At 71.8% G+C, this 56,194-nt stretch carries 52 protein-coding genes and 4 tRNA genes (2 of these 56 cut by a window edge); 19 read left to right on the forward strand and 37 right to left on the reverse strand.

Features of this window, described 5'->3' with window-relative positions; translation table 11 throughout:
• Positions 1 to 1,694 carry the 3' portion of a M3 family metallopeptidase gene (locus ACYVF4_RS01370; protein ID WP_460719000.1) on the forward strand. Its footprint begins 358 nt before the window's first position, so only the last 1,694 of its 2,052 coding nucleotides appear in the window; the start codon falls outside the window, past its left edge; its stop codon occupies positions 1,692 to 1,694.
• A 39-nt stretch (positions 1,695 to 1,733) separates the two neighbouring features.
• Here ACYVF4_RS01370 and clpX read toward each other — a convergent pair whose 3' ends face one another.
• From clpX to ACYVF4_RS01395, 5 genes are all read right to left on the reverse strand, one after another.
• On the reverse strand, positions 1,734 to 3,002 hold the full coding sequence (gene clpX / locus ACYVF4_RS01375; protein WP_460719002.1) for an ATP-dependent Clp protease ATP-binding subunit ClpX: 1,269 nt from the start codon (positions 3,000 to 3,002) through the stop codon (positions 1,734 to 1,736).
• 156 nt (positions 3,003 to 3,158) lie between these two features.
• A complete protein-coding gene (locus ACYVF4_RS01380; protein ID WP_460719004.1) occupies positions 3,159 to 3,830 on the reverse strand; it encodes an ATP-dependent Clp protease proteolytic subunit in 672 nt (223 codons plus the stop codon).
• Positions 3,831 to 3,858: 28 nt separating this feature from the next.
• Positions 3,859 to 4,443 (reverse strand): ATP-dependent Clp protease proteolytic subunit, encoded by a 585-nt coding sequence (locus ACYVF4_RS01385; protein WP_460719006.1) that lies wholly within the window; start codon positions 4,441 to 4,443, stop codon positions 3,859 to 3,861.
• 146 nt (positions 4,444 to 4,589) lie between these two features.
• The gene (tig, locus tag ACYVF4_RS01390) at positions 4,590 to 6,026 is read right to left on the reverse strand and encodes a trigger factor (RefSeq protein ID WP_460719007.1); all 1,437 of its coding nucleotides are present in this window, start codon (positions 6,024 to 6,026) and stop codon (positions 4,590 to 4,592) included.
• A gap of 82 nt (positions 6,027 to 6,108) precedes the next feature.
• A tRNA-Pro gene (locus tag ACYVF4_RS01395) sits at positions 6,109 to 6,182 on the reverse strand.
• A 133-nt stretch (positions 6,183 to 6,315) separates the two neighbouring features.
• On the opposite strand from ACYVF4_RS01395, the gene ACYVF4_RS01400 reads away from it, so the two are divergent.
• A tRNA-Gly gene (locus ACYVF4_RS01400) sits at positions 6,316 to 6,389 on the forward strand.
• Between the two features lie 214 nt (positions 6,390 to 6,603).
• On the opposite strand, the gene ACYVF4_RS01405 is transcribed toward ACYVF4_RS01400, so the two are convergent.
• Positions 6,604 to 7,143: a gamma carbonic anhydrase family protein gene (locus tag ACYVF4_RS01405; protein WP_460719008.1), complete on the reverse strand. Its 540-nt coding sequence runs from the start codon at positions 7,141 to 7,143 to the stop codon at positions 6,604 to 6,606.
• Between the two features lie 9 nt (positions 7,144 to 7,152).
• Positions 7,153 to 9,264 (reverse strand): acyltransferase family protein, encoded by a 2,112-nt coding sequence (locus ACYVF4_RS01410; RefSeq protein WP_460719010.1) that lies wholly within the window; start codon positions 9,262 to 9,264, stop codon positions 7,153 to 7,155.
• A gap of 166 nt (positions 9,265 to 9,430) precedes the next feature.
• On the opposite strand from ACYVF4_RS01410, the gene ACYVF4_RS01415 reads away from it, so the two are divergent.
• Entirely contained in the window at positions 9,431 to 9,910 is a 480-nt protein-coding gene (locus ACYVF4_RS01415) for a Dps family protein (protein ID WP_460719011.1), read from the forward strand.
• Between the two features lie 3 nt (positions 9,911 to 9,913).
• Here the strand turns inward: ACYVF4_RS01415 and ACYVF4_RS01420 are convergent, their stop codons facing one another.
• Genes ACYVF4_RS01420 through ACYVF4_RS01435 form a run of 4 tightly spaced genes read right to left on the reverse strand, consistent with a single transcriptional unit; the run spans position 9,914 to position 14,188 of the window.
• Positions 9,914 to 11,416, reverse strand: a complete 1,503-nt coding sequence (locus ACYVF4_RS01420; protein WP_460720715.1) for an amidohydrolase — start codon at positions 11,414 to 11,416, stop codon at positions 9,914 to 9,916.
• Positions 11,413 to 12,438, reverse strand: coding sequence for an Fpg/Nei family DNA glycosylase (locus ACYVF4_RS01425; RefSeq protein ID WP_460719012.1), 1,026 nt, complete (start codon positions 12,436 to 12,438; stop codon positions 11,413 to 11,415). Before ACYVF4_RS01425 ends, ACYVF4_RS01420 begins: the two co-directional genes overlap by 4 nt.
• Positions 12,439 to 12,441: 3 nt before the next feature.
• A complete protein-coding gene (locus tag ACYVF4_RS01430) occupies positions 12,442 to 12,987 on the reverse strand; it encodes a ribose-5-phosphate isomerase (protein WP_460719013.1) in 546 nt (181 codons plus the stop codon).
• A gap of 19 nt (positions 12,988 to 13,006) precedes the next feature.
• A complete protein-coding gene (locus ACYVF4_RS01435; protein ID WP_460720717.1) occupies positions 13,007 to 14,188 on the reverse strand; it encodes a ferrochelatase in 1,182 nt (393 codons plus the stop codon).
• A gap of 182 nt (positions 14,189 to 14,370) precedes the next feature.
• Here ACYVF4_RS01435 and pepN point away from each other — a divergent pair, with 182 nt between their 5' ends.
• The 3 genes from pepN to ACYVF4_RS01450 all read left to right on the forward strand — a co-directional run bounded on the left by pepN (position 14,371) and on the right by ACYVF4_RS01450 (position 18,548).
• Complete coding sequence (gene pepN, locus ACYVF4_RS01440; RefSeq protein WP_460719018.1) at positions 14,371 to 16,932, forward strand: aminopeptidase N; 2,562 nt, start codon at positions 14,371 to 14,373, stop codon at positions 16,930 to 16,932.
• Positions 16,933 to 17,004: 72 nt separating this feature from the next.
• Positions 17,005 to 18,084 carry a mechanosensitive ion channel family protein gene (locus ACYVF4_RS01445; protein ID WP_460719020.1) on the forward strand — a complete coding sequence of 360 codons (1,080 nt, stop codon included), beginning with the start codon at positions 17,005 to 17,007 and terminating at the stop codon, positions 18,082 to 18,084.
• A complete protein-coding gene (locus ACYVF4_RS01450) occupies positions 18,081 to 18,548 on the forward strand; it encodes a globin (protein WP_460719022.1) in 468 nt (155 codons plus the stop codon). The genes ACYVF4_RS01445 and ACYVF4_RS01450 overlap by 4 nt, the downstream gene beginning before the upstream one ends.
• 1 nt (position 18,549) lies before the next feature.
• On the opposite strand, the gene ACYVF4_RS01455 is transcribed toward ACYVF4_RS01450, so the two are convergent.
• The gene (locus ACYVF4_RS01455; RefSeq protein ID WP_460719024.1) at positions 18,550 to 19,221 is read right to left on the reverse strand and encodes a hypothetical protein; all 672 of its coding nucleotides are present in this window, start codon (positions 19,219 to 19,221) and stop codon (positions 18,550 to 18,552) included.
• Positions 19,222 to 19,241: 20 nt separating this feature from the next.
• Between ACYVF4_RS01455 and ACYVF4_RS01460 the strand changes: the two genes are divergently transcribed.
• Positions 19,242 to 20,147, forward strand: a complete 906-nt coding sequence (locus ACYVF4_RS01460) for an acyl-CoA thioesterase (RefSeq protein ID WP_460719026.1) — start codon at positions 19,242 to 19,244, stop codon at positions 20,145 to 20,147.
• A gap of 9 nt (positions 20,148 to 20,156) precedes the next feature.
• Here ACYVF4_RS01460 and ACYVF4_RS01465 read toward each other — a convergent pair whose 3' ends face one another.
• From ACYVF4_RS01465 to yczR, 5 genes are all read right to left on the reverse strand, one after another.
• Positions 20,157 to 20,651 (reverse strand): acyl-CoA thioesterase, encoded by a 495-nt coding sequence (locus ACYVF4_RS01465; protein ID WP_460719028.1) that lies wholly within the window; start codon positions 20,649 to 20,651, stop codon positions 20,157 to 20,159.
• A complete protein-coding gene (gene ettA / locus ACYVF4_RS01470; RefSeq protein WP_460719030.1) occupies positions 20,644 to 22,323 on the reverse strand; it encodes an energy-dependent translational throttle protein EttA in 1,680 nt (559 codons plus the stop codon). The genes ACYVF4_RS01465 and ettA overlap by 8 nt, the downstream gene beginning before the upstream one ends.
• A 99-nt stretch (positions 22,324 to 22,422) precedes the next feature.
• On the reverse strand, positions 22,423 to 22,944 hold the full coding sequence (locus tag ACYVF4_RS01475) for a DUF6993 domain-containing protein (protein WP_460719032.1): 522 nt from the start codon (positions 22,942 to 22,944) through the stop codon (positions 22,423 to 22,425).
• 38 nt (positions 22,945 to 22,982) lie between these two features.
• A complete protein-coding gene (ssb, locus tag ACYVF4_RS01480) occupies positions 22,983 to 23,513 on the reverse strand; it encodes a single-stranded DNA-binding protein (RefSeq protein WP_460719034.1) in 531 nt (176 codons plus the stop codon).
• Positions 23,514 to 23,712: 199 nt separating this feature from the next.
• Positions 23,713 to 25,131: a MocR-like transcription factor YczR gene (gene yczR / locus ACYVF4_RS01485; protein ID WP_460719036.1), complete on the reverse strand. Its 1,419-nt coding sequence runs from the start codon at positions 25,129 to 25,131 to the stop codon at positions 23,713 to 23,715.
• Between the two features lie 61 nt (positions 25,132 to 25,192).
• Between yczR and yczE the strand changes: the two genes are divergently transcribed.
• Positions 25,193 to 25,816 (forward strand): membrane protein YczE, encoded by a 624-nt coding sequence (gene yczE / locus ACYVF4_RS01490; RefSeq protein ID WP_460719038.1) that lies wholly within the window; start codon positions 25,193 to 25,195, stop codon positions 25,814 to 25,816.
• 63 nt (positions 25,817 to 25,879) lie between these two features.
• Here the strand turns inward: yczE and ACYVF4_RS01495 are convergent, their stop codons facing one another.
• A complete protein-coding gene (locus ACYVF4_RS01495; protein WP_460719041.1) occupies positions 25,880 to 26,092 on the reverse strand; it encodes a methyltransferase in 213 nt (70 codons plus the stop codon).
• Positions 26,093 to 26,190: 98 nt separating this feature from the next.
• On the opposite strand from ACYVF4_RS01495, the gene ACYVF4_RS01500 reads away from it, so the two are divergent.
• From ACYVF4_RS01500 to ACYVF4_RS01525, 6 genes are all read left to right on the forward strand, one after another.
• Positions 26,191 to 26,263 (forward strand) — tRNA-Arg (locus tag ACYVF4_RS01500).
• Positions 26,264 to 26,305: 42 nt separating this feature from the next.
• Positions 26,306 to 26,932, forward strand: coding sequence for an oligoribonuclease (gene orn / locus ACYVF4_RS01505; protein ID WP_460719043.1), 627 nt, complete (start codon positions 26,306 to 26,308; stop codon positions 26,930 to 26,932).
• Positions 26,933 to 26,969: 37 nt separating this feature from the next.
• Positions 26,970 to 27,045 (forward strand) — tRNA-His (locus ACYVF4_RS01510).
• Positions 27,046 to 27,399, forward strand: a complete 354-nt coding sequence (locus tag ACYVF4_RS01515; protein WP_460719045.1) for a metallopeptidase family protein — start codon at positions 27,046 to 27,048, stop codon at positions 27,397 to 27,399. It begins immediately after the preceding tRNA gene.
• Positions 27,396 to 27,692 (forward strand): ATP-dependent Clp protease adapter ClpS, encoded by a 297-nt coding sequence (gene clpS / locus ACYVF4_RS01520; RefSeq protein ID WP_460719047.1) that lies wholly within the window; start codon positions 27,396 to 27,398, stop codon positions 27,690 to 27,692. Before ACYVF4_RS01515 ends, clpS begins: the two co-directional genes overlap by 4 nt.
• Complete coding sequence (locus ACYVF4_RS01525; protein ID WP_460719049.1) at positions 27,689 to 28,192, forward strand: DUF2017 family protein; 504 nt, start codon at positions 27,689 to 27,691, stop codon at positions 28,190 to 28,192. The genes clpS and ACYVF4_RS01525 overlap by 4 nt, the downstream gene beginning before the upstream one ends.
• A 16-nt stretch (positions 28,193 to 28,208) precedes the next feature.
• Here the strand turns inward: ACYVF4_RS01525 and ACYVF4_RS01530 are convergent, their stop codons facing one another.
• Genes ACYVF4_RS01530 through gatC form a run of 6 tightly spaced genes read right to left on the reverse strand, consistent with a single transcriptional unit; the run spans position 28,209 to position 33,749 of the window.
• Positions 28,209 to 28,802 carry a nucleoside/nucleotide kinase family protein gene (locus ACYVF4_RS01530; protein WP_460719051.1) on the reverse strand — a complete coding sequence of 198 codons (594 nt, stop codon included), beginning with the start codon at positions 28,800 to 28,802 and terminating at the stop codon, positions 28,209 to 28,211.
• Positions 28,777 to 29,097, reverse strand: a complete 321-nt coding sequence (locus ACYVF4_RS01535) for a hypothetical protein (protein ID WP_460719053.1) — start codon at positions 29,095 to 29,097, stop codon at positions 28,777 to 28,779. The genes ACYVF4_RS01530 and ACYVF4_RS01535 overlap by 26 nt, the downstream gene beginning before the upstream one ends.
• Positions 29,098 to 29,107: 10 nt before the next feature.
• Entirely contained in the window at positions 29,108 to 30,364 is a 1,257-nt protein-coding gene (gene dinB / locus ACYVF4_RS01540; protein ID WP_460719055.1) for a DNA polymerase IV, read from the reverse strand.
• A gap of 36 nt (positions 30,365 to 30,400) precedes the next feature.
• Positions 30,401 to 31,930, reverse strand: coding sequence for an Asp-tRNA(Asn)/Glu-tRNA(Gln) amidotransferase subunit GatB (gene gatB / locus ACYVF4_RS01545; RefSeq protein ID WP_460719057.1), 1,530 nt, complete (start codon positions 31,928 to 31,930; stop codon positions 30,401 to 30,403).
• Positions 31,930 to 33,441: an Asp-tRNA(Asn)/Glu-tRNA(Gln) amidotransferase subunit GatA gene (gene gatA, locus ACYVF4_RS01550; protein ID WP_460719059.1), complete on the reverse strand. Its 1,512-nt coding sequence runs from the start codon at positions 33,439 to 33,441 to the stop codon at positions 31,930 to 31,932. Before gatA ends, gatB begins: the two co-directional genes overlap by 1 nt.
• Before the next feature lie 8 nt (positions 33,442 to 33,449).
• The gene (gene gatC, locus ACYVF4_RS01555; protein ID WP_460719061.1) at positions 33,450 to 33,749 is read right to left on the reverse strand and encodes an Asp-tRNA(Asn)/Glu-tRNA(Gln) amidotransferase subunit GatC; all 300 of its coding nucleotides are present in this window, start codon (positions 33,747 to 33,749) and stop codon (positions 33,450 to 33,452) included.
• 55 nt (positions 33,750 to 33,804) lie between these two features.
• Between gatC and ACYVF4_RS01560 the strand changes: the two genes are divergently transcribed.
• Positions 33,805 to 35,505, forward strand: a complete 1,701-nt coding sequence (locus ACYVF4_RS01560) for a long-chain-fatty-acid--CoA ligase (RefSeq protein ID WP_460719063.1) — start codon at positions 33,805 to 33,807, stop codon at positions 35,503 to 35,505.
• A gap of 31 nt (positions 35,506 to 35,536) precedes the next feature.
• On the opposite strand, the gene ligA is transcribed toward ACYVF4_RS01560, so the two are convergent.
• From ligA to ACYVF4_RS01575, 3 genes are read right to left on the reverse strand one after another with little or no spacing between them, the layout of a single operon-like run.
• Positions 35,537 to 37,855: an NAD-dependent DNA ligase LigA gene (ligA, locus tag ACYVF4_RS01565; protein WP_460719065.1), complete on the reverse strand. Its 2,319-nt coding sequence runs from the start codon at positions 37,853 to 37,855 to the stop codon at positions 35,537 to 35,539.
• A 9-nt stretch (positions 37,856 to 37,864) separates the two neighbouring features.
• The gene (gene mnmA, locus ACYVF4_RS01570) at positions 37,865 to 38,968 is read right to left on the reverse strand and encodes a tRNA 2-thiouridine(34) synthase MnmA (RefSeq protein ID WP_460719067.1); all 1,104 of its coding nucleotides are present in this window, start codon (positions 38,966 to 38,968) and stop codon (positions 37,865 to 37,867) included.
• Positions 38,969 to 38,977: 9 nt separating this feature from the next.
• On the reverse strand, positions 38,978 to 40,159 hold the full coding sequence (locus ACYVF4_RS01575) for a cysteine desulfurase family protein (RefSeq protein ID WP_460719069.1): 1,182 nt from the start codon (positions 40,157 to 40,159) through the stop codon (positions 38,978 to 38,980).
• Between the two features lie 57 nt (positions 40,160 to 40,216).
• Between ACYVF4_RS01575 and glgX the strand changes: the two genes are divergently transcribed.
• From glgX to glgB, 3 genes are read left to right on the forward strand one after another with little or no spacing between them, the layout of a single operon-like run.
• A complete protein-coding gene (glgX, locus tag ACYVF4_RS01580; RefSeq protein WP_460719071.1) occupies positions 40,217 to 42,298 on the forward strand; it encodes a glycogen debranching protein GlgX in 2,082 nt (693 codons plus the stop codon).
• A 55-nt stretch (positions 42,299 to 42,353) separates the two neighbouring features.
• Positions 42,354 to 44,438, forward strand: a complete 2,085-nt coding sequence (locus tag ACYVF4_RS01585) for an alpha-1,4-glucan--maltose-1-phosphate maltosyltransferase (protein ID WP_460719073.1) — start codon at positions 42,354 to 42,356, stop codon at positions 44,436 to 44,438.
• Positions 44,435 to 46,597, forward strand: coding sequence for a 1,4-alpha-glucan branching protein GlgB (gene glgB, locus ACYVF4_RS01590; protein WP_460719075.1), 2,163 nt, complete (start codon positions 44,435 to 44,437; stop codon positions 46,595 to 46,597). The genes ACYVF4_RS01585 and glgB overlap by 4 nt, the downstream gene beginning before the upstream one ends.
• Before the next feature lie 54 nt (positions 46,598 to 46,651).
• Here glgB and ACYVF4_RS01595 read toward each other — a convergent pair whose 3' ends face one another.
• Entirely contained in the window at positions 46,652 to 47,578 is a 927-nt protein-coding gene (locus ACYVF4_RS01595) for a tetratricopeptide repeat protein (protein WP_460719077.1), read from the reverse strand.
• On the reverse strand, positions 47,575 to 49,392 hold the full coding sequence (locus ACYVF4_RS01600) for a glycosyl transferase (protein ID WP_460719079.1): 1,818 nt from the start codon (positions 49,390 to 49,392) through the stop codon (positions 47,575 to 47,577). Before ACYVF4_RS01600 ends, ACYVF4_RS01595 begins: the two co-directional genes overlap by 4 nt.
• 176 nt (positions 49,393 to 49,568) lie before the next feature.
• On the opposite strand from ACYVF4_RS01600, the gene ACYVF4_RS01605 reads away from it, so the two are divergent.
• Positions 49,569 to 50,624 (forward strand): AI-2E family transporter, encoded by a 1,056-nt coding sequence (locus ACYVF4_RS01605; protein ID WP_460719080.1) that lies wholly within the window; start codon positions 49,569 to 49,571, stop codon positions 50,622 to 50,624.
• Here the strand turns inward: ACYVF4_RS01605 and ACYVF4_RS01610 are convergent, their stop codons facing one another.
• The 8 genes from ACYVF4_RS01610 to tsf form a co-directional block, all read right to left on the reverse strand.
• Complete coding sequence (locus tag ACYVF4_RS01610) at positions 50,625 to 51,356, reverse strand: alpha/beta hydrolase (protein ID WP_460719082.1); 732 nt, start codon at positions 51,354 to 51,356, stop codon at positions 50,625 to 50,627.
• A gap of 1 nt (position 51,357) precedes the next feature.
• Positions 51,358 to 51,642, reverse strand: coding sequence for a hypothetical protein (locus tag ACYVF4_RS01615; RefSeq protein WP_460719084.1), 285 nt, complete (start codon positions 51,640 to 51,642; stop codon positions 51,358 to 51,360).
• 1 nt (position 51,643) lies between these two features.
• Entirely contained in the window at positions 51,644 to 52,402 is a 759-nt protein-coding gene (locus tag ACYVF4_RS01620; protein WP_460719086.1) for an aggregation-promoting factor C-terminal-like domain-containing protein, read from the reverse strand.
• 58 nt (positions 52,403 to 52,460) lie between these two features.
• Positions 52,461 to 53,027 carry a DivIVA domain-containing protein gene (locus tag ACYVF4_RS01625; RefSeq protein ID WP_460719088.1) on the reverse strand — a complete coding sequence of 189 codons (567 nt, stop codon included), beginning with the start codon at positions 53,025 to 53,027 and terminating at the stop codon, positions 52,461 to 52,463.
• Positions 53,024 to 54,064 (reverse strand): phosphatidate cytidylyltransferase, encoded by a 1,041-nt coding sequence (locus tag ACYVF4_RS01630; protein ID WP_460719090.1) that lies wholly within the window; start codon positions 54,062 to 54,064, stop codon positions 53,024 to 53,026. The genes ACYVF4_RS01625 and ACYVF4_RS01630 overlap by 4 nt, the downstream gene beginning before the upstream one ends.
• 5 nt (positions 54,065 to 54,069) lie before the next feature.
• Positions 54,070 to 54,624 carry a ribosome recycling factor gene (gene frr, locus ACYVF4_RS01635; protein WP_460719092.1) on the reverse strand — a complete coding sequence of 185 codons (555 nt, stop codon included), beginning with the start codon at positions 54,622 to 54,624 and terminating at the stop codon, positions 54,070 to 54,072.
• 51 nt (positions 54,625 to 54,675) lie between these two features.
• Complete coding sequence (gene pyrH, locus ACYVF4_RS01640) at positions 54,676 to 55,395, reverse strand: UMP kinase (RefSeq protein WP_460719094.1); 720 nt, start codon at positions 55,393 to 55,395, stop codon at positions 54,676 to 54,678.
• Positions 55,396 to 55,479: 84 nt separating this feature from the next.
• Positions 55,480 to 56,194, reverse strand: partial view of a translation elongation factor Ts gene (gene tsf, locus ACYVF4_RS01645; protein WP_460719096.1) — the 3' portion only. It continues 113 nt past the right edge of the window; 715 of the gene's 828 nt are visible here — the last part of the coding sequence; the start codon falls outside the window, past its right edge; it ends in the stop codon at positions 55,480 to 55,482.

The raw sequence follows: 56,194 nt of genomic DNA on the forward strand, positions 1-56,194 counted from the left end.
ACGACCAGCGCGACGACCTCGATCTGGACGACGAGCAGCGATATCTGCTCGAACGCCATTACCGCGAGATGACCCACGCCGGTGCCGGCCTGGACGACGACGCGAAGAAGCGCGTCACAGCCCTGAACCAGAGGCTGTCGACGCTCACCACCAGCTTCGAGAAGAACCTGCTCGCCGACACCAACGAGCTCGCCGTCGTCTTCACCGACGCAGCCGAGCTCGACGGGCTGAGCGACGGCGAGCTGTCCGCGGCCGCCCAGGCGGCAGCCGACCGCGGCCTCGAAGGGTCGTGGGTGGTGACCCTCACCCTCTACACCGGCCACCCCTACCTGTCGTCGCTGACACGGCGCGAGAGCCGTCGGCGGCTGCTGGAGGCATCGCGCGCGCGAGGCTCCCGCGGCGGCGCCCACGACAATCGCGAGACGTTGCTCGAGATCGTGCGCCTGCGCGCCGAGCGGGCGGCGCTCCTCGGCTACCCCTCGCACGCCGCCTACGTGACGGCGGACCAGACGGCGGGGTCGCCCGAGGCTGTCCACGAGCTGCTGCGGCGGCTCGCCGCGCCGGCGGCGCGCAACGCCCGCGCCGAGCGGCAGGAGCTTCAGGCGATCATCGACGCGGAGGATGCGCCGTTCCCGCTGGCGGCGCACGACTGGGCGTTCTACACCGAGAAGGTCCGCGCCGCGCAGTACGACCTCGACCGGGCCGCGCTGCGGCCGTGGTTCGAGGCGGAGCGGGTCCTGCAGGACGGCGTCTTCCACGCCGCCACCGAGCTCTACGGCATCCGCTTCACCGAGCGGCCGGACCTGCCCGCCTACCACCCCGACGCGCGCGTGTTCGAGGTGCGCAACGCCGACGGGTCGGCCCTGGGCCTGTACGTGCTCGACCTCTACACCCGCGACACCAAGCGCGGCGGGGCGTGGATGAACTCGATCGTGACGCAGTCGCGACTGCGCGGCACCGCCCCGGTGGTCGTGAACAACCTCAACGTGCCGCGCCCCGCGGCCGGGAGCCCGACGCTGCTGACCCTGGACGAGGTGACGACCCTCTTCCACGAGTTCGGGCACGCGCTGCACGGGCTCTTCGCCACCGTGACCTACCCGCACTTCGCCGGCACCAACGTGTTCCGCGACTTCGTGGAATTCCCCAGCCAGGTGAACGAGATGTGGATCTTCCATCCGGACGTCCTCGATCGCTACGCCCGCCACATCGACACCGGCGAGCCGCTGCCCGCCGACGTCGTGCGGCGCCTGCATGACTCCGAGCGGTTCAACCAGGGCTTCGCCACGAGCGAGTACCTCGCCGCGGCATGGCTGGATCAGGCATGGCACAGCCTCGACGCGGACCAGGCGGCCGATGTCACCGACGTCGCCGCCTTCGAGGCCGCCGCCCTGGCCGACATCGGGCTCGACGATCCCGTCGTCCCCACCCGGTACTCCTCGGCCTACTTCGCCCACGTCTTCTCGGGCGGGTACAGCGCCGGGTACTACTCCTACATCTGGAGCGAGGTCCTCGATGCGGACACCGTGGAATGGTTCACCGAGAACGGCGGGCTGACCCGCGCCAACGGCGACCGCTTCCGCGACCGCCTGCTCGGCGTCGGCGGCTCGAGAGACCCCCTGGCTGCGTACCGCGACTTCCGCGGGCGGGATGCCGGCATCCAGCCGCTGCTGGCACGGCGGGGCCTCGACGCCTGAGCCCCGCCGACGGGGCGCCTGATGTCCGCGAGGCGGGCGTCAGGCGCTCTTGCGCTTCTGGCGCAGGACGAGGGTGGGCGCAGCGCCCTCTTGCACGGCGGCGCGCGTGATGATCACCTTGTCGACGTCGTCCGTCGAGGGGATCTCGAACATGATGGGCCCCAGGACGTCTTCGAGGATGGCGCGCAGGCCGCGGGCGCCGGTCTTGCGCGCGACCGCAAGGTCCGCGATGGCTTCGAGCGCCTCGACGTCGAACTCGAGCACGACGCCGTCCAGCTCGAACATCCGCTGGTACTGCTTCACGAGTGCGTTCTTCGGCTCGGTGAGGATCTCCATGAGGGCGGCCCGGTCCAGCGGCGACACCGAGGCGACGACCGGCAGGCGGCCGATGAACTCGGGGATGAGCCCGAACTTGTGCAGATCCTCGGGCTGGACCTCGGAGAACAGGTTGAGGTCGTCGCCCTTGCTGTGCAGCGGGGCCCCGAAGCCGATGCCGTGCTTGCCGACACGCGCCGAGATGATGTCCTCGAGGCCGGCGAAGGCGCCGGCGACGATGAACAGCACGTTCGTCGTGTCGATCTGGATGAACTCCTGGTGGGGGTGCTTGCGCCCGCCCTGCGGCGGCACCGAGGCGACCGTGCCCTCGAGGATCTTCAGCAGCGCCTGCTGCACGCCCTCCCCCGACACGTCGCGCGTGATCGACGGGTTCTCGGCCTTGCGCGCCACCTTGTCGACCTCGTCGATGTAGATGATGCCGGTCTCGGCGCGCTTGGTGTCGAAGTCCGCGGCCTGCAGGAGCTTCAGCAGGATGTTCTCGACGTCTTCGCCGACGTAGCCCGCCTCGGTGAGCGCCGTGGCATCGGCGACGGCGAACGGGACGTTCAGCCGCTTGGCGAGGGTCTGGGCGAGGTAGGTCTTGCCGCAGCCGGTGGGCCCCAGCAGCAGGATGTTGCTCTTGGCGACCTCGATGTCGTCAGCACGCTGCTCGGCGGACTGGATCGTCCCGTGCGCGCGGATGCGCTTGTAGTGGTTGTACACCGCGACCGACAGCGCCCGCTTGGCGTACTCCTGCCCGACGACGTACTCCTCGAGGAACGCGAAGATCTCACGGGGCTTGGGCAGGTCGAAGTCGGCGACCTCACCGGTGGCCGACTCGGCCATGCGCTCTTCGATGATCTCGTTGCACAGCTCGACGCACTCGTCGCAGATGTACACGCCGGGGCCGGCGATGAGCTGCTGGACCTGCTTCTGGCTCTTGCCGCAGAAGGAGCACTTGAACAGGTCGGCGCTCTCACCGATGCGTGCCATTGCGCTCCTCCTTCGTCGCCGCCGGGATGCGGGCTCCCGCCGTGCTGTCGAGCCTAACCCGTGCCGGCGACAAGCGCGGGGATTGCGACACGCGGAGAAAAGACGCCGGTGCCCCCGGACCCGCACGAGGCGGACCGGGGGCACCGGCATCCGTCGTCAGGAGGTCAGCGCTGCCGGCACGCGCTTGCGCGTGGTCAGCACCTGGTCGACCAGACCGTAGGCGACGGCCTCGTCCGCCGACAGGATCTTGTCGCGGTCGATGTCCTTGTTGACCTCTTCGGGGGTCTTGCTGGAGTGCTTCCCGAGCGTCTGCTCGAGCCACGTGCGCATCCGCATGATCTCGGCCGCCTGGATCTCGATGTCCGACGCCTGCCCGTGCCCCGCCTCGCCCATCGCGGGCTGGTGGATGAGGATGCGGGCGTTGGGCAGCGCGAGGCGCTTGCCGGGCGAGCCCGCGGCCAGCAGCACCGCGGCCGCCGACGCGGCCTGTCCCAGGACCACCGTCTGGATCTGGGGGGAGATGTACTGCATGGTGTCGTAGATCGCCGTCATCGCCGTGAAGGATCCGCCGGGCGAGTTGATGTACATGATGATGTCGCGATCGGGGTCCTGGCTCTCGAGGACGAGGAGCTGGGCCATGACGTCGTCCGCCGAGGCGTCGTCGACCTGCACCCCGAGGAAGATCACGCGGTCCTCGAACAGCTTGTTGTACGGGTCCTGGCGCTTGTAGCCGTAGGCGGTGCGCTCCTCGAACTGCGGCAGGATGTAGCGGCTGCCGGGCATCTGGATGCCGCGCGGAGCGGACGGGCCGAACGTGGGGGTGTGCATTGCGCTTCTCTCTTTCGCCTTCGAGCCGTCAGTTCGCGGTTCCGCCGCCGCCGATGACGTCGGTCGCGGACTCGCGGATGTGGTCGACGAAGCCGTACTCCAGCGCCTCCTGCGCGCTGAACCAGCGGTCGCGGTCGCCGTCGGCGTTGATCTGCTCGACCGACTTGCCGGTCTGCGCCGCCGTGATCTCGGCCAGCCGGCGCTTCATGTCGAGGATCAGCTGCGCCTGCGTCTGGATGTCGCTGGCGGTGCCGCCGAAGCCGCCGTGCGGCTGGTGCAGCAGCACGCGGGCGTTCGGGGTGATGTAGCGCTTGCCCTTGGTGCCGCTGGTCAGCAGCAGCTGGCCCATCGAGGCGGCCATGCCGATGCCGACGGTGACGATGTCGTTCGGGACGAACTGCATCGTGTCGTAGATCGCCATGCCGGCGGTGATCGACCCGCCCGGGGAGTTGATGTAGAGGTAGATGTCCTTCTCGGAGTCCTCGGCGGCGAGCAGCAGGATCTTCGCGCAGATCTCATTGGCGTTCTCGTCGCGCACCTCCGACCCCAGCCAGATGATGCGGTCCTTCAGCAGCCTGTCGAAGACGCTCGTCGCGACAAGTGGTTCGGCCATGTGTACTCCTGATTCCGTGGTCGTGCGATCGAATCTACCGGCGCGTCGCGGACGACCCGCCCGTGTTCGCCCTGGGCAGATCGGCCCGCAGGCATGACGAAGGGCGGATGCCGCGGCATCCGCCCTTCGTGGGCCTTCGGCTGCGCTTACTCGGCGGCGGCCTCTTCGGCGTCGGCCTTCTTGGCCGCGGCCTTCTTCGGAGCCGCCTTCTTGGCGGGCGCCTTCTTGGCGGGCTTGTCGTCGGCCTTCTCGTCGGCGGGAGCCTCGTCGGCGGCGGCCTCGTCGGCGGTGGCCTCGTCCTCATCCTCGACGGCCACGAAGCCGGTGAGGTCGACGGCCTTGCCGTTGGTGTCGACCACGGTCACCTTGCCGAGCGCGACGGCCAGCGCCTTGTTGCGGGCGACCTCGCCGACCATGGCCGGCAGCTGGTTGCCCTCCTGCAGTGCGTTGACGAAGTCCTGGGGCGCCATGCCGTACTGCGCGGCGGACTGCACGAGGTACTGGGTGAGCTCCTCCTGCGAAACCTGCACCTTCACGCTCTCGGCGATCGCGTCCAGCAGCATCTGCGTCTTGAACTGCTTCTCGCTGGCCTCGGCGACCTCGGCGCGGTGGACGTCGTCCTCCAGGCGGCCCTCGCCCTCGAGGTGGTTGTGCACCTCGTCGTCGATGATCTGCTGCGGGACCGGGATCTCGACCTTCTCGAGGAGGGTCTCGATGAGCTTGTCGCGCGCGGCGGAGCCCTGCGTGAACACCGACTGCTGCGACACCCGCTCGGCGAGGCTGTCGCGCAGTTCGGCGATGGTGTCGAACTCGCTGGCGATCTGGGCGAAGTCGTCGTCCGCCTCGGGCAGCTCGCGCTCCTTGACGGCCTTGACCGTGACCGAGACCTCGGCCTCTTCGCCGGCGTGGTCGCCGCCGACCAGCTTCGAGCGGAACGTGGTGTCCTCACCGGCGGTGAGCGAGTCGATGGCCTCATCGATGCCCTCGAGCAGCTCGCCCGAGCCGACCTCGTACGACACGCCCTCGGCGCGGTCGATTTCGGCGCCGTCGATCGTGGCGACCAGGTCCAGCTCCACGAAGTCGCCCTTCGCGGCGGGGCGGTCCACCGTCACGAGCGTGCCGAAGCGGCTGCGCAGGCGGTCCAGCTCCTCGTCGATCGCGGCCTGGTCGACCTCGACGGCATCCACCTCGATGGTCGTGCCCTCGAAGGCGGGAAGGTCGAACTCGGGGCGCACGTCGACCTCGACCTCGACCTCGAGGTCGCCCGAGAAGTCCTTCTCGTTCGGCCACTCGGTGACCTCGGCGGCGGGACGGCCGAGCACGCGCAGCTCGTTGGCGGTCACGGCCTCGCGGTAGAAGCCGTCCAGGCCCTCGCTGACGGCGTGCTCGAGCACAGCGACGCGACCGATGCGCTGGTCGATGATGGGTGCGGGGACCTTGCCCTTGCGGAAGCCGGGGATCTGCACGTCCTGCGCGATGTGCTCGTACGCGTGGGTGATGCTCGGCTTCAGCTCTTCGGGGCTGACCGTGATGTGCAGCTTGACCCGGGTCGGGCTGAGCTTCTCGACGGTGCTGGTGACCATGCCTGTTCGTTCTCCTCGTCTGTTCCGCGCGCATGCGCGGCGGTTCGTAAGGTCTGGGTGGCTGAATTCTCGGGCCGTGATGTCGGGGCGACAGGATTTGAACCTGCGGCCTCCCGCTCCCAAAGCGGGCGCTCTACCAAGCTGAGCTACGCCCCGGGCGGGCTGCGCACGCGGGCGTGCGCCGAACGGCCCACGCAAGTCTAGCCGACGCGCATGGCGGGCGCCCGCCGCTGGTCGGGGGCGGCTTCCGGATGCGGGTAGACTGACGGATGCCGCGGCTCGCCGCTGCGGGGATGTAGCTCAATGGTAGAGCCTCAGTCTTCCAAACTGATGGTGCGGGTTCGATTCCCGTCATCCCCTCCACTCCCTCACCGCGCGCCCGTCCCCGCGCCCCGCTCCGCCCGCCCGTCCCCGCGCCGTCCTCGCGCCCGGCACCGGCGCGCGCCCCGCTCCCACCCAGGACGTTCACTTGCCCTGGATGTACGGGCGAAGGCCCTCACCGCGGGCATCCACGACAAGCGAACCGCTTGCATCGGGCGCGGGCGCGCGGGCGCGGGGGCGAAGACGGCGGCGGGGGTCAGCGCTGCGGCTGGGCCTGGCGGTGCGTCGCTGTGTGCTCGCGGTAGGCGTCGGCGTTCCGCAGCAGCTTCTCGCGCTCGTCCGCGGTCAGCTCCCGGCGGACCTTCGCCGGCACACCCGCGACCAGCGAGCCGTCCGGGATCTCGGCGCCCTCCAGCACCACCGCTCCCCCGGCGATGAGGCAGCCCGCGCCGATCCGCGCGCCGTTGAGGACCACCGCGCCCATGCCGACGAGCGACCCGTCGCCGATCGTGCACCCGTGCAGGACGGCGTTGTGACCGACCGACACGTTCTCGCCGAGGACGGCCGGGAAGCCGGCATCCACGTGGATCGCCACGCCGTCCTGCAGGTTGCTGCCCTCGCCGATCGTGATGGTGTCGCCGTCGGCTCGCAGCACGGCGTTGTACCAGACGCTGGCCGCGGGAGCGAGGGTGACCGCCCCCACGATGCGCGCGCCGGCGGCGACGAAGGCCGCCGGATCGATGCGGGGCTCCCGCCCGGGGAGCGAGAGGACACTGGCATCGTCGGCGATGGTCATGAGCGCACTCTACGGCTCCGCGCGGGCGAGCGCCTCCTCGATCGCGGCGGTGTACCACGGTGCGAGCGTGTCCGCGAAGGTGACCGTCACGTGATCCTGATCGCGGTAGATGTTCGCCCCGCCGACGACGGTGCGGCAGACGTCGCCGTCGCAGAAGACGTCGGTGAAGTCCAGCAGCGTGACGCCCTGCTCGCCCTCCGCCGCCTCGCGCAGGGGGTCGTCGGCGACCAGGACGTCCGAACGGGGCGCGTCGCACTCGCCCTGCCCGCGTGTGCGCAGGCACTTGTTCGGGTCGGTCTCCCACACCGGGTTGTCCACGACGGTGATGACCGGCACGCCGCGGTCGAGCACCTGGCTCCACGCGTCGCGATAGCCGGCGACGGCCGCCTCGGACGCCGAGGAGTGACCGGCCGAGGCGTAGGGGGTCGTGGCGATGGCGGCCGTGAACACGGCGTCCACGTCCAGCTCCGCCAGCGCGTCCGACACCCCCGCGCGCCATTCGGTGCACGCGGCGCCGAAGGCTCCGGGGGTCGCCAGCGGCGTGGTGTTCCACGGGCATGCGCCCTTGAAGAAGGTCACCAGCCGCCACCCGTTGTCGTCGGCCATGCGCTGGAACGTGGTCAGCAGCTGGTAGGCGTGGCTGTCGCCGATGAGCGCCACCGTCGGGGCGTCCTCGGCATCCGACCCGAATTCGCACGAGACGGCTCGCGCATTGTTCAGCTGGACGAAGCACTGCTCGTCCTCGGGCCGGTCGACGCCCGCGAAGCCGGGGGCGGGCAGCACGGATGCCGGGCCCTCGCCGCCGCAGGAGGGATCGAGCACGGCGGCGGCGCCGAAGCACGACGGCGGGTCCGCGCGCAGCTCCTGGATCGCCTGGACGCCGTCGCGGTACGCCGGCGCGTTGAGCGCCCACGCCCCGCCCGCGACGCCCGCGACCAGCAGCATCGACCCGAGGGCGGCCCACAGGGTCACCCGGGGCGGACGCGAGGTGAGCATCCGCAACGACCGCGTCGGGTCCTCGACGAAGCGCTTGGTGAGCCAGGCCAGCACGAAGCAGATGCCCAGCAGCGCCACGCGGTGGTAGATGCTCAGTCCCCAGAACGGCACCGACGGCGCGATGATGATGAGCGGCCAGTGCCACAGGTACAGCGAGTACGAGATGTCGCCGACGAACTGGGCGGGGCGCAGCGACAGCACCCGCGTCGGGTACCACCAGCGCTCGGTGTTGGACGCCGCGATGATCGCCGCCGCCCCGAGCGTCGGCGCGAGGGCGGCGTAGCCCGGGAACGGCGTCTGCCCGTCGAAGCGGAACAGCACGACCAGCAGCGTCAGGATGCCGCCCCAGCCCAGCGCGAAGCTCAGCAGGCGGTTGCGCACCTGCAGGACGGGGATCAGGGCGACGAAGGCCCCGACGCCGAACTGCCACATGCGCGTGAAGGTGACGAAGTACGCCGGTGCGGGGTCGGTGATCGTGAACGCGACGCAGAAGACGAAGGATGCCGCAGTCACGATGCCGAGCGCCACGAGCACCGACCGCCGGCGTGTGGCGGCGAACCGCTTCACGCCGATCCACGCCGCCAGCAGCATGATCAGCGGCCACAGGACGTAGAACTGCTCCTCGAGCGACAGCGACCAGTAGTGCTGCACCGTCGTCGGATCGCCGCCGTGATTGAGGTAGTCCGCGGACGTGAAGGCGAGGTACCAGTTCTCGACGTAGAAGGTGGCGGCGAGGATCTCCCGCAACTCGTTCGGCAGCGCCGACAGGGGCATGAGGTAGGGCGAGCCGGCCACGATCGCGCAGAAGAGAAGAACCAGAAGGGATGCCGGCAGCAGGCGTCGCGCCCGCCGCGCCCAGAACTGCCCCAGTCGCACCGAGCCGGTGGCGGTCAGCTCCCGGACGAGGTGCGCGGTGATGAGGAAGCCCGAGATGACGAAGAAGACGTCGACGCCCACGTACCCACCGGGGAAGCGGCCGGGCCAGAAGTGGTAGAGGACGACGAACAGCACGGCGATGGCGCGGAGCCCCTGCACGTGCGGGATGAACCGGGAGGACGTCGCATGCTCGGGCGAACGATCGGAGCGCGCGGGCGCGGCGTCGAGGGCGGGATCGGCGGACGGCACCCCTCGACGCTAGTGCCTCAGGCTGGGCGAGCCGTCCATCCACCACGGCCGTGACGGCGAACGGTTAGCGGAGCCTTCGCTTGCTTGCGCGCGCCCGGTGGCTGAGTAGCGTTGCACGCGACACGACAGGTGCCGGCGACCCGCCGGCCGGACGGAGGCGACCGAAATGACAAAGACCACTCCCGCGACCATCGCCGACCCGACCGTCGCCGCGGCGGCCGCGCAGTTCCTCTCGCCCGTGGTCATCGGGCTGCAGGCTCTGGCCGTCAACGGCAAGCAGGCGCACTGGAACGTCCGCGGCGCGAACTTCATCGCGATCCACGAGCTGCTGGACGCCATCGTCGCCAACGCGCAGGCCGGGGCCGACACCGCCGCCGAGCGCATCGTCGCCCTCGGCCTGCCCGTCGACGCGCGCGTGTCGACGGTCGCCGAGAAGGCGCTTCCGACGATGGTCGCCGCGGGCTTCGCGCAGTGGACCGACACGGTGCGCGCGGTGATCGCGGACATGGACGCCGTGATCGTCGACGTCAAGACCGCGATCGACGGGCTCGACGAGATCGACCTGACGAGCCAGGACATCGCGATCCAGATCATGGCGACGCTCGAGAAGGACCGCTGGTTCCTCTTCGCGCACGTCGCGGAGTGAGAATCAGTTCTCGGCGTGCGTGAGCCGTCCGGCGATCATCGTCGCCGCGACGCGCTGACCGCGCAGCTGCGCCTCGGTCGCCGTCCGCGGGTCGTGCGCGCAGAGCACGAGGTCCGCGACGGCGCCCGGTTCGATCCGCTGCGGATGCCGTGATCCGAAGTGGGTCGAGGCTGCCAGCGCGGTGCCGGCATCCACCGCCTGCTCGGGCCGCCAGGGCTGCCGGCCGTCGCGCGTGCGGTGGACCGCCGCGGCGATCCCCGCCCAGGGGTCCAGCGGCGAGACCGGTGCATCCGAGCCGAAGAGCAGGTTCGCCCCGGCGTCGGCGAGCGCCCGCAGCGGGTAGGGCGTGGCCGGCTGCGACGACCACAGCCGGTCGGTGAGATCCCGGTCGTCGATCGCGTGCTCGGGCTGGACGCTGGCGCCCACGCCGAGGCGGGCGAAGCGCGGGATGTCCGCGGGAGCCACCAGCTGGGCGTGCTCGACGGTGCCCGTGGCGCCGGTCACGGCGAAGGCGTCCAGCGCATGCGAGTTCGCGACGTCGCCGATCGCGTGGATCGCGCAGGCCAGTCCCCCACCGGTGGCGCGGAGCATGAGGTCGCGCAGCTCCTCGGGCGGGACCGTGAGCATCCCCCGCACGTCGGGCGGATCGGCGTACGGGTGCGAGCACGCGGCGGTGCGGGTGCCCAACGATCCGTCGGTGATCACCTTGAGCGGGCCGACGCGGACGAGGTCGGACTCGGCGCCGCGCACGGTGTCGCCGGTGCGCAGTCCCTCGGCCAGCGCCCGGTCGAGCATGGCGGGATAGATCCCGAATTCGACGCGCAGCACGTCGTAGCCGGCGGACAGCCGCCGCCGCCAGGCCTCTTCGTTCCAGGCCATGTCGAGGTCGACCATGCCCACGATCCCGCGGGCGGCGGCGGCACGGCTCATCCGCTCGACCGCGCGGTCGGCGGCCGGGGCGGGGACGGCGTTGAGGCGGCGCGAGATCTCGAAGGCGGGCTCCTCCCGCAGGACGCCCGAGGGCGTGGGCGTCATCCCCTCGCGGCGGAAGGCGGCGGTGTTCAGCCACACGCTGTGGACGTCGGCGTTGATGAGATACGTCGGCGTCTCACCGGTGGCCGCGTCCAGCAGCCCACGGTCGGGCGCGTCCGGCCACAGCGCATCGCGGAACCCCGTTCCGACGCGGATGCCGCCCTCCAGCGTCCCGCCGTCGGCCATGAGCCGCGCGGCCTGGGCCGCCGACCGCGCCTCGCCCAGCGGCGTGCGCTCGGCCGCCAGCGCCCACTGCACGACGTGGACGTGATGATCCCACAGCCCGGGCACGAGCCACGCGCCGCCGCCGTCCAGGACGCGACCGCGCAGCGGCAGCGCGCCGGCGGGGGCGATGTCGGCGATGCGGCCGCCGGCGAGGATCACGTCGACCGCGCCGTCGACGGGCAGGAGCTCGCTCCCGGGCCCGGCGACCCGGACGCCCCGGATCGCGTCGACGCGCTCCCCCGGGTTCATGCCCGCCGCCGTCTGCGCGTCCCCGGCGCCGCCTGGCACGAGGGGCACCAGTAGAGCTTCCGGCCGGCGGCCTCTTCGACCACGATCGACGTCCCGCACACGCGGCAGGGAAGGCCGGCGCGATGGTAGACCCAGTGGCGATCGTCGCGGTGGGCCATCGCGCGGCGGTACTCCTGGTCGGACAGCCCGTCCATCGTCATCATCTGCCCGGTCTCGACGCCGATCGCCAGCAGCCGCACCCAATCCCGCCACAGGTGGCGAACGGTGTCCGCGGGAACGTCCCGGCCGGGCGTGTGGGGGTGCTGCCTCGCGCGGAAGAGCAGCTCGGCGCGGTAGACGTTGCCGATGCCGCTGACGACCGACTGGTCCATCAGCAGCAGGCCGATCGCGGTGGGCTTGCGCCGCACGACCTCGACGAATCGCTCCTCGCCGGCGGCGGGGTCGTCCACGAGGGGGTCGGGGCCGAGGCCCGCGATGGTCGCCGCGACCTCGTCGGGGCTCTGCAGCACGCAGGCGGTGGGCCCTCGCAGGTCCGCGCACGTGGCGTCCGTGAGCAGGCGCAGCCGGACCTGTCCCACCACCGGAGGCGGCCAGGTGTCGTCCTCGCCGAGGCCCGTCGTCTGCTCCGACATGCGGACGTGCCCGCGGGCGCGCCGCGGGGCGCCGATGGAGGCCAGCGAGTTCTCGCCGGCGGCATCCATGATCGCCTCGCCGGGGGTCGTGCCGCGCTGGTTGGTGTGGCCCATGCGTCCGTTCGCCGAGGCGATGGTGTCGTCGACGAGGATCTCGCCGGCGAAGTCCCACGCGCCGTACATCCCCAGATGCACGCGCAGCCACCGGTCGCCCTCGAACTCCAGGAACATCTGCTTCCCGACGGCACGCACCGACATCGCGTGCCGGCCGTCGAGGACGGCCGCGCCTTCGGCGAAGCGGCCCTGCGGGCTCGACGCGGTCACGCGGCGTCCGACGATGTTGCGATCGAACTGGCGCGCGATGCGGTGGACGGAATGCCCCTCGGGCACGGATCAGCCCGCTTCGGGGTCGAACGAGCTGTCGTCGGCGTCCAGGACGTCGGGAAGGCCGGGGGTCGCCCGCGGGTCGGGTTCGAGGGTGCCGTCATGCTCGTAGTCGGCCAGCTGCCGGATGCGGCGCGCGTGGCGCTCCTCGCCCGAGAACGGCGTGGCGATGAACCGGTCGATGAAGGTCACCGCCTCGTCGAACGTGTGCTGCCGGGCGCCGATGGCGATGACGTTGGCGTCGTTGTGCTCGCGGGCGAGTTCGGCCGTCGCGATGCTCCAGGCCAGGGCCGCGCGGACACCGCGGACCTTGTTGGCCGCGATCTGCTCGCCGTTGCCGGACCCGCCGAACACCACTCCGAGCGCCGGGACGCCGGCCTGCTGGTCGCGCACGACCGCCTGAGCGGCCCGGATGCAGAACGCGGGGTAGTCGTCGAGCGGGTCGTACTCGAGCGGACCGTGGTCGATCACCTCGTGCCCCTCCGCCGCCAGGTGGTGCTGCAGCTGCGTGGAGAATTCCAGCCCGGCGTGATCGGTGGCGATGTGGATGCGCATCCCTCGATCCTAAGCGGGGCTAAGGGGCGATCCCGGCGGCCGCCGGCTTGAAACCGGCCCGCACGTTCTCGCAGCATCCCGGCCGGCAGACGTCGAACCACGGACCCAGAGAGGTCACGTGCGGGCGCTCGGCGGCCGGCGTGCCCTTCAGGCGCTCCTCCACGAGGTCGACCAGTCCACGCACGTACGAGGGGTCGATGCCGGGCGTCCGGGTGCGGACCGCCAGGAGCCCGGCCTCTGCCGCAGCCTCCATCGCCTCGGTGTCGAGGTCCCACATGACCTCCATGTGGTCGCTGACGAACCCGAGCGGCACGATAGCCACCGCGCGCACGCCCGCGGCCGGCAGCTCCGCGATGGCGTCGCACACGTCCGGCTCGAGCCACGGCTGGGTCGGGGGGCCGGACCGCGACTGGTAGACGAGATCCCACCCGACCGTGGCCGCCTCGGGCACCTCGGCGGCCACGGCCGCCATGACGAACTCGGCGACGGCGCGATGCTGCGCGGCGTAGGCGCCGCCCTCGCCGAAGTCGACGTCGCGGGGGCCGGAGCGCTGCGCGTCGGCGGTGGGGATGCTGTGCGTCGAGAACAGCACCCGGATCTGCTCGGGCGCGACGTCGTCGGCGAGGAAGCCGTCGACGGCGTCCCGGACACCGTCGACGAAGGGAGCGACGAAGCCGGGGTGGTCGAAGAACTGCCGCACCTTGTCGATCGTGACGGTGTCCTCCACCCCCGCTGCCCGAAGGGCGCGCGCGTAGTCCTCGCGGTACTGCCGGCAGCTCGAGAACGACGAGTAGGCACTGGTGGCGAGCCCGAGCAGGGTCCGGTGCCCGGCCGCGGCCGCCTCCGCCACGGCGTCCTCGAGGTACGGCGCCCAGTTGCGGTTGCCCCAGTACACCGGCAGGTCGATGCCCCGCTCGGCGAGCTCGGCCTCGAGGGCGGCCTTCAGCGCGCGGTTCTGCGCGTTGATGGGACTGACGCCGCCGAAGTGGCGGTAATGGTGTGCCACCTCCTCCAGGCGCTCGTCGGGGATGCCGCGCCCGCGCGTGACGTTGCGCAGGAACGGGATGACGTCGTCCTGGCCCTCCGGGCCGCCGAATCCGGCGAGCAGCAGCGCGTCGTAGGGCACGGGGACCTCGACGTGGCGGGGGCCGGCGGCGGCGGCATCCGAGGCGTAAGGGACGCGGGCATCCGCATCCGTCAGGGGGGTGGCGGGTTCGGGGGTCGCACTCACCCCACCATCCTGGCATCGTCCGAGGGGCATGGGCCTCGCATCGGCGACGGGGCACTGGCGTAGTCTTGAGCGGTTGCCGCCGGCGCCAGCAGCGCCCGTGCGGACGGATTCGGCTCGTCGGAGCATCACCCTCACCCACGGGAGCAAACGCAGTGCCTGGAGAGAACCTCACCCGCATCGAAGCGCAGGAGCGTCGCGCGATCGTCGACCCCACCGCCGGCGCCGGGATCTCGTACGCCGTCACCCTCGACCTCAACCGCGGCGCCGAGGTGTTCGGCTCCCGCACGGTCGTGCGCTTCGGCGCCGCCGACGGCGCGTCGACCTTCATCGACCTCATCGCCTCGCAGGTGCGCGAGATCTCGCTGAACGGCCGCGCGATCGACCCGGCCGAGGCCTTCGCGGACTCCCGCATCGCGCTGACCGGGCTGGCCGCCGAGAACGAGCTGGTCGTCGACGCCGACTGCCTCTACACCAACAGCGGCGAGGGTCTGCACCGCTTCGTGGACCCGGTGGACGGGGAGGTCTACCTGTACTCGCAGTTCGAGGTTCCCGACTCGCGTCGCGTCTTCGCGGTGTTCGAGCAGCCCGACCTGAAGGCCACGTTCCAGTTCACCGTGTCGGCGCCGTCCGGGTGGCAGGTCGTGTCGAACTCCCCCACGCCCGCCCCCGCCGACAACGGCGACGGCACGGCGACGTGGACCTTCGAGCCCACCCCGGTGATCTCGTCGTACATCACCGCGCTCATCGCCGGCCCGTACCAGTCCACCTTCTCGGAGCTCACCAGCGCCTCGGGGCGCGTGATCCCGCTCGGGGTGTACGCCCGCAAGAGCCTGTGGCAGCACCTCGACGCCGACTACGTCTTCGACAAGACCCGCCAGGGGTTCGCGTACTTCGAGGAGAAGTTCGACTTCCCGTACCCGTTCGCCAAGTACGACCAGCTGTTCGTGCCGGAGTTCAACGCCGGCGCGATGGAGAACGCCGGCGCCGTGACCTTCACCGAGACATACGTCTTCCGCTCGAAGGTGACCGACGCCGTCAAGGAGCGGCGGGTCGTGACGATCCTGCACGAGCTCGCGCACATGTGGTTCGGCGACCTGGTGACCATGAAGTGGTGGAACGACCTGTGGCTCAACGAGTCGTTCGCCGAATGGGCCTCCACGATCGCCACGGCCGAGGCGACGGAGTGGACCGAGGCGTGGACCACGTTCAACGCCATGGAGAAGACGTGGGCCTACCGACAGGACCAGCTGCCCTCGACCCACCCCGTCGTCGCCGAGATCAACGACCTCGAGGACGTCCAGGTCAACTTCGACGGCATCACCTACGCCAAGGGCGGCTCGGTGCTCAAACAGCTCGCCGCGTGGGTGGGGACCGACGCGTTCTTCGCCGGCGTCGCGGCGTACTTCAAGAAGCACGCGTGGTCCAACACCGAGCTCGGCGACCTGCTGACCGAGCTCGAGACCACGAGCGGCCGTGAACTGGCCGGGTGGTCGCGCAAGTGGCTCGAGACCGCCGGCGTCAACACCCTCTCGCCCGAGATCAAGACGGATGCCGACGGCGTCATCACCCGGTTCGCCGTCGTGCAGACAGCGCCGGCGGACTACCCGACCATCCGCCCCCATCGTCTGGGCATCGGCCTGTTCGATCTGCGCGGCGACGCGCTCGTCCGCCGCCACCACCTCGAACTCGACGTGGACGGGGACCTGACCGAGGTGGCGGAGCTCAAGGGTCACCGCCGTCCCGACCTCATCCTGCTCAACGACCACGATCTCGCCTACGCCAAGATCCGCCTCGACGATCGCTCCCTGGCGACCGCCATCGCGCACGTGGGCACCATCGCCGACCCCCTGGCCCGCTCGCTGGTGTGGGGCGCGGCGTGGGATCAGACGCGGGATGCCGAGGCATCGGCATCCGACTACGTCGATCTGGTGCTCGGCAACATCGGCGCCGAGACCGAATCGACCACGGTGCGCACGACGCTCGCGCAGCTGCTGCTCGCGGCGAACTCCTACGTCGCCCCCGAGCGCCGCGCCGCCACGCGCGAGAAGGTCGCCGACGGCCTGTGGCAGCTCGCCCAGGCCGCCGAGGCCGGCAGCGACAGCCAGCTGCAGTTCGTGACGTCGTTCGCCGCGGCCTCTGCCACCGCCGCCCACGCCGACACGGTCCGACGCCTGCGCGACGGCGAGCTGACCCTCGAGGGCCTCGACGTGGACACCGACCTGTCGTGGCAGCTGCTGGTGTCGCTCGCGGCGTCCGGCGCGGTCACCGCGGCCGACATCGACGGGGCCCTGGCGGCCGACAACACCGCCAAGGGCGGCGAGTTCGCTGCGCAGGCCAAGGCGGCCCTGCCCACCGCCGAGGCCAAGGACGCCGCGTGGGACTCCCTCATCGCCCGCGACGACCAGCCCAACACCATCGTCCGCTCCACCGCCCTGGGCTTCGTGCACCCGGGCGGCGTGGAGCTGCTGCGCGCCTTCGTTCCCCGCTACTTCGACATGCTGCTGCCGGTGTGGGAGTCGCGGTCGTACCAGATCGCGCAGTACCTGATCGTGGGCCTGTACCCCGCCCCGCTGGCCGACGTCGCGCTGCGCGACGCCACGCGCGCCTGGCTGAAGGAGAACCCCGAGGCGCCGGCGGCGCTGCGGCGCCTCGTCAACGAGAACCTCGCGGGCGTCGAGCGGGCGCTCTCGGTCCAGGACCGCGACGCCGGCTGAGCCGGCACCACGACCCGGATGCCTCGGCCGCACTCAGGTGCCGCCGAGGCATCCGTCGTTAGGATCGACGCGATGACTCCCCTCTTCCTGCCGGCCGACGTCGCCGACCCGCAATGGTGGCAGCAGCTGGGCGCCTTCTCGATGGAGGCGGGCTGGAACGCCCTGACGATCGTCGGCATCATCGGCGGCGCGCTGCTGCTGAGCTGGGTGCTCAAGCTCGTGATCCGGCGCGTCGTGGACCGCATCGTCGGAGGCGCCAAGTCCAAGGCCAACGTCGATGACACCCAGGCCCTCGAGCGCTCGCCGCTGGCGAGCGTGCGACTCGTGCAGCGCACGCGCACGCTGGGGTCGATCCTGCAGAACGTCGTCAACGTCTCGATCGTGATCATCGCGCTGCTGCTCATCGTCGACGTCGTCGCGCCGACGGCCCTGGGCTCCCTGACGCTGCTGACGGCGGCGATCGGCGCGGGACTGGGCTTCGGCGCGCAGAACATCGTCAAGGACGTCCTCAACGGCATCTTCATCGTCGCCGAGGACCAGGTGGGCATCGGCGACGTCGTGGACCTCGGGCTGGCGACCGGCATCGTGGAGTTCGTGAGCGTCCGCGTCACCCACGTCCGCGACGTCAACGGCACCCTCTGGTACGTCCGCAACGGCGAGATCACCCGCATCGGCAATCTCTCCCAGGGCTGGTCCCGGGTGATCGTGGACCTCGGCGTCCCCGTGGACGCGGACGTCGACGAGGTCGAGGCCGCACTGCTGTCCACCGCGAAGCAGCTCGCCAAGGATGCGAAGTGGCGCACGCGCATCCTCGAGCAGCCCGAGGTGTGGGGGCTGGAGTCGGTCAGCGGCGAGGCGCTCGTCATCCGCGTGGTGATGAAGACGCGCGCCGCCGCCAAGGACGACGTCGCACGCGAGCTGCGCATGCGCCTGAAGCGCACCGTCGACGACCTGGGGCTCGCACTGCCGCAGCTGGCGTCGGTGACGCTGACCGGCATCGAGGGCGCTCAGCGCGTGCGCGGCGCCAACCCGCCGCGGACCAAGCCCACGCCCACCACGCCCGCCACCGACGAGGTGCCGGTGCGTCCCGTGTGGCGGCCCAAGCGGACCCCGAAGACCCCGCCCGCCACCCCGCCGCAGGAGTCACCGTGAGCGAAGCCCCCCTGTCCTTCTACGACGAGGTCGGCGGCCACGACACGTTCGTCCGGCTGGTCGACGCGTTCTACCGCGGCGTCGCCGACGACGAGGTGCTGCGGCCGATGTACCCCGAAGAGGACCTCGGCCCCGCCCGCGAGCGCCTGACGCTCTTCCTCGAGCAGTACTGGGGCGGACCGACGACCTACAGCCAGCAGCGCGGCCACCCTCGGCTGCGGATGCGTCACGTGCCCTTCCACGTCAACCCGGACGCGCGGGACCGCTGGCTCGCGCACATGCGGACCGCCGTGGACGAGATCGGCCTGTCGCCGCTCCACCGCGCCACGCTGTGGGACTACCTCGACCGGGCGGCCCACGCGATGGTCAACACCTTCGAGCCGACGGGGATCGGCCCTGCCGCCGGCGGCCGGGCTCCCGTGTCGCTGCCGGTCACCGTCGCCGACCCCGACGACCCGGCCTGACTCAGGCGGCGCCGGTGGGACGGACCGCGGTGAGCCCGGTCCGCACAGGCCCGCGGACCAGGACGTGCCCGCGGTGCAGGCTCACCCGCGTCCACGCCGGGGCGACACGTACCCGCGCCTCCTCCTCGCCCGCGACGAAGCCCAGCGCGAAGGCCGCGAAGGCGACGCCGAGCGGCAGCCCGCCCAGCGCCTCGTCCGCCACGCCCCACACCGAGGCCCGCACCGAGCGGACGACGTCTTCACCCGGGTTCTGCGGCATCGCCTCGGCGACCGCCGCGATGCCCCACTGCGCGCGTGCCGCGAGGGTCGACGCGGCGAGGCCGGCCGACTCGGTCCAGCCCGCCCGCGGCGGCGAGACGCCGGCCCATGACGCGGTGACCGCCGTCTCGGGAAGGACGAGCGCGGTGTCGTCGTCCGCGGCGGCGACGAGGGCGGATGCCGGCACGACGAGGTCGCATTCCAGCTCGGGGTCGATCGCGACCGTCCGCATGCCGAGGATCGTCGGGGTCGCGTCGAACAGGCCGCGCGGGGCGAGCGGGGCGGAGCTGATCGCCAGGACGCCGGCGGCGGCCCGCAGTCGCACCGCGCCGTCCCCGAGCGACGAGGTCCGCGCGCAGTAGGTGAGGACGTCGGCGGCGCTGCGGGAATCGGGGAAGACGAGTCGGGGGGACATCCGCCCTAGACTACCCAGCGATGGCTGACACCGACTCCCCCGCCGCCGCGGACCGGGACCCCGTGGCCTCGATGCTCGCGGTGCTGGATCTCGCCGGCTCGGACGCCCGCACCACCGAGGACATCTTCACCGGGGTGTCGCAGTCGATGCCGCTCGGACGGGTCTTCGGGGGGCAGGTGCTGGCCCAGGCCATGGTCGCCGCCGCGCGCACCCTCCCCGACACCCGCGTGGTCCATTCGATGCACGGCTACTTCCTTCGGCCGGGCGACTCGGCGAAGGGGATCACGTTCTCGGTCGACCGCATCCACGACGGCCGGTCCTTCTCGACCCGGCGGACCCAGGCCTTCCAGGACGGCGTGCCGATCTTCTCGATGATCGCGTCGTTCCAGGACGCCGGCGGCGGTGTCGACCATCAGACGGGCATGCCCCCCGGCATCCCGCAGCCGGACGACCTGCCCGACATCGAGGCGCACCTGCAGGGGCTGCATCCGATGTCCAAGCGGCTGTTCACCGACCGGCCCATCGACCTGCGCCACATCCCCTCGCCGATCTACCTGAGCGCCGACCCCGAGCCGAAGCCGCACCAGGCGGTCTGGGTGCGGGTCAGGCGGCGGATCGGCGACGACCCGGCGGTCCACCGCGCCGCCCTCGCCTATCTGAGCGACCTGACGATCCAGGAGTCCATCCTGCGGGCGCACGGCATCTCGTGGGCGACGCCGGGCCTGAAGGTCGCGAGCCTCGACCACGCGATGTGGTGGCACCGGTTCGGTCGCGCCGACGAGTGGATGCTGTACGCCCAGGAGTCCCCGAGCGCGCGCGGCGGGCGGGGACTGGCCACGGGCCGGATCTTCGCGCACGACGGCACGCTGCTGGCCAGCGTCGCGCAGGAGATCATGGTGCGGGTGCCGGATCAGCCTGCGCAGTGAGACCCGGCGTCAGGCGCGGTGGGCGTAGGCGATCGCCGGGCCGGTGAACGGCTCCCACGCCGCCCGCTCGGCGTCGGAGAGGCGCAGCGGTCGCCCGGACTCGGCGTCGACCTTGACCACGACGGTCGTCGCCCGCGCGTAGAGGGTCTGGCTCCGGCCCTCGCCGGCCGGGCTGAACACCTCGTAGCAGACCTCGATGCTGGACCCGCCGAGCTTGCCGAACCACAGCCGCACGTCCAGCGGGTCGCGCTGGTACGGCACGGGGGCGCGGTACTCGATCTCCTGCCGGGCGATGAGGGTGAGCACGCCGCTGTGGATGCCGGATTCCAGGATCGCCGTGGGCGGCGCCTGCTCCCCCGGTCCGGGCAGCCAGAACGCCCGCACGCGCGCCTCTTCGAGGAGCTTGAGCATGGCGGTGTTGTTGACGTGGTTGAAGGCGTCCAGATCCCCCCACCGCAGGTGGATCGGGATGTGCAGGCGACGACCGGGCGCGGACTCAGTCACGCGTGAGCTTGCGGTAGGTCGAGCGGTGGGGCGAGGCGGCGTCCGCGCCGAGGCGCTCGATCTTGTTCTGCTCGTACGCCTCGAAGTTGCCCTCGAACCAGTACCAGTTGTCGGGGTCGTCCTCGGTGCCCTCGTAGGCCAGGATGTGCGTGGCGATGCGGTCGAGGAACCAGCGGTCGTGGGTGATGACCACGGCGCACCCGGGGAACTCCAGCAGAGCGTTCTCGAGGGACTGCAGGGTCTCGACATCCAGGTCGTTGGTCGGCTCGTCCAGCAGCAGCAGGTTGCCGCCCTCCTTGAGCGTCAGGGCGAGGTTCAGCCGGTTCCGCTCGCCGCCGGACAGCACCCCGGCCTTCTTCTGCTGATCCGGGCCCTTGAAGCCGAACTTCGACACGTAGGCGCGCGAGGGGATCTCGGTCTTGCCGACGGTGATGATGTCCAGGCCGTCGGACACGACCTCCCACAGCGTCTTGTTGGGGTCGATGCTGGCGCGCGACTGGTCGACATAGCTGATCTTGACCGTCTCGCCGATCTTCAGGTCGCCGCCGTCGAGCGGCTCGAGGCCGACGATGGTCTTGAACAGCGTGGTCTTGCCGACGCCGTTGGGGCCGATGACCCCGACGATGCCGTTGGGGGGCAGGCTGAAGCTCAGTCCGTCGATGAGCGAGCGGTCGCCGAAGCCCTTCTTGAGCTTCTTGGCCTCGATCACGACGCTTCCCAGGCGCGGCCCGGGCGGGATGGTGATCTCCTCGAAGTCGAGCTTGCGCGTGCGGTCGGCCTCGGCTGCCATCTCCTCGTAGCGGGCCAGGCGCGCCTTGGACTTGGCCTGGCGCCCCTTGGCGTTGGAGCGCACCCACTCCAGCTCCTCGGCCAGGCGCTTGGCGAGCTTGGCGTCCTTCTTGCCCTGGATCGCCAGACGCTCGGCCTTCTTCTCGAGATAGGTCGAGTAGTTGCCCTCGTAGCCGATGAGACGGCCGCGGTCGACCTCGGCGATCCACTCCGCGACGTTGTCGAGGAAGTACCGGTCGTGGGTGATGGCGATCACGGCGCCGGGGTACTTCTGCAGGTGCTGCTCGAGCCACAGCACGCTCTCGGCGTCGAGGTGGTTGGTCGGCTCGTCCAGCAGCAGCAGATCGGGCTTCTGCAGCAGGAGCTTGGTCAGCGCCACGCGGCGCTTCTCGCCGCCCGACAGCGGACCGATCTCGGCATCGCCCGGCGGAGTGCGCAGGGCGTCCATCGCCTGCTCCAGCTGCGAGTCGAGGTCCCACGCGTCGGCGGCGTCGATCTCCTCCTGCAGGGTGCCCATCTCGGCCAGCAGCGCGTCGAAGTCGGCGTCGGGGTCGCTCATGAGGGCCGAGATCTCGTTGAAGCGATCGAGCTTGGCCTTGATGGCGATGCCGTCCTGGATGTTCTCCAGCACGGTCTTGGACTCGTCGAGCTCCGGCTCCTGCATCAGGATGCCGACGCTGAAGCCCGGGCTGAGCTTGGCCTCGCCGTTGGACGGCGTGTCCAGTCCCGCCATGATCTTGAGGATCGTCGACTTGCCGGCGCCGTTGGGACCGACCATGCCGATCTTGGCGCCGGGCAGGAACGCCATGGTGACGTCGTCCAGGATCAGCTTGTCGCCGACCGCCTTCCGAGCGCGGACCATCGAGTAGATGTACTCAGCCATGTGCGGGTGTTCGCTTTCCTTGGGCTCCGACAACGTCAGCCCCCCAGCCTACCCGGCCGCGTGCGCGTCGCCGCCGGGAGCCGGGCCCGGTTGCCGGCGTCACCAGTCGATCGGGCGGGTGTCCCCGACGAGACAGCGCCCGGCGTCGAGGACCGGCGCGACGACGGCGACCGGCTCGCCCGTCGCGGGTCCGACCTGCCCGACGAGGCACTCCTGACCCCAGCGCACCGAGAACTGGATGCTCTCGGCGGGGTTGCCGACCGTCGACGCGTCCGGGGTGACCTCCATCGCAGACTTGTCGAACCCGGCCTCGGCCAGTGCGTCGATGTACGCGCGGCCGGACGCGCGCCGGCTGCCCTCCCAGACGGCGGCGACGATCGACGAGAACACCGGCAGGTTCTCGGCCGCAGAGGCCTCGGGGTCGACGGTGGCCGACGGTGCGGGTGTCGCCGTGGGCGTGGACGCGCCCGTGGGGGCCGCGGGGGTGCTCGTCGCGATGACGGGCGGGGCCTCGGGGGCGCAGCCGCTCGCGAGGCACGCGCAGAGGACGACCGCGGCCAGCGCCCCGGCCCTTCGGCCACTCACCGCCGTCACGGGCGGATGCAGCGGGGATCGGGGCACGCGCCGATTCTACGCATCCCGCCCCGATCCCCCGCGGCTCAGAAGGGCACCGCCGCGGGTTCGGCAGACGGCGCGGCCGATCCGGCGGACACGGCCGCGGCGTCCTCGGACGCGGGCACGGCGGTGGCCGGCCAGTCGGGGACGGCGGGGTCGGCGCCCGGCACCGCCCACGATGCGGCGAGCGGCCCGCCCGCGCCCCCCGGGTCGCCGGACCGGTCCGACTTCGTGAAGGCGCTGACTCCCCACATCAGGTCGTGGCCGAGGCCCTCGGCGTCGATGTCGACGGACGTGCCGCGGGCGGTGTCCGTCTCCCACTGCCGCACCTTCAGCCTGCCGCTGACGATGACCCGCTCCCCGCGGTGGAGCGATGCGGCGGCGTGCTCGCCGAGGCGCCGGTAGGCCGAGACGGTGTAGAAGTTCGTGCCCGCGTCCACCCACGCCCCCGACGAGCCGTCGTAGCGGCGGTGAGTGGTCGCCAGGCGGAACTCCGCGACGGCCGCGCCGCCGGGGAGGGTCTTCAGCACCGGGTCGGTGGCCACGTTCCCGATGAGGGTGATGGTGTCGGTCATGCTCGCGTCCTTTCGCTCACTCGCCGGAGGCTCCCCCCGGCCGCGCCGGCGCCCGGTTCGGGTCCACCGGGCACCGGCGCCCGTCCAGAGTGCGCCGCGCGCGCCGCTCGCGCCGGTCCGCCGGCGCTTCTGTGGATGACGGCCCCGGGCCCGTGGGCTGGGGAGGAGAGGTGGCGGCGGAACCCGGCATCCCGCCGCGTCAGATCACCGGCTCGAAGGTCGCCAGGGCACCGGCCGGCGCGGCCTGCCGTACGCGGGGCCAGGCCTCGGCCAGGATGCCCGCGGCGTGGTGGAGGTCCGCGACGGGCGCGGTGAACGGCAGCCGCAGGCGACGCTCGTGCCCGCCGTCCACGGCGAACCGCGGCCCGGCCGACAGCAGCAGGCCCCGTGCGCGGACGTCCATGACCAGGGCGGTGCTCAGCGGCGCATCCAGCTCCACCCACAGCGACACGCCGCCGTCGACGTCCGGGATGCGCCACTCCGGCAGCGCCTCGCGCAGGGCTCCCGTCAGGGCATCGCGGCCCGCTCGCAGGAAGTCCGAGCGCTGCGCCACGATCGCGTCGAACCGCGGCAGCAGCGTTCGCGCGACGGCCTGCTCGAACTCCGCCGTGCCCAGCTCGTGTGCGGGGCGGGCGGCGATGAGCCGGCGGATGAGATCCACGTCCGCACGGATCCAGCCCACGCGCAGGCCTCCCCACACCGTCTTGCCGAGGGATCCGATGCGCACGACGCGGTCGCCGAACGCGTCCCCCGCGACGGCGGCGGGCCGGTCGATGGCGAGCTGGGCGGTGGTCTCGTCGACGACCAGCACCGTGCCGGCCCGGTCCGCGACGGCCCGCAGCGTCGTCCGCTCGCGGGCCGACATCGACCGGCCGGTGGGATTCTGGAAGTCCGGCATCAGATACGCCATCACCGGCATCGTGCGCGCGAAGGCCTGCTCGGCGCGGTCGAGGTCCCATCCGTCGTCGGGCGTGACCGGGACGCCGACCAGCCGCCCCCCGGCCCGTCGAAGCGCCTCCGCGGCGTGCGGGTAGGTCGGCGTCTCGACGATCACCCGGTCCCCCCGCCCCACCAGCACGGTCGCCAGCAGATGGATGGCGCTCTGCGCACCCGTGGTGACCAGGATGTTCTCGGCGGTCGTGGCCACTCCCGACGCGGTGTACCGGTCGGCGATGAGGGCACGCAGCCCGGCGTCGCCCACGACGTCGTAGCCGGCCCGCGCGACGATGGATGCCGCCGTGCCGGCGACCTCGGCGATCACCCCCACCAGGCCCGGCCACGCCGGCGGACTCGCCTGCTGCAGATCGATGGCGTCGCCCGCCGCGGGCACCTGCGCGAGCGACCGGCGCGGCAGCGGCAGGCTCACACTGCCGCTGCCTCGCACGCTGCTGATGTGCGACGTGGCCCGCAGGCTCGCATACGCCGCCGCCACCGTCGTGCGGCTCACCTGCAGCGCCGCGGCGAGTTCGCGCTCGGCGGGCAGGGTCGTCCGGGCGGGGATGCGGTTGTCGACGCAGAGCAGGCGGATGCCGTCGGCCAGCGCCTCGTAGGCGGGCTCGCGCGTGCGCCAGCCGCCCAGCGCCGTCGCCAGCGCACGCGCCGAGATTCTCGAGTCCACCAGGCCACCGTAGCGCGATTGGCATCTGCGTTGGATGCCAATCGTGCGTTTGAATGAATCCATGCCCCGCAGAATCGTCCAGCTGATCGTCGGCCTCGCCCTGTACGGCGCCGGCTGCGCCCTCACGGTGCGCGCCGGTCTCGGGGTGGACCCGTGGACCGTGCTGGCCGAGGGCGTGGCGCTGCAGACCGGCGTCGGGATCGGCTGGGTCACCAACCTGCTGGGCCTGCTGGTCCTGCTGCTGTGGATCCCTCTGCGGCAGAAGCCCGGTGCGGGAACCGTGGCGAACATCCTCGTCGTCGGCACGGTGATGCAGCTCGTCCTGGATGCGCTGCCGGCGGTCGACGGGCTGTGGGCGCAGCTCGGGATGCTGCTGGGCGGCATCGTCGCGGTGGCCGTCGCGTCGGGCCTCTACATCGGCGCGCGCTTCGGACCCGGCCCGCGGGACGGCCTCATGACGGGCCTGCACGCTCGATTCGGGTGGCCTGTGTGGGCGTGCCGCGCCGGTGTCGAACTGACCGTCCTCGCGATCGGCTGGGTGCTCGGCGGAACCGTCGGGATCGGCACGGTCCTGTTCGCCCTGCTCATCGGACCGCTCGTGCACATGGCCCTGCCGCTGCTGGACACCCGGAGGACCCGCTCGGGCGAGCCCGCCGGATCGCGCCTTCCCGCGCCGGCTCGCTGAGCCGGGCGCCTGGACGACGGACCGGAGGGGGTGCGCCGGCCCGCCGCCGCCCTGGCGTGGGCGTCAGTGCTCGCGGAACTGCGGCCAGTCGCTCCCCGGCGTCATGTGGGAGTGCAGCGCCCCCTTGGCGACCTCCATGGTCGGGTACGTGCCGGCCGCCTCGTCGGCGCCGGCCATGGTGACGGTGTAGCCGTCTTCCCCTTTGCGGATCGTGCCGACGACCCCCGAGGCGCCGTAGGCCACCCACAGGGCGTGGTGCGTCTCTGCAGTGCTCATGAGAGGACTCCTTCCGATGCTCCTTCCTGAACGCTACGCCCGGGCCGCGCCCAGGGGAAGCCTCGGGCCGGCAGAAGGAGCAGGTAATCTGGGGCCGACCCCCAGTAGCTCAGTGGATAGAGCAGCGGCCTTCTAATCCGCCGGTCAGGTGTTCGAATCACCTCTGGGGGGCTCCCGCCTCGCGTGTCCGCGCCCGTGGCTAGGATGGACCCCATGGTGGGGGCGTCCGGCAACGATCGTCTGGTCTGGATCGACTGCGAGATGACGGGCCTCGACCTGGCCGTCGACGAGCTGGTCGAGATCGCGGTCGTCGTGACCGATTTCGAGCTGCGCCCGCTGGATGCGGGATTCCAGATCGTGATCAAGCCCGACGCCTCGGCGCTCGAGCACATGAACGACTTCGTCACGAAGATGCATGCCTCGTCGGGACTGCTCGACGAGATCCCGCACGGCGTGACCGTGGCCGACGCCGAGTTCCAGGTCCTCGAGTACATCCAGCGCTTCGTGCCCCTCGAGGGCAAGGCGCCGCTGGCGGGCAACACCATCGGCACCGATCGCATGTTCCTCGCGAAGTACATGCCGCGCGTGGACCGGTGGCTGCACTACCGCAACGTCGACGTGTCCAGCATCAAGGAGCTCTCCCGGCGCTGGTACCCGCGTGCGTACATCCACGCTCCCGCGAAGGACGGCGGCCACCGGGCGCTCGCCGACATCCTCGAATCCATCCGCGAACTGGCGTACTACCGGCAGGCCGTCTTCGTCCCCGAACCCGGCCCCACCAGCGATGGCGCCCGCGCGGCGGCCGCCTCCGTCGTGTCGTCATTCGCCTCGGAGGTATGAGAGAATCGTGTGGTTGCCCACGCGAGTGGGAGACATGGTGGGTATAGCTCAGTTGGTAGAGCACCTGGTTGTGGTCCAGGGGGTCGCGGGTTCAAGTCCCGTTACTCACCCCAATGCGTGACATGGATGCCGAGACGTTCGAGCGGCTCGTCGTCGACGAGCTGGACGCGCTGCCGGACGAGATGGTGGCGGGGCTCGACAACGTCGTGTTCGTCGTGGAGGACCGTCCCGAGGACGGCAGCCTCGACCTGCTCGGCCTGTACGACGGGTGGTCGCTGACCGAGCGCACGCGATACGGATCGGCGGCGGAGCTGCCCGATCGCATCATCGTGTACCGCGAACCGCATCTGGCGGCATGCGACGACGAGCAGGCTCTGCGCGACGAGATCCACACGACCCTCGTCCACGAGATCGCGCACTTCTACGGCATCGACGACGATCGCCTGCACGAGCTGGGGTGGGCATGACACCGACAGCGCCCCTCATCGAGGAGCGGACCGACGCCGACCTCGCCGCCCGGATCGCCGGGCCGTGGCAGACGGTCGTGTGGGACGATCCGGTGAACCTCATGAGCTACGTCACCCACGTGTTCCAGACGTACTTCGGGCTCCCCCGTCCCCGCGCCGAGGCGCTCATGCTCGCGGTGCACCACCACGGGCACGCCGTCGTGGCAGAGGGCGCGCGCGAGCAGATGGAGCTCCACGCGCAGGCGATGCACGACTTCGGGCTGTGGGCGACGGTGCGGCGGGCGCCGGCATGACCGGCCCCGAGGCGACCATGCCGCTGTCCCTCGGCGAGGCGGTGCACCTGCGCGTGCTCGCCGAGCAGCTCCGCGATCTGGTCGACGACGGCGCGGTCGCCGACCCGGCGCTGCGCCGGCTCACCCCCGACGCCTACCCCGAGGATGCGGAGTCCTCCGCGGAGTTCCGTCGCGTCACCGCCGGGGATCTGCTCGGGCGCCGCTCCGCCGACGCGGCAGAGGTGGTGCGGACCATCGACGAGCAGGTGGGCCCGCGGACCCCCGACGCCGATCCGGCCGAGCAGGTGCCGCTGACGCTGTCCCGGCCCGAGGCGGCCGCGTGGCTGCGCACCCTCGCCGCGCTCCGCCTGGTCCTGGCAGTGCGCCTGGGCGTCGACGAAACCCCCGACCAAGGCGGATCCCACTCCGCCGCCGACGGCGACGATGCGCGCTTCGGCGTCTACGAATGGCTGGCCTACCGGCTCGACGTGCTGGTGCGGGCGCTCGACGAGGACGCGTGAGCGCCCGGCCGCGACGTCACGGAACGGCGAAGACGTGGGTGGCGAAGCGCACGGGATCGTCCTCGTCGAGGTGGGCCTGCTCCTGACCGGCCCAGCGCTCCCAGTGGGGCCGGTACGCCTCGCCGTCCCGCGCCAGGGCGCGACGTCGCCGGGAGTCCGCCGGCGACTCCAGCCACACCCGCACATCGGCCAGGCGCGCCGTCGCCTCGGTGAGGATGCCCGAGCCCTCGACGATGAGCGGCAGGGACGGGTCCACCGCGTGGGCCTCCGCCGGCGCCTGCCGGTCCCAGTCCCATCGCTGCCAGACCCCGACGACGCCGCGTGCGTGCGGCATCAGGATGCAGTCGCGCGCGAGTCCGACTCCCTCGGGCAGGCCGTCCCATCCCGGGTACAGGGAGTCCAGCGCCACGCGCTGCACGCGTCCGCGACCGGGCCAGGATTCGACGATCCGGTCCGCCAGCGAGGACTTGCCGGCACCGCTTCGCCCGTCGATGAGCACCACGGGGTTGGCCGCGGCCACCCCGGCGACGGCCTGGGTCACCTCGCGGGTCGCTGCCTGGAGCGCCCGCGCGACGGCATCCGTGCTACTTCTTGAGAGCGCGGATGACACGGCTGAGCGCTCGCCCGGCGACCCAGGCGAACGGGATCGCGACGGCGAGCAGCGACACGAGGTTCGGCTCGAAGCGCAGGTCGTCGCCGCGGCGCACGTAAGCGCCGACCGGGAAGGTGCAGCCCCCGCCGCCGCCTCCGCCGTTTCCGGCCTCGTCGGATCCCCCGCCGAAGCCCGTCCAGGTCAGCGCGACGGGGATGAAGCGGATCCCGTCGACGTCCTGCTGTTCGCCGTAGGCGTGGCCGACGCCGAGAGCGGCGGACTGCTTGGCGAGTTCCAATGCGATGTTGGGCATGGGCTCCACGCTACCCCTGCGGGGGACGCGGGTGGGACGGGAGCGTCCCTCCGCCTCGGTCGCGCCCGAGCAGTCCGGCGCGGGTGACCGCGCCGGCCCCGAAGCGCGCTGCCACGTCGTCGACGGCGTCCTCGATGCTCCGCCATTCCGCATCGTCGTCCCACAGCCCGAGCTGCGATGCGCCGGCGGCATGCAGCCGCTCGGCGCGGACTCCGATGAGGCGGACAGGAGGGTGGGCGCCCAGCGCGTCGAGAAGCTCCAGCGCGACGTCCCCGATCCGCTGGCCCACCGCGGTGGGCTCGGCCAGCGATGTGGACCTCGAGACCGTGGTGAAGTCGTCCCAGCGGATCTTCAGCGCGACGGCGCCCGCCTGCCAGCCGCCCGCGCGCAGGCGCGCCCCCACGCGGTCGGCCAGCCGGCGCAGTTCGGAGCGGAGCACCGCGGCATCCGTGACGTCCTGGTCGAAGGTCTCTTCGTGCCCGACGCTCTTCTCCACGCGCGAGGTCTCGACCTCTCGGGGGTCCACGCCGCGCGCGAGCTCTGCCACGCGCCCGCCCATGGCCGGGCCGAGCGCCTTGTCCAGGACGGCCCGCGGGGTGTCGATGACGTCGGCCACGGTGCGGATGCCGCGGGCCTCGAGCGACTCGGCCGCCTTCGGCCCCACGCCCCACAGCGCCCGCACCGAGCGCGGCGCGAGGAAGGCCGCCGTCGCCGACTCGGGCACGATCAGCAGCCCGTCGGGCTTGCTCAGGGTCGAGGCCATCTTCGCCACGTGCTTGGTCGCCGCCGCGCCGACCGAGCAGGTGAGCCCGGTCTCGTCGCGGACGCGCTGCCGCAGGCTCCGGGCGATCGCCCCGGGCGGTCCCCACAGCCGGCGGACGCCGCGCACGTCCAGGAACGCCTCGTCGATCGAGAGCGGCTCGACCAGCGGCGTGACATCGCGGAAGATGCCCATCACGGCGCGGGAGAGCTCGACGTAGCGGGGGAAGTTCGGCCGCACCACGACCGCCGCCGGGCACAGCCGCAGGGCGTGGGCCACCGGCATGGCCGAGCGCACGCCGAAGCGCCGGGCCTCGTACGAGGCGCTCGAGACGACCGAGCGACCCTCCGGCGCACCGACCACGACGGGCCTGCCGCGCAGGCTCGGATCGTCCAGGACCTCCACCGACGCATAGAACGCGTCCATGTCGACATGCAGGATGCCGGCGCCGGTGTCGTCGGCATCCGCGGGCGAGGCCAGGCGCCCCGTCCCGTCACCGCGTCCCATGCTCCCCGATCCTTCCGCGGCCGCGCGGCCGGCGTCCTAGGCGGTCGCGCGCTCCAGCACGAGCTCGCGCACGCGGGCCGCGTCGGCCTGACCCTTCATGGCCTTCATCACCGCGCCGATGACCGCACCGGCGGCCTGCACCTTGCCGTCACGGATCTTCGCCAGGACATCGGGCTGGGAGGCCAGCGCCTCGTCGATCGCCGCGAGCAGCGCCCCGTCGTCCGAGACGACCGCGAGCCCGCGCGCATCGACGACCTGCTGCGGGGTGCCTTCGCCGGCGATGACCCCCTCCAGCACCTGTCGGGCGAGCTTGTCGTTCAGCGTCCCGGCATCGACGAGGCCCTGGAGCGCGGCGACATCGGCCGGATCGACGAGATCCGACGCCTCACGGCCGCTGGCGTTGGCGATGCGGGCGATCTCGCCCGTCCACCACTTCCGCGCCGCGGCGGGGGCGGCGCCCGCGGCGATCGTGGCCTCGACCTCGGCGAGCACGCCGCCGTTGACGATGCCCTGGAAGTCGATGTCGCCGAAGCCCCACTCCGTCCTCAGCCGTCGCCGGTGGGCGGCGGGCGGCTCCGGCAGGGCGGCGCGCAGCTCCTCGATCAGCTCGGCGGTCGGCTCGACCGGCAGCAGGTCGGGCTCGGGGAAGTAGCGGTAGTCGTCCGCGTCCGACTTCGGGCGGCCGGGGCTGGTCGTCCCGGTGTCCTCGTGCCAGTGGCGGGTCTCCTGCGTGATCGCGCCGCCGGCGGCGAGGATCGCGGCCTGCCGCTGGATCTCGTAGCGCACGGCCCGCTCCACCGAGCGCATGGAGTTGACGTTCTTGGTCTCGGTCCGCGTCCCCAGCGGAGCGGGAGGCTCCCCCGGCGCGGTGCGGGGCCGCAGCGACACGTTGGCGTCGCAGCGAAGGTTCCCGCGCTCCATGCGGGCCTCCGAGATCCCGAGCGAGATCACGATGTCGCGGATCGTCTGGACGTACGCCTTGGCCACGTCGGGGGCGCGGTGCTCGGCGCCGAAGATGGGCTTGGTGACGATCTCGACCAGCGGGACGCCTGCCCGGTTGTAGTCGACGAGGGAGTACTCGGCGCCGTGGATGCGGCCGGTGGAGCCGCCGACGTGCGTGAGCTTGCCGGCATCCTCCTCCATGTGGGCGCGCTCGATCGGCACGGTGACGATCTCGCCGTCGGCCAGCTCTACGTCGACGCTGCCCTCGAAGGCGATGGGCTCGTCGTACTGCGAGATCTGGTAGTTCTTGCCCAGGTCCGGGTAGAAGTAGTTCTTCCGCGCGAACCGGCTGGACGGGGCGATGGAGCAGCCGAGGGCGAGGCCGAGGCTGATCGAGGACCGGACCGCGTCGGCGTTGACCACCGGCAGCGCCCCGGGGAGCCCCATGTCCACCGGGGCGACCAGCGAGTTCGGCTCCGCGCCGTGGTGGTCCGCGTGGGCGGGATTGGCCGCCGCCGAGAACATCTTCGTGCGGGTGTTCAGCTCGACGTGCACCTCGAAGCCGAGCACGGGCTCGTACAGCTCGAGGGCCTTGTCGAAGTCCATCAGTGCGGGCTTGGCCATCAGCGGGTCCCTCCCAGTGCCGGGGCGCGGTCGAGCAGACCGCCGCCCCACGAGTCGACGAGCAGCGCCTCGAGCGCGGCGCCCACGCGGTACAGCCGCGCGTCCTGGCGGGCAGGGGCGAGGAACTGGATGCCCACGGGCAGTCCGTCCTCGTCCGCGAGCCCCGACGGGATCGAGATGCCGGGGACGCCGGCGAGGTTGGCCGGGATCGTCGTGACGTCGTTGAGGTACATCTGCATGGGGTCCTCGAGCTGCTCCCCCAGGCGGAACGCGGTGGTGGGCGCCGAGGGGGTGGCGATGACGTCGACCTCGGCGAAGGCCTGATCGAAGTCGCGCTGGATGAGGGTGCGCACCTTCTGCGCGGAGCCGTAATACGCGTCGTAGTAGCCGGCGCTCAGCGCGTACGTGCCGAGGATGATGCGCCGCTTGACCTCGTCGCCGAAGCCCGCCTCACGCGTGGCGGCCATGACGTCCTCGACGGTGCCGCCGGGAACGTCCACGCGCAGCCCGAAGCGGACGGAGTCGAACTTCGCCAGGTTGCTGGACGCCTCGGCGGGGAGGATCAGGTAGTACGCCGCGACGCCGTATTCGAAGTTCGGCGCGCTGACGTCGACGATCTCGGCACCCTGAGCCTGCATGAGGGCGAGCGCCCGGCGGAAGGACGCGGCGACCCCGGGCTGGAAGCCGCTGTCGGGCAGCTGGGTGATGACACCCACGCGCAGGCCCTTGAGGACATCCCCCCGTGCCCCCTCGCGGGCGGCCGCGGCGAACGAGGGCCAATCCTCCTCGAGGGATGTCGAGTCGTGCGGATCGTGGCCGCCGATGACATCGTGCAGGATGCCGGCATCGAGCACGGTGCGTGTGACAGGCCCGATCTGGTCCAGGCTCGAGGCCAGGGCGATGGCGCCGTACCGGCTGACCGCGCCGTAGGTGGGCTTGACGCCGACGGTCCCGGTGACGTGGGCGGGCTGGCGGATCGAGCCGCCCGTGTCGGAGCCGAGCGCGAGCGGCGCCTCGAAGGCCGCGACCGCCGCGGCCGAGCCGCCGCCGGAGCCGCCGGGGATCCGGTCGAGGTCCCACGGGTTGCGGGTCGGCCCGTACGCGGAATGCTCGGTGGAGGACCCCATCGCGAACTCGTCCATGTTGGTCTTGCCCAGCGGCACGAGCCCTGCCGCGCGGGCGCGCGCGACGACGGTGGCGTCGAAGGGCGACATGTAGCCCTCGAGGATCCTCGATCCGCTGGTGGAGGGCATGTCGGTGGTGACGAGCACGTCCTTGATCGCCAGCGGGACGCCGGCCACCGGGCCGAGCTCCTCGCCTGCCGCGCGTCGACGGTCGACGTCGGCCGCGACGTCCAGCGCGTGATCGCTGACGTGCAGGAAGGCGTGGACGTCGCCGTCCACCGCGGCGATGCGGTCCAGGTGCGCGCGCGTCGCCTCGACGCTGGAGACCTCGCCGGCGGCGAGCAGCTCGGCCAGGCGCGCGGCGTCGAGCCGTGTCAGTTCGGTCATGTCGGCGCTCACTGCTCCTCGCCCAGGATCGCGGTCACGCGGAAGCGGCCGTCAGCGGCATCGGGGGCGTTCTGCAGGACCTGCTCGGTGGTGAGGAGGTCGCCCACCGCGTCGGGACGGAAGACGTTGCTGAGCGCGATGGGGTGGCTGGTCGCGGGGACCTCGGGGGTGGCGACCTCGGAGACCTTGGCGATGTTGTCGACGATGACGTCGAGCTGGCCGGTCAGCCGCTGCACCTCCTCGTCGGTCAGCTGGATCCTGGCGAGGACGCCGAGATGGCGCACGAGATCGGGGGTGATTTCTGACACGCCTCCATCCTACGAGCGACCGCGGCGCGACCCCGACCGTGGTTAGGCTGGCGCCGTGACCGCGTTCGATCCCCCGCGTCCCTGGACCGCCAGCTACGCCGAGGGCGTCCCCGTCGATCTGGACCCGGTGACCGGGTCGCTGGTGGACATCGTCGCCGACTCCGCCCGGGACTACCCCGACGCCCCTGCGCTGGAGTTCTTCGGGCGGACCACCTCGTACCGCGAGCTCCACGAGCACATCGAGCGTGCGGCGGCCGGACTGCGCGAGCTCGGGGTCCGAGCCGGCGACCCCGTGGCCATCGTCCTGCCCAACTGCCCGCAGCACATCGTGGCGTTCTACGCGATCCTGCGCCTGGGCGCCGTGGTCGTCGAGCACAACCCGCTGTACACCGCGCGGGAGCTGCGGACGCAGTTCGAGGACCACGGCGCACGGCATGCCATCGTGTGGTCCAAGACCGTCGCCGTCGTGCAGGACTTCCCCGCCGACCTCGCCGTGCACTCGATCGTCTCGGTGGACGTGACCCGGGCGATGCCGCTGCGCACCCGCCTGGCGCTGCGCCTGCCGGTGGCCAGGGCGCGCGAGGCCCGGCGGGCGCTCCACGAGCGGGTGAGCGGCACCGTCCCGTGGGAGCGAGTGGTGGGGCACGCCCCGCTGGCCGCCGGGCATCCCGCCCCGCAGACCGACGATCTCGCCCTCATCCAGTACACCAGCGGCACCACCGGGACACCCAAGGGCGCCGCCCTCACGCACCGCAATCTGCTCTCCAACGCCGCGCAGGCGCGGGCATGGGTGCCGGCCATCGTACGCGGCGAGGGCTGCGTGGTCTACGCCGTCCTGCCGATGTTCCACGCGTACGGCCTGACGCTGTGCCTCACGTTCGCCATGTCCATGGGCGCACGCCTCGTGCTCTTTCCCCGCTTCGACCCCGACATGGTGCTCGCCGTCACGAAGCGGCATCCGGCGACGTTCCTGCCTCTGGTCCCCCCGATCGCCGACCGCCTGCTGAAGGCCGCCCGCGAGCAGGGGGTGTCGCTGGCGGGCACCCGGGTCGCGATCTCGGGCGCCATGGCGCTCCCCCACGACCTGGTCGTCCCCTTCGAGGCCGCGTCGGGCGGCTACCTCGTCGAGGGGTACGGGCTGAGCGAGTGCTCCCCCGTGCTGATGGCCAATCCGGTGGCCGATCATCGCGTGCCCGGGACCGTCGGCCTGCCCCTGCCGGGCACCGAGTGCCGCGTGGTGGATCCCGACGACCCCGCGCGGGACGTCCCGCCCGGTGAGCGCGGCGAGCTCGTCGTGCGCGGCCCGCAGGTCTTCGGCGGGTACTACGGCAAGCCCGAAGAGACCGAGGCGGTCTTCGTCGACGGCTGGTTCCGCACCGGGGACATCGTGCAGATCGATCCGCACGGGTTCGTCCGAATCGTCGACCGCATCAAGGAGCTGATCATCACCGGGGGCTTCAACGTCGCGCCGACCGAGGTCGAGAATGCGCTGCGCCGGCATCCGCTGATCGAGGACGCCGCCGTCGTCGGGCTCCCCAGCGACCAGTCCGGCGAGGAGGTGGTGGCCGCCGTCGTGGGCGTCGCCGGCGAGCGGCTGGACGTGGAGGAGGTGCGCGAGTGGGTGCGCGGCATCCTCACGCCGTACAAGGTCCCGCGACGCATCTTCGTCGTGGACGAGCTGCCGAAGTCCCTCATCGGCAAGGTGCTGCGGCGTCAGGTGCGCGATCGCCTGCTCGCGCTGACCGACGGCGGCTGAGGGCAGGCGGCGCGGGGGACGCGCGTGCTGCTCAGCCTTCGCCGAGCGCGCCCGGACCCTCGGTGACCAGGGTGTGGAACTGCGCCGCGTCCAGGATGCGGATGCCGAGGTCCTCGGCCTTGGCGAGCTTGGATCCGGCTCCGGGTCCCGCGGCGACGAAGTCGGTCTTCTTCGACACGCTCGACGCGGCCTTGCCGCCGGCGCGGATGATCGCCTCTTGCGCGCCCTCGCGCGTGTAGCCCTCGAGCGACCCGGTCGCCACGACCGTGAGGCCCTCGAGCACGCCGCCACCGGCCGTGGCCGCGCCGGGCCCGGGGTGACCGGGGGTCGCCAGCTGCGCGCCCGCTGCGCTCCAGCGGTCGACGATCTCGCGGTGCCAGTCCACCTCGAACCAGTCCAGGACCGAATCGGCGATGATGCCGCCGACACCCTCGACCCCGGCGAGCTCGTCCCGCGTAGCCGAGCGGATGGCCTCGACCGAGCCGAACCACTGGGCGAGGGCGCGCGCGGCGACCGGCCCGACGTGGCGGATGTTCAGGGCGACCAGGAACCGCCACAGCTCTTTGGACTTGGCCTTCTCGAGCTGGTCGAGCAGCGTGAGCGCCTGCGCCGAGGGCTGCGGTCCGGCGAGGCCCCGCTTCTTCTCGGCGGCGCTGGGCTGGCGGCGGAACGGCGACCGCCGCACGGGCTCCCCGGTGACCTCGTCGACGCGCGGCTGCCCGGTCTCGGAGTCGCGGACGAGCACCTCGATGGGGATGAGCTGGTCCAGCGTCAGCTCGAACAGGCCGGCCTCGGTCACCAGCGGCGGCTCCGCGGGGACCGTCGGCTGGGTGAGCGCGGCGGCGGTGACCTCGCCCAGCGCCTCGATGTCGAGCGCTCCGCGGGAGCCGATGTGCTCGACCCGGCCGCGCACCTGCGCCGGGCACGCGCGGGTGTTCGGGCACCGCAGATCGATGTCGCCCTCTTTCGCGGGCGCCAGCGCCGCCCCGCACTCGGGACACGCGGTCGGCATCACGAACTCGCGCTCGGTGCCGTCGCGCAGGTCGACGACCGGCCCCAGGACCTCGGGGATGACGTCGCCCGCCTTGCGCAGCACGACCGTGTCGCCGATGAGCACGCCCTTGGCGCGGACGACGTCCTGATTGTGCAGGGTCGCTTGGCGGACGACCGAGCCGGCGACGCGTGCGGGCGCCATCACCGCGAAGGGCGTCGCGCGTCCGGTGCGGCCGACCGAGACGACGATGTCGAGCAGGGTGGTGTTGACCTGCTCGGGCGGGTACTTGTAGGCGATCGCCCACCGGGGCGCGCGGCTGGTGGCACCCAGCTCGTCGTGGAGCGCCAGCTCGTCGACCTTCACCACCACGCCGTCGATCTCGTGCTCGACGTCGTGGCGGTGCTCGCCGTAATGCGCGACGAACGCCAGCACCCCGTCGATGTCGCCGGCCGTGCGGAAGTACGGGCTGGTGGGCAGACCCCACTCCGCCAGCAGGGCGTAGATCTCGCTCTGGGAGTGCACCGGCGGCTCGCTCCACGCGCCGATGCCGTGGACGAACAGCCGCAGGGACGCCAGGCGCGCGCGTCCGGCCTCGAGTTCGAGGCCGTCCTTCTTCTGGAGCTGCTGCCGCAGCCCCCCGGAGGCGGCGTTGCGGGGGTTGGCGAAGGACGGGAACCGGCGTTCGGCGCTGATGCGCGCCCGGGATTCGTCGAAGGCGCGCCCCCGGGAGCGCGACTCCTCGACCGCGCGGTCGCGCATGCTCGCCTGCAGGGCGTTGAGCTCCTCGAAGGCGGCGACGGGGATGAAGACCTCGCCGCGGACCTCGACGAGGTCGGGATGCCCCGTGCCGGCCAGCCGCTCGGGGATGCCGTGCACCCGCACCGCGTTCGCCGTGACCTCTTCGCCCACACGGCCGTCGCCGCGCGTGGCCGCCGAGGTCAGCACGCCGCGCTCGTAGCGCAGGCTGATCGCGAGACCGTCGATCTTGAGCTCGGTGAGCCACCGCACCGGGCGTCCCGCCGCTGCGGCGGTCTTCGCGCACCACTCGCGCAGCTCGTCGGCGCTGAAGACGTTGTCCAGACTCAGCATCCGCTCGGCGTGCTCGACGGGGGCGAACATCGAGCTCTCGGCCGCTCCGACCGTCTGCGTCGGGGAGTCCTGCCCCTGCAGCTCGGGATGCATGTGCTCGATCTGCTCGAGCCGCTGCATCCAGCCGTCGTAGGTGGCGTCGTCGACGATCTCGGCGTTGCGCCCGTAGTAGGCCTCCCGCGCATCCAGGATGCGGGTGGTCAGGTCGCGGGCTTCGACGCGAGCGGCTTCGAGGCCGGCGTCAGCGGGGAGGGCGGCGTCGGTCACCCCGCAAGTCTAGGAGCGGGCTCCGACGGGGACGGCCGACTCGGTCCGGTCGATCGTGAACTGCCCCATCACGCGCGTCCCGTCGTACAGCACCGCGGTCTGCCCGGGAGCCACGCCGTCGAAGGGCGTGGCGGGGACGACGGCGAGGTCGTCGCCCGTCAGGGTCGCCGTCGCCGGGACGGGGTCGGCGTGCGCGCGGATCTGCACGTGGCAGGCGAACTCGGCCTCGTCGGGGGCGCGTCCGGCCCAGGAGAAGCGCGAGCCCGAGATGCGCGCGGTCGCCAGCGCCTCTTTCGGCCCGACCACGACGGTGTTGCTGACCGGACGCACCTCGAGCACGAAGCGGGGCTTGCCGTCGGGTGCGGGGACGCCCAGCTGCAGTCCGCGCCGCTGGCCGACGGTGAACGCGTGCGCACCCTCGTGGGTGCCCACGACCTCGCCGGCGCGATCGAGGATCTGGCCGGTCTCGGCGCCGACGCGCTCGGCCAGCCATCCGCGGGTGTCACCGTCGGGGATGAAGCAGATGTCGTGGCTGTCGGGCTTGTGCGCCACGGTCAGCCCGCGCTCCTCGGCCTCGCGGCGCACCTGCGCCTTGGACGGCGTGTCGCCGAGCGGGAACAGGGTGTGGGCGAGCTGCTCGGCGGTGAGGACGCCCAGGACGTAGGACTGGTCCTTCGCGGCGTCCGACGCGCGATGCAGCTCCCGGCCGCGCGAGGTGTCGCGGACGATCGCGTAGTGGCCGGTGCACACCGCGTCGAAGCCGAGTTCGAGGGCGCGCTCCAGCAGCGCGGCGAACTTGATCCTCTCGTTGCAGCGCATGCACGGGTTGGGCGTGCGCCCGGCACGGTACTCGGCGACGAAGTCCTCGATGACGTCGTCCCGGAACCGCTCCGAGAAGTCCCACACGTAGAACGGGATGCCGAGCCGGTCGGCCGCGCGGCGCGCATCCATCGCGTCCTCGATGGTGCAGCAGCCGCGGCTGCCCGTGCGCAGGGTGCCGCCGGCGCGCGAGAGGGCCAGATGCACGCCGACGACGTCGTGACCGGCGTCGACGGCGCGCGCGGCGGCGACGGCGGAATCGACTCCGCCGCTCATGGCTGCCAGGACGCGCATCCCGCCAGTCTAGAAGCGCCCGCCTGGACGCGCGCCGGGCGACGATCCCCGCGCCCGCTCGACCGCGTCGGGGAGCGCCGCGACGAACGCGTCGACGTCGGCCTCGGTCGACGTGCGCCCGAGCGACACGCGCAGCACGCTCTGCGCCTCGGCGTCGGAGCGGCCCATCGCCTGCACGACGTGCGAAGGCTCGGACACCCCGGCCTGGCACGCCGAGCCCGTCGACACGCTGATGCCCGCCATGTCCAGCAGGAACAGCAGCGACTCCCCCCGCGCACCGGGAAGCAGCAGGTGAGCGTTGCCGGGGATGCGGTCGTCGGGGTCGCCGAGGAGCTCGGCGTCGGGCACCGTCCGGCGCACGCCCTCGACCAGTCGCCGGCGCAGCGCCGTCAGGCGCTCCGCCTCGGCGGCGCGCTCGGCCACGGCGAGCTCGGCGGCCACCGCGAACGCCGCCGCGCCGGCGACGTCCTGCGTGCCGGCCCGGAGGCCCCGCTGCTGCCCGCCGCCGTGGAGCAGCGGCGAGATCCGCGCCGACCGGGCCACCACCAGCGCGCCCACCCCGACCGGGCCGCCGATCTTGTGCGCGGTGACGCTCATCGCCACCAGCCCGGCGGCTCCCGGCGCCTGAGCGCGCCACCGGCGGAAGTCGACCTCGACGTGGCCGAACGCCGCGACGGCGTCCACGTGCAGCGGCACGTCCGCGGCCGCCGCCGCAGCCGCGAGCGCCGCGACGTCGTTGACCGTGCCCACTTCGTTGTTCGCCGCGATGGCGGTGGCGAAGGCCGCACCCCCGAGCGCCTCGGCGAACGGGACCGGATCGATGCGTCCCCGCCGATCCAGCGGCACGTGCCGGATGGTCGCGCCGTCCGCGGCGAGCGCGGCCACGGCATCCATCGACGCATGATGCTCGCCGTCGGGCAGGACGACCGCGTCGCGGCCGGCGCGCCGCGAACGCCACAGCCCGGTCACGGCGAGGTTCGCCGCCTCGGTTCCCCCCGAGGTCAGGACGACCTCGATCGGCTCGCAGCCGAGCGCGGCCGCCAGCCGCTCCCGGGCGTCCTCGAGCACCCGCCGGGCCGCCTGCCCGGCGGCGTGGATCGACGAGGCGTTGCCGGTCGTCTGAGCGCGGAGCCACGCCTCGCGCGCCTCGGGCCGCAGCGGCGTGGTGGCTGCGTGGTCGAGATAGATCACGGGCCTCCCCCGTCCCTCGTTACCCTCGCGGCTCGTGCCCTCACTACTGTAGATCGCATGCTCCGACCCGAGGTGCCGACGGCCCCCGCTCCCGGACTCCTGCGCACCGACCTGGACGAGCTGGGGGTCAGGCTCGGTCCCGCGGGCGGGACCCTGCGCGTGTGGTCGGGCAATGCCGACAGCGTCGAGCTGGTCGTCTTCGACGACCGCGACCTGGACTGGGCGGTGGACACCCTGCCGCTGGAGCCCGTCGGCGGCGGCGTGTGGTCGGTGACCACGCCCATGCTCCGGGCGGGAACGCGCTACGCCATCCGGGTCGACGGCCCCTCGGGGTCGGGGAACGCCTTCAACAGCGGCTCCCTCCTTATCGACCCCTACGCGCGGGGCCTCGCCGGCGACGGCTACGGCAGCTGGCGCGGCGTGGTCGTCGACGGCGGCTTCGACTGGGGCGGCGTCGCCAAGCCCCGCACGCCGATGGACCGGACGGTCATCTACGAAGGTCATGTCAAGGGGCTCTCCAAGCGCCACCCTGACGTCCCGCCCGCGCTGCACGGCACGTACGCGGGGCTGGCCAACCCCGCGATGATCGACCACCTGCTGACGCTGGGGGTCACGGCGGTCGAGCTGCTGCCGATCCACGCGTTCGACACCGAGCCGCGCCTGCGCCAGCACGGGCTGACCAACTACTGGGGCTACAACACCGTCAACTTCTTCACCCCCCACCCCGCCTACGCCACCGAGGACGCCCGCCGCGGCGGCCCGGACGCGATCCTGCGCGAGGTGAAAGGCATGGTGCGGCTGCTGCACGAGGCGGGCATCGAGGTCATACTCGACGTCGTCTACAACCACACCTCCGAAGAGGGGTTCGGCGGTCCTCGCACGAGCCTGCGGGGCATCGACAACCGCGCCTACTACCGGCAGCAGCACGACGGGGCGTACATCGACGTCACGGGATGCGGCAACTCCGTGAACACTTCGACGGATGCCGCGGCCCGGCTCATCCTGGATTCGCTGCGCTACTGGGCGGACGAGGTGCAGATCGACGGGTTCCGCTTCGATCTGGCCACGACCCTCGGGCGGGACGAGGCGCACCACTTCACCCCCGATCACCCGCTGCTGGCAGCGATCCGCGACGACGAGGTCCTGGCGGATGTCAAGAAGATCGCCGAGCCGTGGGATGTCGGCATGGGCGGGTGGCAGACCGGCAACTTCGGGCCGGGATGGCACGAGTGGAACGACCGCTACCGCGACCGCGTGCGCAACTTCTGGCTGAGCGACGTCGACTACGCCCGCCGGGCCGACACCGCCCCGGTCGGCGTGGGCGGGTTCGCCACGCGGCTGGCGGGCTCGTCGAACACCTTCACGCACGATCGCGGGCCGCTGGCGAGCATCAACTTCGTCACCGCGCACGACGGCTTCACCCTTCGCGATCTGGTGTCCTACGACGTCAAGCACAACCTCGGCAACGGCGAGCAGAACCGCGACGGCGCCGACACCAACCGCTCCTTCAACCACGGGGCCGAGGGCCGCACCGAGGACGAGGAGATCCTCGCCACGCGGCGCAAGGCCATGCGCAACCTTCTGGGCACGCTGCTGCTGTCGGCGGGGGTGCCGATGCTCACGGCCGGGGACGAGTTCGGCCGCACGCAGCGCGGCAACAACAACGCCTACTGCCACGACTCCCCCCTCACGTGGCTGTCGTGGGACCACGCGCCGTGGCAGCGGGAGCTGTTCGCCCACGTGCAGCGCCTCATCCGGCTGCGTCAGGAGAATCCGGCCCTGCGACCCAGCCGCTTCGCCCGGGACGACGAGCACACCCCGTCGGCATCCGTCATGGACTGGTACGACGAGCACGGCGAGACGATGTCGATCGAGCGGTGGACCAATCCCTCCCACCGCACGCTGCAGTACGTCGCGACCTCGACCCCGGAGCGCGAGGAGCTGAACCGCGTGCTCCTCATGATCCACGGCAACGAGGCGCCCATCGACGTGACGCTCCCCGACATCGACGGCGTGACCGGCTGGGTGTCGCTGTGGTCGAGCGCCGACGAGATCCCCGACGACTCCCACCCGCGGTTCGCGCCGGGGGCCGTCGTCACCCTGCCCGGAACCGCGCTGCGGCTGTTCCGGGCGGAGTGACACATAGCGGCCCGGCGGGTTCCCGCATGGGCGGGTGCGCGATAGGTTCGAGGACGTGGCCAGCACCTCACGAAGCGCGCGACCCCAGCTGTGGCGAAGCGCCTCCCCGATCCCCGTCCGCGACGCCCGGGATGCCCAGCCCGACCGGGTGACCACCTCGAGCCGCATCCCGCTCGCCAAACCGTCGCCCGCTGTGCCGTGGGGGGAGTTCCGGCCCAAGGCGTACGCCGGCGAGATCGTGCCGTTCCGGGTGACCGCCTTCCGCGAGGGGCACGACCGCATCGGCGTGCAGGTGCGGCTCTTCTCGCCGAGCGGCGACGAATCCCTGCACCGGCTCACCGCGCTCGAGAACGGCCTGGACGAGTGGCGCACCCTGATCGCCCCCGGTGAGGTGGGCGTCTGGCGGTTCCGCTTCGAGGCCTTCGCCGACGAGTACGCCACCTGGCGGCACGCGGCGACGCTGAAGATCGCCGCCGGCGTGGACGCGCCGCTCATGCGCGAGATCGGGGCCAGGCTGTTCGACCAGGCCGGCAAGGAGCGCACCCGGCCGGCGGCCGACCGCCGCCTGCTGCGCGAGTCCGCGCAGTCTCTGCGGGATGCCGCGGTGTCCGACGAGGACGCCCTGCGCATCGTCGGCGACCCCCGCGTGGCGGTGTCCTTCCACGACCGCCCGCTCATGTCCCTGGTGACCGTCGGCGCCGAGCTCGAGCTGCTCGTCGAGCGGGAGCGCGCCGGCGTCGCCGCCTGGTACGAGTTCTTCCCCCGCTCCGAAGGCGCCAAGGTCCTCAAGGACGGCACCATCAAGAGCGGCACGTTCCGCACGGCCGCCAAGCGGCTGCCGGCGGTCGCGGCGATGGGCTTCGAGGTGCTCTACCTGCCGCCCATCCACCCCATCGGGCGCATCAACCGGAAGGGTCGCAACAACACCCTCGACCCGCAGCCCGGGGATCCGGGATCGCCGTGGGCGATCGGCGCCGCCGAGGGCGGGCACGACGCCGTCCACCCCGACCTCGGGACCCTGGCGGACTTCCGCGCCTTCGTGCGGGCGGCGCGCGCCGAGGGCATCGAGGTGGCGCTGGACTTCGCCCTGCAGGCCGCGCCGGACCACCCGTGGGTGAGCGAGCACCCGGAGTGGTTCACCACCCTCCCGGACGGCTCAATCGCCTACGCCGAGAACCCGCCGAAGAAGTATCAGGACATCTACCCGATCAACTTCGACAACGACCCCGAGGGCATCCGCGCCGAAGCGCTCCGGGTGGTGCGTCACTGGATCGCCCAGGGCGTGAAGATCTTCCGCGTCGACAACCCGCACACCAAGCCCCTGCAGTTCTGGGAGTGGCTGATCGGGCAGGTCAACGCCGAGCACCCCGACGTCGTCTTCCTCGCCGAGGCCTTCACGCGGCCCGCCCCCCTGCAGAGCCTGGCATCGGTGGGGTTCCAGCAGAGCTACACCTACTTCACGTGGCGCAACACCAAGCAGGAGCTCGAGGAGTTCTTCGAGGGACTGGCGGCGACGACGGCGGACTTCATGCGCCCGAACCTCTTCGTCAACACCCAGGACATCCTCACCGAGTACCTGCAGTTCGGCGGCCGGCCGGCCTACCGCATCCGCGCCGCGCTCGCGGCGACCGCGGCGCCGACGTACGGCGTGTACGCCGGGTACGAGCTCTTCGAGAACGTCGCCCGCCCCGGGTCGGAAGAGAACATCGACAACGAGAAGTACGAGTACAAGCTGCGCGACTGGGCCGGCGCCGAGGCGCGCGGCGATTCGCTGGCGCCCTACCTCACGCGGCTCAACGAGATCCGCCGGGCGCATCCCGCGCTCCGCCAGCTGCGCAACATCGACATCCACTGGAGCGACGACGACGCGATCCTGGTGTTCTCCAAGCACCTGCCGGCCGCGCTCAGCCCCGAGGGTCGCAGCGACACGGTGATCGTCGTCGCGAACGTCGACCCGCACTCGGTGCGCCAGACGATGGTCCACCTCGACACGCGCGTGTGGGGGGTGGCCCCCGGCGAACCCTTCGAGGTCGAAGACCTTCTCACGGGCGAGCAGTGGACGTGGTCCGATCACAACTACGTCATGCTCGACGCCTTCCGCGAGCCCGTCCACATCCTGCACGTGAAGGAGACCCGATGACCATGGCACCCGAACTGCTCGACGAAGTGGCGGCCGGATCGCACCACGATCCCCACAGCGTCCTCGGAGCCCACCCCGTCGACGGCGGCTGGGTCGTGCGGGCCCGCCGCCCGCTGGCCAAGACCGTGACCGCGGTGCTCGGCGACGGCGACGAGGTGCCGCTCGAGCACGTGCGCTCGGGGATCTGGGAGGGCAGCACGACCCGCGCCCCCGGCGCCTACCGCGTCGTCACCACGTACGACGGCGCGCCCGACTGGGACGTCGACGACCCCTACCGGCATCCGCCGCTGGTGGGAGAGATCGATCTGCACCTCATCGCCGAGGGCCGCCACGAGCAGCTGTGGCGCGTGCTGGGCGCGCACGTCCGCGAGCACGACGGCGCCGTGGGCACGGCGTTCGCCGTGTGGGCGCCCAACGCGCGGGCGGCCCGCGTGGTCGGCGACTTCAACGGGTGGGACGGCACGGGCCACGCGATGCGCTCGATGGGCGCCAGCGGCATCTGGGAGCTGTTCGTCCCCGGTCTGCAGGCAGGGGCGACCTACAAGTTCGAGCTGCGCACGTCCCACGGGCACTGGGTCGTCAAGGCGGACCCGATGGCGCGGTATGCCGAGATCCCGCCGGCCACGGCGTCGGTCGTGGTGGAGTCCGCCTACTCGTGGGCGGACGACGAGTGGATGACCCGCCGCGCGCGGTCGACGCCGCTGTCCCAGCCGATGTCGGTGTACGAGCTGCACCTCGGGTCGTGGCGGCCGGGACTGTCCTACCGGGACGCCGCCGACGAGGTCGTGGACTACGTCACCCGGCTGGGCTTCACCCATGTGGAGTTCCTGCCGCTGGCGGAGCACCCGTTCGGCGGGTCGTGGGGCTACCAGGTTACGGGCTACTTCGCCCCCACCAGCCGCTTCGGCCACCCCGATGACCTGCGCTACCTCATCGACCGCCTGCACCAGGCCGGCATCGGCGTGATCATGGACTGGGTCCCCGGGCACTTCCCCAAGGACGACTGGGCCCTGGCGCGGTTCGACGGCGAGCCGCTCTACGAGCACGCCGATCCGCGCCGCGGCGAGCACAAGGACTGGGGCACCTACATCTTCGACTACGGCCGGCGCGAGGTGCGCAACTTCCTCGTGGCCAACGCCCTGTACTGGTTCGAGGAGTTCCACGTCGACGGCCTGCGGGTGGACGCCGTCGCCTCGATGCTCTACCTGGACTACTCCCGCGAGGACGGCGAATGGGCGCCCAACGTCCACGGCGGGCGCGAGAACCTCGAGGCGATCTCCTTCCTGCAGGAGGTCAACGCCACGGCGTACAAGCGCTATCCGGGCATCGCGATGATCGCCGAGGAGTCCACCAGCTTCCCGGGGGTCACCGCCCCCACCGACCACGCCGGGCTGGGCTTCGGGTTCAAGTGGAACATGGGCTGGATGAACGACTCCCTGCAGTACATCGCGCGCGATCCGATGTACCGCTCCCACCACGAGGGCGAGCTGTCGTTCTCGTTCGTCTACGCGTTCAGCGAGAACTACGTCCTGCCCATCAGCCATGACGAGGTCGTCCACGGCAAGGGCAGCCTGTTCGCACGGATGCCGGGCGATCACTGGCAGAAGCTGGCGAACATGCGCGCGTTCCTGGCGTACATGTGGGGCCACCCCGGCAAGCAGCTGCTGTTCATGGGCCAGGAGTTCGGCCAGATGTCCGAATGGTCCGAGGGCAGGGGCCTGGACTGGTGGATGCTGGATCAGCCGTCGCACGCCCAGCTGCAGGACTTCGTCGGCACGCTCAACGGCACCTATCGCGAGCTGTCGGCGCTGTGGGCACGCGACTCCGACGGCGCGGCCTTCGCCCGGCTCGGCTCGCCGTCGTGGAATCCGAACGTGCAGGCGTTCTCGCGCCGGGACTGGCACGGCAACACCGTCGTGATCGTCTGCAACTTCTCGGGCGTCCCCATCCACGGGTACGAGCTGGACATGCCCGAGCACGGCGTGTGGCACGAGGTGCTCAACTCCGACGCGCAGCAGTTCGGGGGGTCGGGGGTCGGCAACCTCGGAGTGGTGACCACCGACGACGGCGTCCGTGCGCACATGGTGCTGCCGCCGCTCGGCGTGCTGTGGCTGCGTCACGACCCGCAGGCCCACATCCCCTCGCCGACGCGCGGGTGAGCCGATGCCGCCGCCGGGAGGACCGGCGGCGGCACGCTCAGAACAGCAGTGCGCTCAGAAGAGGAGCGAGGCGAGGCGGCCGCGCGCGCGCACGACGCGCGGGTCGTCGTCGCCGACGACCCCGAACAGCTCCAGCAGCCGGGCGCGGACCGGCGCGCGCTCGTCGTCGGCGAGCACGGCGAACAGCTCGAGCAGCCGGGCGAACGCGTCGTCCACGTGCCCGCCGGCGATATCGAGGTCGGCCACCGCGAGCTGGGCGTCCACATCGCGCGGATCGGCGGCCGCGGCGGTGCGGACCGCCCCCGCCTCGGCGCGCTGCACGCGGTCCAGCAGCCGGACCTGGCCGAGGCCCGCGCGCGCCTCGGCATCCCGGGGATTCTCGGCGACGGCCCGCTCGAAGGCGGCGATCGCCCGCGGGTAGTCCCCCGCCTCGATGGCGTCGTGAGCCTCCTGGTGCAGCGGCGGCAGCGGCGGCTCCTCAGCGGGGGCAGCGGGCGCCTCACCCTCGACGGGCACGGTGCCGGTGACGCCGTGCTGCGCGGCGAGCTGCAGCAGCTGGGTGAAGACGTCGCGGACCTGCTGCTCGGGGACCGCGCCGGTGAACAGCGGCACGGGCTGCCCGGCGACGAGGGCGATCACCATCGGGATCGACTGCGCGCGGAACGCCTGGGCGATCTGCGGATTCGCATCCACGTCGACCTTGGCCAGCACCAGTCGGCCGGCGTGCTCGGTCACGACCTTCTCGAGGATGGGGCTCAGCTGCTTGCAGGGCCCGCACCACTCGGCCCACAGGTCGACGACGACGGGGACCGTGCGGCTGAGCTCCATGGCCTGCGCGAAGGTTGCGTCGGTGACGTCGACGACGACGCCGGCCGGCGCCGGACCGCCCGATCCCGCCGGTGCGGCGGGCTCCGGACGGTTGCGGAGCGCAGAGAGGTCGACGGCGCCGCGCAGGGCGGAGCCGGCAGAGGCATCGGTCACTTGATCACCTTCGCGTCGAGGATGTCGGATGCGTAGCCGAGCAGGCGGATCTTCTCGTTGGATCCCTGCCCGGGAACGTAGAAGAACAGCTGGTCGGCGAAGGTCGTCCGGAAGCCGGTCGAGGACTGATCGGCGCCGGCCAGCGTCTTGACGGTGGCGTTGTTCTCGAGCTTGATCACGGCCTCCTCATTCGTCGGCTTGACCGTGTCGGTCTCGTTGATGGTCACCGCCACGATGGCCCCGCTCTCGAGCGTGGCCAGCGCGAAGGGCGCGGCCTCGCCCGCCTCGGACGAGAACGTCAGCCGCCCGGTGCGCGAGGCGGTCTTGTTGAACTCCTCGAGCCGTCGCTCGCGGTCCGCCTCGATGCTGATCCGGAACTGATCGCTCTGCTCGTCGAAGAGGGCCGCGAACTCGCTGTCGGCGCCTTCGTTGATGACGTCGGAATAGGCGGCGGCGACCTGCTCGGGCGCCATGATCAGGAAGGGCGAGTCGGGCGCGACCTGCGTCGCGCCGATGTAGGTCGGGGCGAGGTCGGGCAGCAGCGTCTCGGCCTCGAGGCCGGCCTGATAGGTGAGCTTGTACGCGGCCCAGGGGTCCTCCTGCGTGAGGACCATGATGGTGGAGGTGCGGGACTCCTCGTCGTCCACGACGGCCATCACCGAACGCGGCCAGCCGTCGTAGGCCTGCGGCAGCACCAGCGACAGCGGGCCGTCGAGGATGGCGGCGGGCGAACGGTAGTCGTCGATCTCGCCGCGGAGGGTGTAGTTGGTCTCGCGGACGGCGAGGGGCGCGCCCCCGAGCCGCGTGGCGGCGAGGTCGGCATCCCGGTCCTCGTCCGCCTGGGCCACGGTGTCCGCGATGCGCGCGAGGATGCGCTCCGCCTGGACGCGCGTGACCGCGGGGGCCTGCTGGCCCTCGGGGACGATCACCGACGCCGTCGGGGTCGGTGTCGGGGCAGCGCCCCACTGCGGCCACGCGTCCGCCGAGCATCCCGTGAACAGCAGCGCCGAGACCGCGATCGCCGGCAGGGCGATGAAGCCCCGGCGGCCGCCGAGCGCGCGCCGCCGCGGCGACGAGCTGATCACGCCCTTGTCCGCGGCGGGGCCCACGACGTCGATCGGCTGCGTCACCTGCAGCGGCAGGCCCTTGCGCCGCGGTCCGCGCGAGCGGCGGGCGTGGCGGATGCCGAGGATGTACAGCAGCACTCCCACGGCGAGGACCACCCCCCCGGCGGCGATGAGCGGGCCCGCCCACGGCGTCGCGTTGACGATGGGCCACGAGATCGAGACCCGGTCGGGCGCGGGCACCGCGCCGTCCGAGGCGACGAGGACGCTCATGTCGGCCGGGATCTGCAGCGCGGCGGTCATCCGCCCGGTGTCCGAGAACTCCTCCAGCCACAGGTCCGAGCCGGCGGGGCTGCGCGCCGGCTCAGCCTCGGCATCCTCGGTCGCCGCGGCGTCCCCCTCCTGCGGCTCGCCCCCGGGCTCGACGACCGGCGCGACGAGTTCGGTGCGGACCTCGCCGGAGTCGTCGAGGGTCGCGGCGTTGTAGGGGACGTCGGAGAGCCACGCGCGCAGGTCGGCGGTGCGGCCGTAGGCGGCGAAGATCTCGCCACCCCCGGTCACGTCGACCGTCTGGGCGCCGGGCACGCGGTTGAGCACGGCGCCGTCGATCAGCAGGTAGGGCGCGTCCTCGGTCGTCTCGACCGCGAAGGTCTCGGTCTCGGGCCCCTGGAAGACGGTGCGCTGGGCGATGCCGGCACCGATCATCACCGCGGCGAGGACGAACGCCGCAACGGCCCACACGAAACGCACTGAAGAACTCCTCACGGACGCACGCGGACGGCGCGGGTCCTCGACTCGACGTTTCAGCGTAGCGAAATCGACCTGAAAGCGGCGTGGGAGGCGGAGCGTCGCCGGGGATCGCCCGCCGTCATGCGTATCCTGACACCACGGAGCCGGTGGTGGTGCCGGGAGAGGCAGGCGCACGGGTGAAGATCCACAATCCGTTCCGCGTCGCGTTCGTGGCCACGCTGGGCGTCGGGCTCGGACTCATCCTCATCGGCAGCATCCAGACGCTCTCGACGATCCTGCTCTACGTCGGCACCGCCCTCTTCCTCTCGCTGGGCCTGGACCCCGTCGTGGCGTGGCTGGAGCGCAAGCGCGTCCCCCGCTGGGCCGCCGTGCTCATCACGATCCTGGGGGTGCTGGCCGCGTTCGCCGGGATCATCCTCATGGTCGTGCCGATCATCGTGCAGCAGATCTCCCAGCTGGTCGCGCAGATCACCGATCTCGTCGAGAACGGCTGGGACCCCATCTCGGAGCTGCGGCAGTGGATGACCGACACCTTCCCGCAGCTCGAGGTGGACGACGTGTTCACCTACGTCCAGGAGTGGCTGAACTCGCTCGACTACGGGCAGATCGGCGGCGGGCTCATCGCCGTCGGCGGCGCCATCCTCGGCGGCCTGGCGGGGTCGTTCATCGTGCTGATCCTCACCATCTACTTCACCGCCTCGACCCCGAGCCTCAAGCGCGCGGTGTACCAGCTGGTGCCCGCCTCGAAGCGGCAGCGCTTCATCGAGATCGGCGAGCAGATCACCGATTCGGTCGGCTACTTCGTCATCGGCCAGCTGAGCCTCGGCGTGACCAACGGCATCCTCAGCGTCATCTTCCTCTCGATCATCGACGCACCCTTCCCGGCCGTCCTCGCCGTGATCGCGTTCTTCTTCTCGCTGATCCCGCTGGTGGGCACGCTCACGGGTTCGACGATCATCGTGCTGACCTGCCTGGTCCCCGGCCTCGGATCACCGACGACGGCGCTCATCGCCGCGATCTACTACCTCGTCTACATGCAGATCGAGGCCTACGTGATCGCCCCGCGCATCATGGGACGAGCCGTCGCCGTTCCGGGTGCCGTCGTGGTCATCGCGGCCCTGGCCGGCGGATCCCTCCTCGGCCTGCTGGGGGCGCTCGTGGCGATCCCCATCGCCGCCAGCATCCTCATCATCTACCGCCAGGTGATCATCCCGCGGCAGAACGAGCGCTGATCAGCCGGCCGCCGGTGGCAGGTGGCCGTGCCACTCGGTGGGGAGCGGCAGGGCCTCGGGCGTGATCGCCGCGACGATCTCGGTCATGACCCGGCGCGTCTGGTGCTCCCCCACCCACAGGTGCTTGCCGCCCTCGACGGGGATGAGCGTGGCGTGCGGGATGGCGGCGAAGCGCTCCCGGGCCTCGGCAGGCCGCAGGTAGTCGTCGAACTCGGGGACGACGACGACCATGGGCCGCACATCGTCCGCCCAGGCGGCGAGCTCCTCCGGGGTCGTCCGGTGAAGCGGCGGCGAAAGCAGGATGGTCCCCGCGACGTCGTGATCACGGCCGTACTTCAGTGCCAGCTCGGTGCCGAACGACCACCCCAGCAGCCACGGGCGGGGAAGACCGCGCTCACCCACCAGGTCCATCGCGGCGGCGACGTCGAACGCCTCGCCGCGACCGCCGTCGAACGCCCCCTCGCTGCGCCCCCGCGGGGACTCGGTGCCGCGCGTGTTGAACCGCAGGACGCCGATGGCGGCGAGGGCGGGAAGCCTCGCGGCCGCCTTGCGGACGATGTGGGAGTCCATGAAGCCCCCTGCCGTGGGCAGCGGGTGAAGGGTGACGAGCATCGCCGCCGGCTCGCGGTCCTCGGGCAGCGAGAGCTCTCCGACCAGTCGGAGCCCGTCCAGGGTCTCGAGGACGACGTCCTCGCGCCGGGCGGGCAGCATCAGGGGTCCGCGGATCTCCATGTCAGCCGATTCTCCAGCAGTGCTGGTGCCAGTGCCGGCGGGCGGCGAGGTCGGCCCGGTCGCCGAGCACGCCGTCGGCGCGCCAGGCCACCAGGTGCGCCACTCCGGCGTCGATGTCCTGCCCGCACCCCGGGCAGACGTAGGTCTTCTGCGCCTGCGCGGCCGAGATCGGCTGGACCGTCCACTGCGCGCCGCGCTTCACCTCGGTCCGCGCGAATCCCGCACGGAGCCGGTCGATGAGGTCGTCGCCGTCCGGTTCGGGGCGGCGCCGGTTCGCCCGCGGCACGTCAGTACCAGCCGACGGACTGCGAGTGCGCCCACGCGCCGCAGGGCGCGCCGTAGCGGCCGCTGATGTAGCCGAGGCCCCACGTGATCTGCGTGGCGGGGTTGGTCTCCCAATCGGCGCCCGCGGTGGCCATCTTGCTGCCGGGCAGCGACTGAGGGATGCCGTAGGCACCGCTCGAGGCGTTGTAGGCGTTGACGCGCCAGCCCGATTCCTTGTTCCACAGCGCCACGAGGCACGAGAACTCGTCGTCGCCCCAGCCGCGCGCCTTGACCATGTCGTAGGCGATCGCCTGCGCGGAACCGGGATCGGGGGTGACGAACGGCGGCGTCCACACCGCGGCCGGCGCCTGCGGCTGCGTCGCCGCCTCAGCCTGGACGACCGGCTCGGGCTCGGGGGTGGGCGTCGGCTTGGGCTTGACGTACACCGCGTAGCCGCCGCGGTCGAGGTCATCCGCCTCGAGCGGCTCGGCGTCCACGGCCACGACCCTCGTCTGGATGTCGGCCATGGAGCTGGCGTAGAGCGAGATCGGAGGCCTCTCTTCAGCGCTGGCCTGCGACAGGGCGACGCCGGTGGGGCCGACATACGCGGCCGCGAATCCCACCACGGCGAACGCCGCGAAGCCGCCGAGCACGCCGCGGCGGCGCGACCAGCGGGGCTGCGCGACGGGGACCGCGGGGCGGCGGGGCGAGACGACGGCGATGTCGGTCGAGCGCCGGCGGGCGGCTCGTCGCGTGGGAAGGATCTCGTCGCCGGGAGTCACAATGCCCCAGAGTCTACCGCGACGGCGGCGGTGGCATGCCACCCCCGGGCGCCCCGCGTCAACGGACGGCCAGCATCACGTCGACGACCGCGTCCAGCACGGCGTCGACCTGCACTTCGCGGTAGCCGCCGCGCTGCATCCGGAACGCCACCGAACGTACCTGGTCGACCGTGACGTTCTCACCCGTCTCGAGGTAGCGGGCCAGCTTGTCCGCGACGACGTCCACCTCGTCCACACGGTAGCCGAAGCGCAGCATTCCGACGCGATCGAAGCGGTGCCCGCGCGGCCGGGAGAGCCGGTCCAGCACCGTCTGCGCGGTCTCCTTGACCGTCCCCACCCACGCGTGCACGCCCGAGGTGGACACGGCCCGCTCCCGCTCCTGCGCGGCGAAGGCGTCCTCGATGCGCGCCAGCGCCTCGTCCACCGCCGAGACGACATAGCCCTGCCGTGCGAGGGTGAACGCGACCGCGCGCACGTCGGCGGCGGTCATCGGCGTTCCGGAGCCCTCGAAGGCGGCACGGGCCCGGATGAGGAACGCGTCGACCTCGTCGGCGTCGTAGCCCTTCGCGCGTCCGCTCGTGCGGGGGAAGGTCGCCGCCGCCGCGGCGGTCTCGGCCGCGGTCACGACGCCGCCAGCGGGATGAACAGGAAGTACATCGCCAGTGCGGCCGTCGTCGAGGGCAGGATCGAGTCCAGCCGGTCCAGGACGCCGCCGTGGCCGGGGAGCCACGAGCTCATGTCCTTGATGCCGAGGTCGCGCTTGATCATCGACTCGCCGAGATCCCCGGCGGTGGCGGTGGCGAGGATGACCAGGCCGAAGACGATGCCCGTCCACCACGGGAGCGACAGCATGAAGATCGCGAGGATGACGCCGGCGGCGATCGCCGCGAGGGCCGCCCCCGCGAAGCCCTCCCACGTCTTCTTGGGGCTGATGAGCGGCGCCATCGGGTGCCGCCCGAGCGTCAGCCCGGTGATGTAGGCGGCCGTGTCGGCCACGACGGCGACGATGATGAACGCCAGCACCCACCATTCGCCGCCCTCCTGCCGCAGGAGCACGACGCACAGCGCGGCGAGGAACGAGACGTACAGCTGGATGAAGCCGGCCACGAGCACATCGCCCAGCACGTCGCCGTACCGCCGGCCGTCGCGGTGGGACATCTGCAGCACGAGGCGCCAGACGACGACGAGCGCTACGGCGGCGAAGACCATCACCCACACCAGCCACAGGTCCATGAACCAGCCGGCCGCGACCAGCATCGCCGCCGCCGCGAGCTGCGGCACGATGTCGACCTTGCGGCCGGTGGCGATCAGCGCACGCGAGAACTCGAAGACCCCCAGCACGGCGGCGGCGAGGGCGAACAGCACGAAAAGGCCCTTGACGAACAGCAGCGTCGACAGCAGCACCGCCCCGATGACGAGGCCGATGACGATCGCCACGATCAGGTCCCGCCCGGTGCGCGCCTTGATCCGCTCGTTGGCCTCTTCGAACTCGGCCCGGGCGTGGGCGACCTGGTGCTCGAACTCGCTGCGTGCGGCCCGGACGTGCGACTGGAACGCGGCGGAGGGATCTGCATCCGTCCGGCGCGACTGCGCGAAGGCACGGCGAGTCGCCGGCGCGGCGGCCGGCTTGTCGTCGGGTGATCCTCCGGACGCGTCGGACATGCGGCTCAGACCTCGAGGAGTTCGGCTTCTTTGCGCTTGAGCGCGTCGTCGATCGCGTCCACGTGCGAGCGGGTCAGGGAGTCCAGCTCCTTCTCGGCCCGCACGAGCTCGTCCTCGCCCACGTCGCTCTTGAGCGCGTCGAGGTCGTCCTTGGACTTGCGACGGATGCCGCGCACGTGCACCTTCGCGTCCTCGCCCTTGGACCGCACGAGCTTGACGTACTCCTTGCGGCGGTCCTCGGTGAGCTCGGGCAGCGTGACGCGGACGATGTTGCCGTCGTTGGTGGGGTTCGCGCCGATGTTCGGCGTGTCCCGGATCGCCTGCTCGATGGCCTTGAGCGCGGACTTGTCGTAGGGGGTCACGAGGATCGTGCGCGCCTCGGGGTTGTTCAGCGACGCGAGCTGGGCCAGGGGCGTGGGCGAGCCGTAGTAGTCCACCAGGATCTTCTGGAACAGCTGCGGGTTCGCACGGCCGGTGCGCACCGTCGCGAAGTCCTCCTTCGCAGCCTCGACAGCGCGGTCCATGCGCGCTCCGGCATCGGCCAAGACGTCCGCGATCACTGTGTCTCCTTCGCGTTGATGGGCGGGTTCAGTCTACTCAGGCGGTCCGCGTCACGCCGTGACGAGCGTGCCGATGGACTCGCCCAGCAGAGCCTTGGTGACGTTGCCGGCGGGCTCCATCCCGAACACGCGCATGTCCATGCGGTTGTCCATGCAGAGGCTGAACGCCGTGGAGTCGACCACCTTCAGCCCGCGCTGCAGGGCGTCGCGGTAGGTGATGGTGTCGATGCGGGTGGCGGTGGGGTCCTTCTTGGGGTCGGCGGTGTAGACCCCGTCGACGCCGTTCTTGGCCACGAGCACCTCATGGGCGCCGATCTCGAGGGCGCGCTGGGCGGCGACGGTGTCGGTGGAGAAGTAGGGCAGGCCCGCGCCGGCGCCGAAGATCACGACGCGTCCCTTCTCCATGTGGCGCTCGGCGCGCCGCGGGATGTAGGGCTCGGCGACCTGCGTCATCGAGATGGCGGACTGCACGCGGGTGGCGGCGCCTGCCTGCTCGAGGAAGTCCTGCAGCGCCAGGGCGTTCATGACCGTCCCCAGCATGCCCATGTAGTCCGCGCGTCCGCGGTCCATGCCGCGCTGGCTCAGCTCCGCGCCGCGGAAGAAGTTGCCGCCGCCGACGACGACGGCGATCTCGACCTGGTCGACGGCCGCGGCGATCTCACGCGCCATCTGGCTCACGACGTCGGGGTTGACCCCGAGCTGGCCGCCGCCGAACGCCTCGCCCGACAGCTTCAGCAGGACGCGACGGCGTCCGTTCGACTCACTGCTCACAGAATGGTCCTCTCGTCATGATGGAAACTACCGAATCGCATGCGAAAGGCCCGCATCGATTCCGATGCGGGCCTTTCGAGCGTGTTACGCGCCGACCTTGAAGCGGGCGAACCCGGTGAGGGTCAGACCCGCGTCCTTGGCGACCTGCGCGACGGACTGCTTGTTGTCCTTGGCGTAGTCCTGGTCCAGGAGCGAGACCTGCTTGAAGAACGCGTTGACGCGTCCCTCGACGATCTTCGGCAGTGCGGCCTCGGGCTTGCCCTCGCTGCGCGAGATCTCGGTGACGATCTCGCGCTCCTTGTCGACGTCGGCCTCGGGGACCTCGTCGCGGTTGAGGTACGAGGGGTTGGCGAACGAGATGTGCTGCGCGATGCTGCGAGCGGTCTCGGCGTCCTCGCCCGAGTAGGCCAGGACGACGCCGACCTGCGGGGGCAGGTCCTTGCTGGTCTTGTGCAGGTAGACCTCGAACTTGTCGCCGGTGAGCGTGCGGACGCGGCGCAGCTCGACCTTCTCGCCGATGATGGCGGCCTCGTCGTTGATCAGCTGCTCGACGCTCTGCCCACCGGCGTCGGCGGCGAGAGCCGCCTCGACCGAGTCGGCCGCGGCAGCCGCGGCGGCGTCGGCCACCTTGTCGGCGAGGGCGATGAAGCGCTCGTTCTTCGCGACGAAGTCCGTCTCGCAGGCCAGCTCGATCAGGGTGACCTGGTCGGCCTGCTCGCGCGCGGCGACGAGGCCCTCACTGGTGGAACGGTCGGCACGCTTGGCGTTGCCCTTCGCGCCCTTCAGGCGCAGGATCTCG

The organism is Microbacterium aureliae (assembly GCF_054780155.1).

What these genes read in the sequence shown, in the direction of transcription:
- clpX (WP_460719002.1), bottom strand. Translation starts at nt 3,002, where the DNA reads ATGGCACGCATCGGTGAGAGCGCCGACCTGTTCAAGTGCTCCTTCTGC.
- ACYVF4_RS01380 (WP_460719004.1), bottom strand. Translation starts at nt 3,830, where the DNA reads ATGCACACCCCCACGTTCGGCCCGTCCGCTCCGCGCGGCATCCAGATG.
- ACYVF4_RS01385 (WP_460719006.1), bottom strand. Translation starts at nt 4,443, where the DNA reads ATGGCCGAACCACTTGTCGCGACGAGCGTCTTCGACAGGCTGCTGAAG.
- tig (WP_460719007.1), bottom strand. Translation starts at nt 6,026, where the DNA reads ATGGTCACCAGCACCGTCGAGAAGCTCAGCCCGACCCGGGTCAAGCTG.
- ACYVF4_RS01405 (WP_460719008.1), bottom strand. Translation starts at nt 7,143, where the DNA reads ATGACCATCGCCGACGATGCCAGTGTCCTCTCGCTCCCCGGGCGGGAG.
- ACYVF4_RS01415 (WP_460719011.1), top strand. Translation starts at nt 9,431, where the DNA reads ATGACAAAGACCACTCCCGCGACCATCGCCGACCCGACCGTCGCCGCG.
- ACYVF4_RS01420 (WP_460720715.1), bottom strand. Translation starts at nt 11,416, where the DNA reads ATGAACCCGGGGGAGCGCGTCGACGCGATCCGGGGCGTCCGGGTCGCC.
- ACYVF4_RS01430 (WP_460719013.1), bottom strand. Translation starts at nt 12,987, where the DNA reads ATGCGCATCCACATCGCCACCGATCACGCCGGGCTGGAATTCTCCACG.
- ACYVF4_RS01445 (WP_460719020.1), top strand. Translation starts at nt 17,005, where the DNA reads ATGACTCCCCTCTTCCTGCCGGCCGACGTCGCCGACCCGCAATGGTGG.
- ACYVF4_RS01455 (WP_460719024.1), bottom strand. Translation starts at nt 19,221, where the DNA reads ATGTCCCCCCGACTCGTCTTCCCCGATTCCCGCAGCGCCGCCGACGTC.
- ACYVF4_RS01460 (WP_460719026.1), top strand. Translation starts at nt 19,242, where the DNA reads ATGGCTGACACCGACTCCCCCGCCGCCGCGGACCGGGACCCCGTGGCC.
- ettA (WP_460719030.1), bottom strand. Translation starts at nt 22,323, where the DNA reads ATGGCTGAGTACATCTACTCGATGGTCCGCGCTCGGAAGGCGGTCGGC.
- ssb (WP_460719034.1), bottom strand. Translation starts at nt 23,513, where the DNA reads ATGACCGACACCATCACCCTCATCGGGAACGTGGCCACCGACCCGGTG.
- yczE (WP_460719038.1), top strand. Translation starts at nt 25,193, where the DNA reads ATGCCCCGCAGAATCGTCCAGCTGATCGTCGGCCTCGCCCTGTACGGC.
- ACYVF4_RS01495 (WP_460719041.1), bottom strand. Translation starts at nt 26,092, where the DNA reads ATGAGCACTGCAGAGACGCACCACGCCCTGTGGGTGGCCTACGGCGCC.
- orn (WP_460719043.1), top strand. Translation starts at nt 26,306, where the DNA reads ATGGTGGGGGCGTCCGGCAACGATCGTCTGGTCTGGATCGACTGCGAG.
- ACYVF4_RS01515 (WP_460719045.1), top strand. Translation starts at nt 27,046, where the DNA reads ATGCGTGACATGGATGCCGAGACGTTCGAGCGGCTCGTCGTCGACGAG.
- clpS (WP_460719047.1), top strand. Translation starts at nt 27,396, where the DNA reads ATGACACCGACAGCGCCCCTCATCGAGGAGCGGACCGACGCCGACCTC.
- ACYVF4_RS01525 (WP_460719049.1), top strand. Translation starts at nt 27,689, where the DNA reads ATGACCGGCCCCGAGGCGACCATGCCGCTGTCCCTCGGCGAGGCGGTG.
- ACYVF4_RS01535 (WP_460719053.1), bottom strand. Translation starts at nt 29,097, where the DNA reads ATGCCCAACATCGCATTGGAACTCGCCAAGCAGTCCGCCGCTCTCGGC.
- dinB (WP_460719055.1), bottom strand. Translation starts at nt 30,364, where the DNA reads ATGGGACGCGGTGACGGGACGGGGCGCCTGGCCTCGCCCGCGGATGCC.
- gatB (WP_460719057.1), bottom strand. Translation starts at nt 31,930, where the DNA reads ATGGCCAAGCCCGCACTGATGGACTTCGACAAGGCCCTCGAGCTGTAC.
- gatA (WP_460719059.1), bottom strand. Translation starts at nt 33,441, where the DNA reads ATGACCGAACTGACACGGCTCGACGCCGCGCGCCTGGCCGAGCTGCTC.
- mnmA (WP_460719067.1), bottom strand. Translation starts at nt 38,968, where the DNA reads ATGCGCGTCCTGGCAGCCATGAGCGGCGGAGTCGATTCCGCCGTCGCC.
- glgX (WP_460719071.1), top strand. Translation starts at nt 40,217, where the DNA reads ATGCTCCGACCCGAGGTGCCGACGGCCCCCGCTCCCGGACTCCTGCGC.
- glgB (WP_460719075.1), top strand. Translation starts at nt 44,435, where the DNA reads ATGACCATGGCACCCGAACTGCTCGACGAAGTGGCGGCCGGATCGCAC.
- ACYVF4_RS01610 (WP_460719082.1), bottom strand. Translation starts at nt 51,356, where the DNA reads ATGGAGATCCGCGGACCCCTGATGCTGCCCGCCCGGCGCGAGGACGTC.
- ACYVF4_RS01630 (WP_460719090.1), bottom strand. Translation starts at nt 54,064, where the DNA reads ATGTCCGACGCGTCCGGAGGATCACCCGACGACAAGCCGGCCGCCGCG.